The sequence below is a fragment of the Polynucleobacter hirudinilacicola genome (assembly GCF_002192535.1).
GTDB lineage: Bacteria > Pseudomonadota > Gammaproteobacteria > Burkholderiales > Burkholderiaceae > Polynucleobacter > Polynucleobacter hirudinilacicola.
Genome location: NZ_NAIA01000001.1, coordinates 340,573 through 398,243, shown reverse-complemented (window position 1 = coordinate 398,243; position 57,671 = coordinate 340,573). Strand labels below are relative to the sequence as shown.

The window sequence follows — 57,671 nt, the reverse complement described above, 5'->3', positions numbered from 1 at the left end:
ATTCCTGTGATCCTTGCGGATCGTCGCACTCATTCAAGAAATTGACTTGGTAATAAAACCAAATCTTTTTACTGTCTATGAGCACTATTTGTTTACATCTGTCCCGAAGGACTGGATGCTTTCGCCTAGTACCCACATTTATCGGTTGACTAATTTTTAAAGAGGGCTGAATCGTTTTTCAAAAACATTCAGCGAAGAAGCGAGACTATGACATACCCGAATAGGGTTGTCAACACCTTTCGCAGTCTTTTTCCTAAAAAAGGGCTCTTTTTTTCCTACTTTAAAAATAAATCCAATTAAATCAATAAGATAAATTTTTAAAAAAATTTCGGCCTCTTTACAAAAAGTTCATTTTTTATGGAAATTTTTAGGGGTGAGTCCACAGCAAAACGGTCTTTTTGATGCTTTTTTGCGCATGAACCACAAATTAGGGAAAACCCTGAAATTTTCTGATTTTTCTGCTAAAATTATTGCTATGCACAATAAATTAGCAAGTAAACACTTACCCGGCAAGCCTGATATGGCAGGGCAAGCTGTCCCTGTTAGAGAGCTACATGCTGGGCACAGAGAAGAGATACTTCAGCACTTATTGAAGCTGGATGATGAGGATCGTCGACTACGGTTTGGCACCCAAACCCCCAATGAGGTGATCGAACACTACGTAGAGCACCTAGACTTCAATAAAGACACAATTTTTGGCATCTTTGACTTGAATTTAACCCTTGTAGGAGTGGCTCACTTGGCTTATTTACCAGAGATCAAGGGCCAAGCCCGTGCTGCCGAATTTGGCGTCTCCGTATTGCCAGAAGGGCGCGCGCAGGGCTTTGGCACGGCGTTGCTGCAACGCTCTGCCGTGCATTCACGCAATACTCGCATTGAAACCCTATACGTTCACTGCCTATCTAACAACAAAGCGATGATGCATTTGGCACAAAAGGCTGGCATGAGCGTGGAATATGCTTATGGCGATGCGGATGCTTACCTTAAATTACTGCCGGCTTGCCCTGCAACGATTGTTGAAGAAGCAGCTAATGAGCAATGGGCCGATATGGATTACGCCCTGAAAGAAAACCTAAAAAGATCTAATCAAGCGTGGTGGTGGTTCTTAGGTAGGCCAGGGCTTGCGCCTTAATTTTTAGTTTTGATTTTTATTCGGCGCGCCACGCAATATCCAGCTCGTTAAGAGCGATAAATCTGCGTCACTTAATTTTGCATTAGCAGGCATCGGGACCACCCCCCATGAGCCAGCCCCGCCTTTAGCAATTTTATTTTTTAGGAATACTTGTGCATTTGAGTCCGCTTGATATTTTTGCGCAACCGCTTCGAAACTAGGGCCAACAATTTTTTTATTCACTGCATGACAACCCAAGCATGCATTTTGTTTTGCAACTCCATATGCTTTTTGGTCTTCGCTGCTTGCTTGCGCGGATTGAAAATGCAAAGCAAGCAATGCAAATAATAAAAATATTTTTATAGCCCTATGCAACGCGTGTATCAACAGCTTTTTATATTCTGATTACTGATATTTTGGCGGACTATCTGGCTGTGATTGTTCAGCCTTGCCTTGCTTCTCTAGGCGCGCTTTTTCCGCATCAGAAATAATGTCAAAATAAACATAAACATCTTTCACGCCGCTTGTGTTGCTAGCAATTTTTTTAGCCAAATCTGCTTCATCTTGTGTCAAGATCCCCATCAAGTAAACACTGCTCCCTTCAGCAACAATTACCATTGAATTTGATGGCAGCTTCTCTGTAAAAACCATTTGTGTTTTGATCTTAGACTCCAAATAGGAGTCATTGGCACGGGCTGTATAGCTACTGTTGGGGCCAATGATCAGTTCGTTATACACAGTGCGCGCATTCTTCATGGCCTTCACGTATGCTCCTGCCTCACCCTTGATATCAGCATCTTTTACTTCGCCAGTTAAGAGTACCTTTTGATTAAAAGAAGTGACATTAATGTGCGCCCTATCTCCAAACTTTTTATCGAGAGCATTATTTGCTTCAAGTTGAATTCCTTTGTCAATTGCTTGCACGCCTGGACTGCGTCGATCGGCCAATATAGTTGCGGTTGCAGTGACGCCTCCAACTGCAACAACTGCACAAGATGACAGTTGAGATACTGTCATTACGGCAACGACAAGCTTAATGAAAAAGAAGGTTCGCATAGGTATGTTTTCTGAAATGAATTGAACTGAAAAATTTAGTCGTATAAAACGTGATCGACGCCATCACATAGGCCATGCAACAAAACTAAATGCGTTTCTTGAATACGTGCAGTGCGAGTGGAGGGAACGCACAAATGAATGTCATCTTTATCGAGCAAAGTAGCAATCTTGCCACCACCATTACCAGTAAATGCAATAATTTTGATGCCCATCTTCTTTGCCGCTTCGATTGCTTTAACAACATTCTTAGAGTTACCGGAGGTCGAAATTCCCAAAAGGATGTCGCCCTTTTTTCCAAGCCCGCGAACTTGTTTGCTAAAGATATCGTCGTAGCTGTAATCATTTCCGACAGCGGTCAGAATAGATGAGTCTGTCGTTAATGCAATTGCCGCCAATTCTTCACGCTCGCGCTCAAATCGGCCAATGAGTTCGGCAGCAAAATGCTGAGCATCGGCAGCAGAACCGCCATTGCCACAAGCCATGACTTTGCCGCCAGACTTCAAACAATCTACCATTGCTAGTACGCCACGAGCAACAGATTCAGGAAGGACTTTTTCAGCCTCTTGCTTTACTGCAATGCTGTCTAAAAAATGTTGTGATGCGCGCTTACGCAGGGCTTCAATAGTATTTTTATCCATGCCAATATTATGCGCCAAACTGGGGTTAACTTCTAAAGCAACGTATGCTCTTACTTATCACCAATCTTACGCAGAAGATGTCTCCATGGAAATAGGCTCATTTGATTTTTTGAACCAACAGGATTTGCCTGCTGGAGCCCTCTATATGGTTGCTACCCCAATCGGCAATATGGGGGACATCACTTTGAGAGCGTTACATGTATTAAACGCAGTGGATGGGATTGCCTGCGAGGACACCAGGCATAGTGCAGCGCTTTTACAGCAATTTGGCATCCACAAAAAATGTTTGGCACTTCATGAACATAATGAAGTTGGAGGCGCGCAAACTGTTATTCAAAGTCTTGCAAACGGTGAGCGCTGGGCATATATATCGGATGCAGGAACTCCTGGAGTTTCAGATCCTGGGGCAAGGTTAGTCCATGAAGTACAGAAGGCCGGCTATCGAGTGCTTCCCATTCCTGGTGCCAGCGCAGTGTCTTGTGCAATCTCCGCATCCGGCTCGGTGATGCTGAATTCAGAAGGGCGTTTTCAGTTCCTAGGCTTCTGGCCGAATAAAACCAAGGAGCGAGATGCACTGTTGCAAGATATTTGTAGCAGCAAAAAAACAAGCATCTTCTTTGAGTCTCCACATCACATTCGCGACACACTGCTTTTGCTTTCAACTGTTTTAGAGCCAACACGCCAAGTATTTATTTGCCGTGAATTAACTAAAAAGTTTGAGCAACTTGTTTCAATTGAAGCGAGTGAAATCCCATCATGGCTAGAAAATGCAGAGAGTTTGAAGGGTGAATTTATTGTTCTGGTGGCGGGGCGCCAGGCTAGCTCTGATGAGGCTCCAGGGCAGGACACCCTAATGCTATGGGCAAACGCGCTTAGCCCTTATCTTGGCAGCAAAGAAATTGCTGCAGTTCTATCTCAAGCATTAGGAATTACAAAAAAAGAAGCCTATCAAGTTGCCCTAAATGCAAAAGACCAAGACAACTAAAAACAAAAGCTCGCCTATAGCGAGCTTTTGTTGAATGCTAGAACCATTTACTTGGTAGCAGGCGCCTTAGGGTCCGCTGGCGCACTGGAGTCTTGTAAATTGAGCTGCGCAACGGGCTTTATTAATTGCTCACTAGTGGTTGAAGAGTCGCCACGCTTGCCATTATTTACAAACACCATTAACAACAAAATAATGATCAGGGGTACAAAAAAGCTTGCAAACACCATGATGATGAGTTGTTTTGGGGACTTGATCAGATTTCCGTGCTCGTTGCTCATAGGAATTTCTTATTTATTGGGTTTTAGGGTTGTTTTGCGGTGATTATAACTAGAGAGTAGGGCTATAGGCACTTACAATGGCGGGGTATCCAGTTTTTCCTGGCGCCCGTAGCTCAGTGGATAGAGTATTGGCCTCCGAAGCCAAGGGTCGCAGGTTCGATTCCTGCCGGGCGCGCCAAAACAGAAGGGGTTTTTGACCTACGTCATGCATAGAAAAGCAAAAACCACTATCATTTGAGTCTAACTTATTGATTCTTATCGTGTCTACACATCTAAATTCAGCCCTTTCAGAGCCGTCACTAACTAATCCGCTTCCTCCTGAGGCGCCATTACCGCACCGCAAAATTATTCGGAGCTGGCTAATTCCAATGGCGCAAGGCGAAACAGGTCGCGCAATCATGCTTCTCTTTATCGATGCAGCCTTATGGCTTGGCTGTATTGCTGGCACGATTTTTGTTGAAAACATTCTTCTCAAAATTATTTTCGGCTTAGTTGCTGGATTTGTAACTGGTCGCATCTTCATTTTGGGTCATGATGCCTGCCATCAAAGCTTTACTCCAAATCGCGAACTCAATAAAGTATTAGGACGCATTGCATTTTTGCCATCACTCACACCCTATAGCCTGTGGGATGTTGGTCACAACGTTGTGCACCATGGTCAAACAAATTTAAAAGGCTTTGATTTTGTTTGGGCACCCCTATCTAAATCTGAGTATGACGCCCTATCCCCATGGCGTAAGGCTCTAGAGCGCCTTTATCGCAGTGGCTGGGGTCCAGTTTTTTATTACTTGATTGAAATTTGGTGGAGACGCGAGTACTTCCCAAATGCTAAAAATAAACCCGGTGATCGCCCAATTTTCTTAAAAGACAATTTGCTTGTTACTGGTTTCGCAATGATTTGGCTTGCTTGCTTAATTGCAGGAGCAATTGCTACTGGTCAATCTATTTGGGTTGGACTCATTACTGGTTTCGCAGTTCCATTCTTATTCTGGAACGGCATGATTGGTTTTGTGGTCTACGTTCACCATACACACCCATCCGTCTCTTGGTATGACAAAAAGTCTGAGTGGTTACGCGCCCAACCGTTTGTTTCAACCACGGTTCACCTTACATTTAACTGGATTTGGGGCTCTTTAATGCACCACATCATGGAGCACACAGCCCATCACGTGGACATGAGCGTGCCCCTCTATCGCCTCCAAGAAGCCCAAAACACCCTGGAAACTATCCTTCCAGAGCGTATTTTTGTGCAAAAGTTCTCTTGGGACTGGTACTTTGATACTGCCCGCAAATGCAAGCTATATGACTTTGAAAATAAGGCTTGGCTAGACTTTGATGGCAATAAAACGGCCGATTCAGTCAGGGTTGTCTTAAGCCCTGCCCCAGTGGGACAAAACGGGTAAAATAGATCTTCTGTATAAAGATTTGCCTTACCCGGATTGCCCATGACTACCTCTACTCCAGCTGCTACCCAAGATACCTCTCAGAGCCTTAAATTTTGCTCTTCTTGCAGTCGCGAAAAACGACTTGAGGGTGGCACATGGATTCCGACAAGCAATCGTAAGCAACGCTGGATTTGCGCCAGCTGCCTATACAACCGTACACACCGTACCGGTTCTGCTAAAACCTAATTCCCCGTGATGGTCAAGGCCATCGCTCCCATGGGATCGAAATTCAATCCCAAATAAAACGCTGACAATGAATAGCCGAGATACATTCAAATTTGCACAGACTCATGAGTGGGCCGACGTCGAAAGTGATGGCCTCGTGTGGGTTGGAATTAGCAATCATGCACAAGAGGCTTTGGGTGACGTCATGTTTTTTCAAGCCCCTGCAATGGGTCAGCAGGTCAAGCAGGGTGAAGCAATTGCTGTGATTGAGTCTGTCAAAGCGGCAAGTGACATCCATGCTCCTGTGAGCGGCGAAATTGTTGCCCTCAATGAAGTAGTGGATTCATCTCCTGAAATAGTGAATGAAAAGCCTTATGGCGTTTGGCTATTCAAAATCAAACCAATTTCAGAAGATAGCCTCGCATCTGAGCTTGATCAATTGATGGATATCAATCAATACAGCACCACAGCTGGCGCCTAAGCAAAAATTAAATCGCGATTGGATCGCGCTCAATTAGCCAGCGTACACGAGTTGTTTTACTGATGCGCCCTTGAGAATTGGCCCGTAATTCTCGATCAACTGCCTCCAAAACTTCTTGCAACTGTTTGCGACTATCAGCTTCGATCAAGAGTTGTGCGCGCTCAGTGCCTGCAACCCGCATGACTGCTTTTGGAACAGGATCATAGGTTCGAAGCCCATCAGATATAAAGCCCTGGGACTTTAATTTCCCCTTAAGAGCACTTAAAAATTGAATTGCTTTATCCAGGCTTTTTGCCTCAGCGTGCACTAAAGCCTGATGTGAAAATGGTGGGAGTCCAGCCTCCTGTCTCTCATGAGTAGTGTGAGATAAAAATCCATCTACATCATGTCGCAGCAAATACTGAAATACTGCAGCCTCAGGATATTGGGTCTCGATATAAATGTCTCCACTGGCTTGGCCCTCTTTGCCAGAGCGTCCCGCACGACCAGCTACTTGCACCAATTGTGCAAAAAGCCTTTCTGCAGCCCTAAAGTCTTGAGAAAACAATCTTCCATCTGCATCCAATACGCCGACAAGCCCAATATTTTGATAGTCATGTCCCTTGGCGATCATTTGTGTGCCAACAACGATATCCACCTTGCCTTGGTGGATCTCTTGAAACAGCTCTTCTGTTCCCTTGCTACCCCTACTAGCATCGGTGTCGACTCGCAGCACTCTTGCCGCAGGCCACATTTCCTCAATGGCATCTTCAATCTTTTGCGTGCCTTGCCCCAGCGTTTTTAGATCGGCATTGCCACAATCCGGGCAATGACTTGGAATAGGCTTTACCAGACCGCAATGATGACAACTTAGAACAGATTTTTTTGTCAGCGCGCCCGCTTTATGGACCACCATGTAAGAGCTGCACTGCTGACATTTAGAAAGCCACGTGCAAGCGTTGCAACTTAATACTGGGGCATATCCCCTGCGGTTTATTAAAACTAAGCTTTGTTTTTTATCTTCTAAATTTTTACTAATTGCATTCGCTAATGTCTTAGTAATGGGACTTTTATCTTTAGGCTTACCAGGGTCGCCAGGGCTATATTGATTTTGGGGGTCGCGGGTATTGATGAGATGGACTCTAGGCAAGCTTGCGCCTTGTGCCCTCTGATCTAATCGAATGTACTCATAACGCCCAGCTTTTGCTGCCGTCCATGTTTCTAAAGAGGGCGTGGCGGATGAAAGCAGTATTGGTAGCTTCACATCATGCGCACGCCAAATGGCAAGGTCTCGCGCTGAGTAGCGAATACCATCTTGTTGCTTATAAGATGGGTCATGCTCTTCATCTACAACGATTGCGCGCAAATTTGGGAGTGGGGTCAGTGCTGCTAATCTGGTTCCCAGAATAATTTGTGCTTTACCAGTCATTGCCTCGAACCAAGCAATGCCTCTTTCTTTCTCGGTTACTCCACTGTGAAGTACCACCATTTTCTTTTCCGGAAAATAGGCCCGCACTCTTCGCTCAAGCTGTGGGGTTAAATTAATTTCAGGCACAAGCAATAGTACCTGCGCAGTTTCATCACTCAGTGCCTCTCTTAACCAATTCAAAAAGACTGCAGTCTTTCCACTGCCTGTTTGGCCCTGAAGCAGCATGACTTTAAATTCATTTTTTCCTCTGCTGCCTTGGCGAATTTTTTCTAGCGCCTGTTTTTGTTCTGCATTTAATTCTGCTTCGCTAATCAATCCTTCGCTTTTCTCTTCCAGTACTTTTTTTCTTTTTCTTCTCCGCTGAAGCAATGAGTTTTGTGGGTATTTTTTCCCAATTCTCAGGCTTTTTCCACATCTGTGGAATTGTTGGAATGATGGTTTCTCCAAGCGCATGGATGTAATACTGGCTTGCAAAATTAATCAATCTCAGGGCTGCTGGCTCGAAAGCAGGTAATGGAGCTAACTTGGTGACTGACTTTAGTTTGTCAATTTCAAAATCAGAGTGTGCACTAACTTTTATTACAAGTCCGACCAAACTTGAGCGCCCAAACGGTACCTCTACCAACCGTCCTACTTGTGGAGCTGCCCCTAACTTTTCAGAATCCCATAAGTAATCAAAGCCCTGCGCCAAGGGCTTATCAACAACTACCTGAACCACGATGGGTGGAGCCATTATTTACTTCAATCTTTCGTTTTACCTGTGGATAAGTCTGTGGATATCATCCAATGATTCTGATTTATAAGCCAATTTACCAGCTATCTAGATTTGCACTATTTTTGAGCTTTTTATTATAAATATATATAAATCAATGGTTTAGGATAAACTCTGGAAGTTAATGTTTATCTTTATACGGAATCTTCATGAATTTTGAAATTTGCACTGATCTGTGCATAACTTTTATCAAAATTCCAAGCTTAAGTTAGCAAGTACTCAGGATTATTACTTTGACCTAAGAACTCTTGAGCGCTGAATTACGGTTTCTGTCAATGCGCTTACGCTTTCAGGGGGCGTAAATTGGGAGATTCCGTGACCTAAGTTGAAGATATGTCCATCTAGAGGGTGCAGACCTGGCTTAAGGGCCGGGGCGCCTGCCAAATCTTCTAGAAGGAGGTTGGCTTGCTCTGCAATCTGTTTTGGCTCAGAGAACAGAATTAGAGGGTCTAAGTTGCCTTGTAACGCCAAAGGCTTGTTCAATGCGAGCAGTTGCTTGCGAGCACGGCTCAGCGAGATCGTCCAATCAATTGCAATGACATCAGCCCCCGCATGCGCCATATCATTTAACCAAATTGCGCCGCCCTTGGTAAACATAATGATCGGAATTTTTCTGCCTTCATGTTCCCGTGGCAACAGGGAAATCACTTTTTGCATCGATGCCAAAGACATTTGCTGATACCAACCATCAGGCAACATCCCACCCCAGGTATCAAAAATCATTAACGCTTGTGCGCCAGCTTTTACTTGTTCAGTTAAATATGCAGCAACCGATTGAGCGTTGATATCCAAGATATGTTGCAACAAATCAGGACGACTAAACATCATGGTTTTAGCATGACGGAAATCATCGGAGCCAGAACCATCAATCATGTAGCAAGCCAATGTCCATGGGCTTCCAGAGAAGCCAATCAAAGGTACGCGCTGCTTACCGTCTTGACTAAGTGCTTTACGAATTTCAGAAACAGCATCAAATACATACTTCAGTTCGCCCATATCGGCGACGCGCAATTTTTTAACCGCTTCTTCGGTGCGAAGAGGGTGATCAAAGCTTGGGCCTTCACCGCCAGTAAATTTGAGGCCTAATCCCATCGCATCTGGGATGGTCAAAATATCAGAAAATAAAATAGCCGCATCTAGTGGATAGCGATCCAGTGGCTGAAGGGTTACTTCAGTAGCATATGTAGGATTTTTTGCGAGTCCGAGAAAGCTTCCAGCTTTAGCGCGAGTTGCATTGTATTCAGGGAGATATCGGCCGGCCTGACGCATGAGCCAAAGCGGCGTTTGATCAACCGCTTCGCCCAAGCAGGCTTTTAAGAACCGATCATTTAGCAGCAAGGGGCTGACCGACCGGTAATTACTTCTTACGACGGAAGCGAGCAATAGCAGCCAACTGTGCAGCAGCCATAGCAAACTCAGATTGGGCCAAAGCCAAATCAAAGTCAGTGCCACGGTTTTGCATTGCTTCTTCTGCACGTTTCTTAGCTTCGATGGCTTTTGCTTCATCAAGATCGTGACCACGAATAGCGGTATCCGCTAATACGGTGACACGATCTGGCTGTACTTCTAAGTAACCACCAGCAACAAACACGAATTCTTCATCGCCATCTGCCTTTTCAATACGAACAGACCCTGGACGAATGCGTGTAATTAATGGGGTGTGGCCATGCAAGATACCGAGCTCACCACCTTCGCCTGGAAGGGCCACAAACTTAGCCTCTCCACTGAAAATGGACTGCTCGGCACTAACTACGTCGACATGTATGTTTGACATAATTTCCCTAGATGAAAGCGATTAAAGCTTCTTAGCTTTCTCGATGGCTTCATCAATTGAACCCACCATGTAGAACGCTTGCTCAGGCAAGTGATCCAATTCGCCGCTGCAGATCATTTTGAAACCACGGATGGTTTCTTTCAATGGAACGTATTTGCCTGGCGAACCAGTAAACACTTCAGCAACGTGGAAAGGCTGGGACAAGAAACGCTGAATCTTACGTGCGCGTGATACGGCCAATTTGTCTTCTGGTGACAATTCGTCCATACCCAAAATCGCAATAATATCGCGCAATTCTTTGTAGCGTTGCAACGTCATCTGAACATCGCGAGCTACTTCATAGTGCTCTTGACCAACCACTTGTGGGTCAAGCTGACGGCTTGTGGAATCCAATGGATCAACCGCTGGGTAGATACCCAAAGCAGCAATGTCCCGTGACAACACAACCGTGGAGTCTAAGTGTAAGAAGGTTGTCGCTGGTGACGGATCGGTCAAGTCATCCGCAGGAACGTAAACGGCCTGAATAGAAGTAACAGAACCTGTCTTAGTTGAGGTAATACGCTCTTGCAATTTACCCATTTCTTCAGCCAACGTAGGTTGATAACCCACAGCAGAAGGCATACGACCGAGCAACGCAGAAACTTCAGTACCGGCCAATGTGTAACGGTAAATATTGTCAACGAAGAACAAAATGTCACGGCCTTCGTCACGGAAAGCTTCAGCCATGGTCAAACCGGTCAACGCAACGCGCAAACGGTTACCAGGGGGCTCGTTCATCTGACCAAACACCATCGCCACTTTATCAATAACGTTCGATTCTTTCATCTCGTGGTAGAAGTCATTACCCTCACGAGTACGCTCACCAACACCAGCAAACACAGACAAACCGGAGTGTTGCTTGGCGATGTTGTTAATCAATTCCATCATGTTCACGGTCTTACCAACACCCGCACCACCGAACAAGCCAACCTTACCGCCTTTAGCAAACGGGCAAACTAGGTCAATAACCTTAATACCGGTTTCGAGCAAGTCAATCGAAGGGGAGAGTTCATCAAACTTTGGTGCTGGCTGGTGAATAGCGCGACGCTCTTCAGTAGCAATCGGACCTGCATCATCAATTGGGCGACCCAAGACGTCCATAATGCGGCCCAATGTTGCAGGACCCACAGGAACAGAAATAGGCTTACCCGTAGATTTCACTTCCATGCCACGACGCAAGCCATCGCTTGCACCCATGGCAATTGCGCGAACTACGCCATCACCGATTTGTTGCTGAACTTCAAAGGTCAAACCTTTTTCAGCAAATGATTTTTCACCACTATCAACCAATGTCAACGCATCATAGATGCTTGGCATTTTGTCGCGTGGGAACTGAATGTCCACCACTGGACCGATACATTGCACGATATTTCCGTTACTCATCGCTTTCTCCGCTTTTAATTCCTGAATTCTTTCGTATTCCTAAATGCTGACCGCTTAAACAGCAGCCGCTCCACCAACAATTTCAGACAACTCTTTGGTAATAGCAGCTTGTCGTGTTTTGTTGTAATCCAATTGCAATTCGCCGATCACGTTCTTTGCGTTATCTGAAGCGGCCTTCATTGAGACCATTCGAGCAGATTGCTCAGAAGCCATATTTTCAGCAACAGCTTGATAAATCATTGCTTCAACATAACGCTTTAATAAGCCATTCAAAATGGACTCTGCGTCAGGTTCGTAGATGTAATCCCAAGATGGGCCTGCTTTGTCTTCGGGAGTCAGATCAGCTGGCTCCAAAGGCAAGAGCTTTTCCAAAACAGGCTCTTGTTTCATTGCATTAACAAAGCGGGTATATGCCAAATAAACAGCATCAATCTCGCCACGCTCAAACGCTTCTAATTGGGCAGTGATTGCGCCAATCAACACATCCAAATGCGGTGTATCACCAATTTGAATGGTTTGAGAAATCAGTTTTGCTTTTGAGCGATTCAAAAATTGCAGGCCTTTTGAGCCAATTGCGGTGTACGCAATCTCAATATTTTTTTCCTGCAAATCGCGCACTTGGTTAGCAATCAAACGCAAGACGTTAGTATTTAAACCGCCGCACAAGCCTTTATCTGTTGTAACCAAAATAGTGCCAGCCTTCTTAACCTCACGAGTTGCCATGTAAGCAGGGCGGAACTCGGGGTTAGCCTTAGAAAGGTTGGCAACAATTTCACGAATTTTTTCAGCATAAGGGCGCGCATTACGCATGCGCTCCTGGGCGCGACGCATCTTGGATGCGGCGACCATTTCCATTGCCTTCGTGATCTTGCGCGTGTTTTGCACGCTCTTGATCTTTGATCGTATCTCTTTTGTGCTTGCCATGATTTATGCGAGCCCTCTTAGAAAGAGGCTGAGCGCTTGTAATCCTCAATTGCAGCACGCAAAGCAGCTTCGTCATCTTTGCTGAGATCTTTAGTTTCTTCAATACGCGCAACTAAGTCAGCGTATTTAGATTTCAAGTGATCTTGCAAGCCTTTTTCGAATGCCAATACGTTCTTCACTTCGAGATCATCAAAGAAGCCATTGTTAACGGCATACAGTGAAGCTGCCATTTCCCAAACTTGGAGTGGCTTGTACTGAGCTTGCTTACACAATTCTGTAACGCGACGACCACGCTCGAGCTGCTTGCGGGTTGCTTCGTCTAGATCAGATGCAAACTGAGCAAACGCTGCTAATTCACGATACTGAGCTAAGTCGGTACGAATACCACCAGATAATTTCTTAATCACTTTAGTTTGAGCTGCACCACCAACACGCGAAACAGAAATACCGGCGTTAATCGCAGGACGTACACCAGCGTTAAACAAGTCAGTTTCCAAGAAGATCTGACCGTCAGTAATCGAAATCACGTTGGTTGGAACGAAAGCAGAAACGTCGCCTGCCTGGGTTTCAATGATCGGCAATGCTGTCAAAGAACCGGTTTTGCCTTTTACTGCACCGTTGGTAAATTTCTCAACATACTCAGCATTCACACGGGCAGCGCGCTCGAGCAAGCGTGAGTGGAGGTAGAACACGTCGCCAGGGTAAGCTTCGCGGCCTGGTGGGCGGCGGAGCAACAGGGAAATCTGACGATAAGCAACTGCTTGCTTGGTCAAGTCATCGTAAACAATCAAAGCGTCTTCGCCGCGATCGCGGAAATATTCACCCATGGTGCAACCTGCGTATGCAGAGAGGTACTGCATCGCTGCAGACTCAGAAGCACTAGCAGCAACAACTACGGTGTACTCCATCGCGCCCAATTCGGTGAGCTTACGAACAACGTTAGCAATAGTAGAAGCTTTTTGACCAATAGCAACATAAACGCAATAAACGCCTTTGCCTTTTTGGTTAATGATCGCGTCAACCGCAACTGCTGTCTTACCTGTTTGGCGGTCACCAATGATCAACTCACGCTGGCCACGACCAATTGGAACCATCGCATCAATCGCCTTCAAACCAGTTTGAACTGGCTGGCTAACAGATTGACGTGCGATAACGCCAGGAGCAACTTTTTCAATAAAGTCAGTTAACTTGGTATTGATTGGGCCTTTGCCATCAATCGGTTGACCAAGCGCGTTTACAACGCGACCGAGCAGCTCTGGGCCAACTGGAACTTCCAAAATGCGGCCGGTACATTTAACTGAGTCGCCTTCCTTAATGTGGGTGTACTCACCCAACACCACGGCACCAACAGAATCACGCTCAAGGTTCAAAGCAAGGCCGATTGTGTTGTTTGGAAACTCCAACATTTCGCCCTGCATCACACCAGACAAACCGTGTACACGGCAAATACCATCGGTCACTGAAATTACAGTGCCTTCGTTGCGAGACTGGGTATCAACACCCATTTCGCTAATTCGGCTTTTGATCAGCTCGCTGATCTCGGAAGGGTTGAGTTGCATTACTTACTCCTGGGTCTTATTTCGTATGTTCTTAATAGGGATAACTTATGCGCCAAGACTTGCTTGCATTTGAGCTAACCGTGCCTTTACGGAACTATCCATTACTTCGTCACCAACTTGAACGCGAACACCGCCAATCAAGGTTGGATCAATCTGAATAGTAGGGCGCAAATCTTTACCCCCAAAGCGCTTCTTCAAACTTGACAACAAATCATTTAATGCGCTTCCTTCGATAGGGAATGCGCTGGTAATCATTACTTCTGCTGCACCTTCGCTCTTATTCTTCATCGCCTCAAATTGACTTGCAATTTCAGGGATGGCTGCTAAGCGATGGCTTTGATTCACAAGACTTAAAAAGCTCGCTACTTTTCCATCTAACTTAGTCTTCACCATGCCGGTTAAAAGCTTAGTCAAATCTTCTGCAGAAACTTTTGGGTTATTGGATAAACCAGCAACCTCAGGGAGCGCAGCAAGCTGAGCCAACTCGTTGAGCTGCTCCAACATTGAAGCAAGTTCAGCAGGCTTAGCGCTTTGAAAAAGCGCTTCAGCATAGGGGCGAGCAATCGTGGCTAACTCAGCCATATCAAAGCTCTGCCTTGAGTTGATCAAGCAATGCGCCGTGAGCTTTAGCATCTACTTCCCGACGCAAAATTTGCTCAGCGCCTTTAACAGCCAATACAGCAACTTCCGCGCGCAAAACTTCGCGAGCGCGTGTTACTTGTTGGTCTGCATCTTCTTTTGCTTGAGAAATAATGCGGGTGGCTTCAGCTTGTGCATTTGCACGGATTTCATCGGCCGACATTTGTGCGCGCTTTTCTGCCTCGGCTACACGCAGCACGCCTTCTTGACGTGCTTTTGAGAGCTCTAATTCAGCAGCATTGTTTGCAAGTGCCAATTCTTCTTTTCCACGCTCGGCGGCAGCCAAACCATCAGCAATTTTGGTTGAACGCTCATCTAGCGCCTTAACCAGCGGTGGCCACACGAAGCGTGCAACAACCCACCATAAGACGAAGAAGACGATCATTTGCGCGAATAGGGTCGCGTTCAGATTCACGATATTCCTTTCAGTATTGTTGAGAACGGTTGGATGACCTTCTGGTCATCCACGCCAAAACAATTACTTAATAACTGCGAGCAGTGGGTTTGCGAAAGCAAACAACATTGCAACACCAACGCCGATCAAAAACGCAGCGTCGATCAAACCAGCCAACAGGAACATTTTGGTTTGCAATTCGTTGATGAGTTCTGGTTGACGGGCAGCGCCCTCAATGAACTTACCACCCATAAGGCCAATGCCCAAACAGGCTCCTAAAGCGCCGAGGCCGATGATGAGGCCAATACCGATAGCGGTTAGTCCTTGAATGTTGGCTAAGAATGCTTGCATGTTTACTCCTAAGTATTGAAAGTGAGGTTAAAAATAAAAAAGTTAATGGTGACTATGAGCTTGGCCTATGTAAACCAAAGTCAACATCATGAAAATAAATGCTTGTAACAAAATGACCAAAATGTGGAAGATTGCCCAAGCAGAGCCAGCGAGCACGTTGCCCACAAAGCCAAGCATGTACAAATCAAAATTAAAGGTCCACATACTTCCTAAGAGAGCGATCAACAAAAAGATCAATTCGCCCGCATACATGTTTCCAAAAAGTCGCATTCCCAAAGAAACGCCTTTAGCAACATACTCAATAATGTTGAGGATTAAATTGAATGGGGCTAAGTACCACTTTGCACCGAATGGGGCTGAGACAAGCTCATGCATAAAGCCGCCAAGGCCTTTTACTTTAAAGCTGTAGAAGAAGACCAATAGCAATACTGAGAAGGACATGCCAAGGGTGGCATTCAAGTCAGTAGTTGGAACAATCTTATGGTGTGGGACGTGAATGCCGAAGCCTTCAATAAAGTGATTGACGCCAACCACCCAATCCACCGGAACCAAGTCCAGAGTATTTAAAAGAATAATCCAGCAAAAAACGAATAGCGCTAGAGGTGCAATGTAGGATCTGTCGCCGTGAACAATTCCCTTTGATTGGGTCTCGACCATCTCAACCAGCATTTCAACTAAACACTGAAAGCGGCCTGGTACGCCAGGGGAGGCTCTACGTGCGGCAATCACCAGCAAAAGGACGGCGATCAGCCCCATAAGGGTGGTCCAGAACATGGTGTCTAAATGAATAACGCTGAAGTCAATGATGGACTGCTGTGGCCCACCAATATTGTTAAGGTTTTGCAGATGTTCTGCAATGTAGGCTGTAGGTGTAAGCGCTTCTTTGGCCGCGTGGTGGCCAACTTCTGCTGCTGCGTTAACTTCGCTAGACATCTATTACTTGTCCTTGTTTATTTGCTTCTTGTTACTTCCAAAACCACGCCAACAAGTAACACTTGAGGGTAGCCAAATAAGTAACAAGCAACGGGATCCATTTCAAATCAGGCTGCTTTAGGGCAAAGCCTATGAACAAAACGATAGTTGCTAGGATTTTGATAAATTCACCAGAAACCACTGCCGCCAAAAAGCCGCCGGGGCTAGATTTGACACTCTTTTTTGCCGCCTCTATGCGCATCAAAAACAACGCGGAAGGCAAAAATCCAATCAAACCGCCTACTAAAGCCGAATAAGTATAAACGCTTTTGTCAGCCAGACTTGAAAAAACATAGCAGACACCAGCAATTACTAGTGTGATCACAACCTGACTTAGAACAACCCACCATGAGTTGATTGAAGCAAAATTGCGCGGTTTTGCTTTGCGCAAGGCATCCATCTCGTCTTTGCTGAGAGTTTTAAAGGAGTCTTCCTCGATTTCATCCCATTGATGAGCGCTAGTTGGGTGGTTTTTATTCACAAAATTGATTTCTCATTGGCCACTAATCAGCCGCAATACCCAACTTTTTTAATAAGGAATCAAGCTCATCAAACTGACTAAAGCCAATGCGGAGCTCGCCGCCCTTGCCTTTGAACTTAAATTCGACGTTTAAGCCAATTAAATCAGCGATTTCTTGAGATAGCCGACGCATATCAGGGTCGCGACTTGGCGAAGTGGCGCTAGTCTTACTTTTAGACTTTTTGTCACCAATCTGGCCCCCGGCAATTGCTAAAGCTGCTGACATTTTTTCCGCTTCACGAACAGACAAACCTTGTGCGGCAATTCTTTGGGCCAAAGCAACCTGGCTAGCCCCAGGGAGGGGCAATAGGGCGCGAGCATGGCCCATATCGATATCGCCCGCCAGAAGCATTGCCTGGACAGGTTTTGCGAGTTGGGCCAGGCGCAATAGGTTGGTAATGGCGCTTCGGGACTTTCCTACCGCTTTTGCGGCCTGTTCATGTGTAAAGCCAAACTCTTCGATCAATCTCGCCAGGCCTTGTGACTCTTCAAGGGGGTTTAAATCTTCCCGCTGCATGTTCTCAACCAAAGCCATTGCTGCTGCTGCTTGATCATCTGCGCTAGAAACCAAAACTGGCACTTCTTTTAGACCAGCAATTGTGGCTGCACGAAAGCGTCGTTCGCCGGCGATGATTTCGTACTTTCCTGGTGATACAAGTCTAACCAATAGCGGTTGCATCACGCCTTGTTCACGAATGCTCTCTGCTAATTCTTGCAAACCACCAGCTTCCATTTTTTGACGAGGTTGATATTTGCCGGCCTGCAATGCAGTCAATGGCAAACGATTAATTTCTGCTGTTGAATTTGCTTGAGAACTTTTCTCTCCGAGCAACGCCTCTAGCCCTCTACCCAAACCTTTTTTCTTAATTGCAACCATGGTGTTTTATCTTCTAAAAAAATTACATGTGCTTGATGCGCTCAACCATCTCCGCACCAAACTCTAAATAGGCTTTTGCACCACGCGATGACTTATCAAATGCAACGCCAGGAAGCCCGTAAGACGGGGCTTCGGCCAGGCGTACATTGCGCGGGATAATTGTCTTAAATACTTTATCTCCAAAGTGCTCTAAGAGCTGATCGGAAACTTGTTGTTGCAGCGTCATACGCGCATCAAACATCACGCGCAATAAACCAATGATCACTAAATCAGGATTTAAATTTGCATGCACTTGCTTAATGGTGTTTACTAAATCCGACAAACCCTCCAGTGCAAAATATTCACACTGCATTGGTACGATGACGCCATTTGCCGCGCACAATCCATTGAGCGTTAACAATGACAACGCAGGCGGACAATCGATCAAAATAAAATCGTAATCATTTGCCACTGCAGCTAACGCATTTTTCAAGCGAGATTCACGCGCATCAATATCTACTAATTCAATTTCTGCACCAGCTAAATCACGATTTGCAGGCAACACGTCATAAGCAGAACTCTCACAACGTTGAGCGCAATCTTTTACGGAGGCCAAGCCAATTAAAACTTGGTAAATGCTGTTGTTTAAATCCGCCTTCTCAATCCCAGAGCCCATGGTGGCATTACCTTGCGGATCCAAATCTACTAATAACACTCGCTGCCGAAGTCCAGCTAGGCCGGCGGCCAAATTTACAGCGGTGGTGGTCTTGCCAACACCGCCTTTTTGATTTGCGATACAGAATATTTTTGCCATAGCTACTTTGTGACTTTGCTTAAGAGGTGAGGGGTGATTTTCTCATGGGGCTCAAGACCAAAAGGCGTCTTTCCACCGATAAATTAGGTATATGCAAGGGTTCGTCTGCCAATAAGCGCCAGTCATTCATACAAACCGCCTGCATCTCTTCATCTGCACGCTTACCTTTCATTGCAAACACTAGGCCGTCAGGCTTTAAAAAAGGCAATGACAAGTCTAAAAAGCGAGCCAGATTGGTAAAAGCCCTAGAAATAACCGCATCAAACTGGCCTGGTTGTTGCACTGCAACATCTTCAACGCGCTCACTTAAGATTTCAATGTTTTTTAACTTTAACTTTCCGCGCACATGCTGCAAAAAAGCGGTCTTTTTTCTAACCGCCTCGATGAGGGTCAAGCGCCACTCGGGCTCAACAATGGCAATCGGAATGGCGGGAAGGCCGCCGCCAGAACCTAAATCCGCAATCTTGGGGTTTTGGTCTTTTAAAAATTGCCTCAAAATAGGTAAAACTGCAATTGAATCAATGAGATGGAGCCTAACTGAATCTTTTTCGCCCTCGATCGCAGTTAAGTTATGAACTTGATTCCAACGCCCCATTTCTTGCAAAAAAAGCTCTAAATTGGCAATGTTTGTGTCGTTTAAATTTAAACCGAGCTCGGCAATTCCGAGAGCAAGCAAGCTCTCGCTCATGTAGTTTCTTGGGTGCGACCCAAACCCTTTTTGAGGTGGACTAAAAGCAAAGAGAGTGCAGCCGGTGTTACCCCAGATATCCTGCCCGCCTGACCCAATGTTTCAGGCTTGTGAAGATTCAGCTTTTGCTGAACCTCTTTAGATAGACCCAATACATTTGAATAATTCAAGGATTCAGGCAGGGGGAATGTTTCGTTATGTTCTTGGCGAGCAATTTCAACCGCCTGTCGATCAATATAGCCCTGGTATTTGACCGAAATTTCCACTTGATCACTAATTTGAGCCGCAAGCCCAATATCATCGTCTAAAACCTCAGGCGCCCATAATCCATTGCCTAAGCTTGTGATTGCTTCATAAGTAACGCCAGGACGACGTAAAAGCTCTGTTAGGTTGCACTCATGGGACAAATCTTGGCCCAAAAGATTAGCAACTAGGGGTGCCGCCTCATGCTTTGGTCCAACCCAGATATCCTGAAGACGAGATGTTTCACGTGAAACAGCCTCTTGCTTTCTACAAAAAACTTCCCAGCGATAGTCGTCAACCAGGCCAAGGTCACGCCCAATGGCTGTTAAACGCATATCGGCGTTATCTTCCCGCAAACTAAGGCGATATTCTGCTCGGCTAGTAAACATCCGATAGGGCTCTTGAACGCCGCGGGTAATCAAATCATCCACCAAAACGCCAATGTAAGACTCACTTCGCTTTGGCAACCAAGGCTCTTTACCCTTAGAGGCTAGGCCAGCATTAATTCCAGCCAACATCCCTTGGGCTGCAGCCTCTTCATAGCCCGTGGTACCGTTAATCTGCCCAGCAAAGTAAAGCCCGCTAATGGCCCTGGTTTCTAGGCTATGGCGCAATTGGCGCGGATCAAAGAAATCATATTCAATGGCGTAGCCCGGGCGAACAATTACCGCCGACTCTAGGCCTCGAATACTGCGGACCAAGTCCCACTGGATATCAAAAGGCAAACTCGTAGAAATACCATTAGGGTAAAACTCGTTAGTAGTTAAGCCCTCCGGCTCTAAAAAGATCTGGTGGCTGTTTCTAGAGGCAAAGCGATGAATTTTGTCTTCAATAGAAGGGCAGTAGCGTGGGCCAACCCCCTCAATCACGCCGGTATACATTGGGGAACGGTCTAGGCCGCCCCGAATAATGTCATGGGTCTTTTCATTTGTATGAGAAATCCAGCAAGGCACTTGCTGTGGGTGCTGTTCTGGACGCCCCAAGTAGGAGAAAACTGGGACTGGATCAAGATCTCCAGGCTGCTCAAGCATGACTGAAAAGTCGATCGTTCTGCCATCAATACGGGGCGGGGTGCCAGTCTTTAGCCTTCCTTGAGGAAGTTTTAGCTCTTTTAAGCGGGCAGACAATGAAGCAGCAGCAGGATCGCCAGCGCGGCCGCCGGCATAATTATTTAAGCCAACATGGATTTTTCCATCTAAAAAGGTGCCGGCCGTCAAAACCACCTTCTTAGCCATAAACTCTAGGCCCATTTGGGTTACAACCCCCTGAACCTCATCACCCTTTACCAACAGATCGTCAACTGCAGCCTGAAACAAGCTTAAATTCGGCTGATTTTCTAAACGGCGACGGATTGCTGCTTTATATAAGACGCGATCACCTTGAGCGCGGGTCGCGCGGACGGCTGGGCCCTTGCTGGAATTCAGAATGCGGAATTGGATGCCGGCCTCATCAGTTGCCGCAGCCATGGCACCGCCCATCGCATCAATCTCTTTAACGAGGTGGCCTTTACCAATCCCGCCAATAGAAGGGTTGCAGCTCATTGCGCCCAGACTCTCAATGCTATGGGTAATTAATAAGGTGTCGCAACCCATGCGCGCCGATGCGAGAGCGGCCTCAGTCCCGGCGTGACCGCCGCCAACTACGATGACATCGAAACTTTTGGAATAACGCATGATTTGCCTCGGATAGGGCGATGATCATAGCATTTTGTTTGTTTCACGTGAAACAAAAGCACTGAAAAAATGGGGAAAAATAAATGACTTTTTCTAAGTCACTGATTTAATTCAGAAAATAGGCATTCCATGCAGACTTCAGAATGAGTACACTCACAATTACCAAAAAAGGCCTTTCTAACAAAGGCGCTTCCATGCTTAATTGCAAGTCGACTACCAAATTGGCTGCCAGCAATATTGGCAATCATCATGGCAAAACCAAGTGGCCAATTAATTTGACCCAAACTCGCCAACATCAGGATTGCCGCCAAGTTTGTTGCAACGTTCACCAACTTAGTTGCGGCAGAGGCATGCAAAAAATCAAAGGCGAAAAATCTTACGAAGCCGAACAACAAAAAGCTGCCAGTGCCGGGACCGAAAAAGCCATCATAAAAACCAATCGTTAATCCCAGCAAGACCGCTTTGAGCTGCTGAAAGCGACTCTTTTCCTTTGGTGCATGCTGCTCTCCCAACGAAGGCTGAAACCAGGTGTAGAACAAAAGAAAGAGCAGCAAAAACGGTAAGGCCTTTCGCAATGGCTCTGCTGGAAAATTGCTCACGGCGTTAGCGCCCAAAAGAGAGCCGACAAAACCTGCCACGATCGCCGGCAAAACAATTGCCCATGGCAATGAAACGTGACGCAAATATCTACGCGCAGCATTTAGTGTGCCGCCAATAGCCGAAACTTTATTGGTGGAAAGGAGTGTTGCGGGCGGAGCGTCTGGGTAGGCAGCAAACAAAGCCGGGACCTGAATCAAGCCGCCGCCGCCAGCTACGGCATCAACCAGGCCAGCAAAAAAAGCCATAGCCAAAAGCAGCGGCCAAATGTAAATTGAAAATTCGATGAGGGACTCTTTTATTTAAATGAGTGCGGCGATAGCGCCGCACTAAAACCAAATAATAAAAGGAAAAACAAAAACTCAGTTCTTGCTTTTGTAATACGCAACAATTTCGCCAACTACACCGCGACGGAATGCCAGGACACAAATCACAAAAATAAAGCCTGTTGCAATCGTGCTCCAGGATCCAATGTTTGCTAAGTAGTTTTGCAATCCAACTACGATGCCAGCGCCAACTACTGGGCCAAGAATTGTTCCCATGCCACCAAGCAGGGTCATCAACACCACCTCGCCAGACATATGCCAGTGAACATCGGTCAACGTTGCCAACTGGAATACCAAAGACTTCATCGACCCAGCCAAACCAGAGAGGGCGGCTGAAATCACGAAAGACATTAACTTGAAACGATCCACGTCGTACCCCAAAGAAATTGCACGCGGCTCATTCTCACGAATTGCTTTTAAGACCTGACCAAATGGGGAGTTCACGGCACGCATAATCAGCGCAAAACCAAATAAGAACACCGCTAGAACAAAGTAATACATGGCCACATCATTTTTTAGATCAATGAGCCCAAACAATGTTCCGCGTGGTACACCCTGAATGCCATCTTCGCCGCCCGTAAATGGCATCTGGACAGCCAAAAAATAGATCATTTGCGAGAGGGCCAAGGTAACCATGGCAAAGTAAATGCCTTGCCGACGAATCGCTAAAGAGCCAATGATGAATCCCAACGCGCCCGACCCGAGCACACCCAAGACAATTCCGAGCTCTGGAGAAAAGCCTGCCTCTTTACAAAGGTAGGCAGTAATGTAGGCGGCAGTTCCAAAAAAAGCCGCATGACCGAAAGACAAAAGTCCGGTGAAGCCAAGCAATAAATTGAAAGCACAAGCAAAGAGCGCGAAACACAAAACCTTCATTGCAAAAACCAAATAGATAAAATCTTGGAATGGCAATAGCAAGGCAATTAAAACCAGAATGCCGTAAAGCAACTTTGTTTTTTGATTCATGATTATTTTTCCCGCCCAAACAGTCCAGCAGGACGAATCAACAAAACAATTGCCATGATCACAAAGATCACTACGCCCGAAGCCTCTGGGTAGAACACTTTTGTGAGGCCCTCAATGAGGCCCAAGCCCAAGCCCGTCAAAATGGCACCCATAATCGAGCCCATGCCACCAATCACCACTACAGCAAAAACCACAATGATCAGGTTCGAACCCATTAATGGGTTTACTTGAAAGATTGGCGCAGCTAAAACACCAGCAAAGCCAGCAAGACCAACGCCATAAGCGTAAGCCAGAGAAATCATGAGAGGAACATTAATGCCAAAAGCTTGGAGTAGTTTTGGGTTTTCGGTTCCAGCGCGCAAATAGGCGCCCAATTTTGTTCTCTCGATTACATACCAAGTAGAGAAGCAAACCACTAAAGAAATAACAACTACCCACATACGATATTTCGGCAAAATGATGCCGATGGATTCCAAAGGAATGGCGCCCTGTAAAAGCTCCGGCGCTGGATAGCTCTCACCAGAAATTCCATACCAATGACGAAACATGCCCTCAATAATCAAAGCCAGACCAAAGGTCAGCAATAGGCCGTATAAATGGTCGAGGTGATACAGGCGACGCAACATCGTGCGCTCAAGAATCAAACCAAATCCCGCCAACACAAGCGGAACAATAATGAGCGCAAACCAATAGTTAATTGATAGATCGGGGAAGCCAAGCCATTGGCTAATTTGAGTTAAACCAATCCAGGCAACAAAAGCACCCATGGTGTACTGGGCACCATGTGCAAAATTAATGATGTTGAGAAGGCCAAAAATAATGGCCAATCCCAAACTCAATATGGCATAAAACGAGCCATTGATAAGCCCCACCAAGAGTTGGGCTACCAGCCCTTGAGGGGTAATTCCGAGAAGTTCAAACATACTTAAAGGAAGAATTACTTATTAGTAACCAGCTTGCATCGTGACAATGAAAGTGGTTGTGTCGCTTCAGCAGCAGGAATCACTGCGCGAACGTTGTAATAATCCCATGGGCTTGTTGACTCAGAGGGCTTCTTCACTTCGAGCAGATACATATCGTGCTCAAACTTGCCGTCAGCACGAATCTTGCCTTTGAAAAGACCGTCATCGATATTGGTGGACTTCAAAGCCTTCATTACAGCCTGAGTGTCATCGGTGCCAGCCTTTTGTACAGCATTTAAGTAAGCAAGAACAGAAGAGTAAACGCCCGCCTGAACGCTGGATGGCATACGCTTATGTTGCAAGATGAAACGCTTTGCAAAAGCACGCGTCTTATCGTCCTTATCCCAATAGAAGCCCTCAGTAAGGTACATGCCTTGAGCGGCATTTAAACCCAAAGAGTGAACATCGGTAATAAACATCAACAAAGGAACAACCGTTTGTTTTTTGTTGATACCAAACTCGGAGGCTTGTTTAACGCTATTGATAGTGTCTTGACCGGCGTTTGCAAGGGCAACAACATCTGCGCCACTAGCTTGAGCCTTTAAGAGGTAGGAAGAAAAGTCGCTGTTAGGAAATGGGTGCTTACTAGTTCCCAATACCTTACCGCCATTGGCTGTAAGAACATTAGTTGAATCTCTTTCTAACGCTGCGCCGAACGCGTAGTCAGCAGTCAAGAAATACCAATTCTTTTTGCCCTGCTTTACAACCGCCTTAGCGGTACCGTTTGAAAGTGCGTAGGTGTCATAGGTCCAATGCACGTTGTTAGCAGTACATTTTTCATTGGTGATCGGCAAAGAAGCTGCGCCAGAAACCAATGTAATTTTGTTCTTTTGCTCGGCAACTTCCATTACAGCAAGAGCAACGTTGGTTGAAACCAACTCAACAATCACATCAACACCGTCTTTGTCGTACCACTCACGAGCTTTGTTTGCAGCAATATCAGCCTTGTTTTGATGATCTGCGCTTAAAAGCTCAATCTTTTTTCCGATAACAGTGCCATCTTTAGAAAAATCGGCAATTGCCATTTTTGCTGCGATCACTGCGCCGGGTCCAGCTAAGTCAGAATAGGTTGATGAAAGGTCGGTTAATACTCCGATCTTTACTACATCCCCGCTGACTTTTGCGCCGCTTTGTGCGAAAGCTGGATTGCCACCAAACATGGTTGCCGCAACCAGACACGCGGTTATTTGCTTTAACTTCATTTCTATCTCCTATAGATAAGCACTAAACACCAAGATACTCGTTTAATAAGGATGCTTTTGCAGCAAGCTCACTTTGTTGCACCACTTCAACCACATTTCCATGCTCAACCACATAATGGCGATCCGCCAAGGGTGCAGCAAAGCGGAAATTTTGCTCAACCAGAACAATCGTGAACCCCTTGTTACGCAAGCTGGTAACAACTTCACCCAGTTTTTGCACAATCACGGGGGCCAGACCCTCTGTAATTTCGTCGAGCAATAACAACTTGGCGCCCGTTCTTAAAATGCGCGCCATTGCTAACATTTGCTGCTCGCCGCCAGACAATCTCGTACCTGGACTATTCCGTCTTTCGTATAAATTTGGAAACATTTCGTAAATCTCATCCAAGCCCATTCCGCCTGGCGCAATTTCCGGTAGCAGCATAAGATTTTCTTCGGCGCTTAAGCTTCCAAAAATCCCTCTTTCTTCGGGGCAGTAGCCAACACCCAGGCGTGCAATTTTGTATGTTGGCATCGAGATCGTCTCAGTGCCATAAACCTCTACAGAGCCGGTCCTTTTGCTGGTGAGGCCCAAAATGGTTTTGAGGATAGTGCTTCGACCCGCGCCATTTCTACCAAGTAAAGTGACAACCTCACCATCACGCACAGCGAAGTTCACACCATGCAGAATGTGGGACTCCCCATACCAAGACTCTAGGTTTTTAACCTCTAAAGCCATGTTGCTCATAGCTTCGCGCCCTCATGACTGCCCATATAGGCCTCTACCACTAGCGGGTTACTGGAAACCTCGTGATAGGAGCCCTCAGCCAAAACAGCGCCTCGCTGTAATACGGTAATTCGGTCCGCAATAGAAGAAACCACCTTCATATTGTGCTCAACCATTAATATCGTACGGCCCCTTGCAACACGATGAATCAACTCTGTTACGCGCTCCACATCTTCGTGGCCCATTCCCTGTGTGGGCTCATCAAGCAACATTAACTCTGGCTCCATGGCCAAGGTTGTGGCAATTTCAAGCGCCCTTTTGCGCCCATAAGCTAAATTGAGTGTTTCTTCATTAGCAAAACCCTCTAAGCCAACCTCGTGCAAGAGCTCAAGGGCGCGCTCATTTAGCACATGCAAAGAGTCGCCCGATTTCCAAAAATGAAACTCTGTGCCCAATCCTCGCTGCAGTGCAACACGAACATTTTCAAGTACGGTCAAATGAGGAAAAACAGCAGAGATCTGAAAGGAGCGAATAATGCCGCGTCTCGCTATCTGTGAAGGGGCCTCATTTGTAATATCAAGGCCATTAAATAAAATTTGCCCGCTGCTGGGCTCTAAAAACTTTGTGAGCAAATTAAAGCAGGTGGTTTTCCCAGCACCATTTGGGCCAATTAGGGCGTGAATCGTTCCCCTGCTTACATCCAGGTTTACATCACTAACCGCGGAGAATCCTTTGAAGGATTTACCAAGCCCAATTGTTTTTAGTATTGTTTCTTGCAATCTCGTGCCTCCCACCCCTCGTTTGAGGCAAGAGTTTGAGGATAACCCAAGATGACTATGCTTTATATAGCAATAACCCTAAAGCCATTAATGCTTGGGCCTTAGGTGTTTTGACTGATTTTTATAAACTTTTGAATTGCGGTACGCGCGAGCTCATCTAAAACATCCACAGGAACCCTCTGTGCGCCCTGAACAATCATTAGCGCATAGGGTTTTGCTAGAGCAGATGCCTCGGGGCACAAGCGCAACTCTTCACCCTCTGCTGGAGATTGGCCACGCCAATAATTAATTGCGGCCTCAAGCTCTTGAATGCTTACGTACAACATGGGGTGTTAAGGTTTACTTTTCTTTAACGGCGAGCATTGTGCCGCGACATTTTTTGGCGCCGCAGCGACACTCATAATCTTTTTTCATTTGCTTGGTGACGCGGCCATCAATATCAAGAGAGTAGTCGTAGAACAACTCTTCACCAACTTTTAGTGCGCGCTTGGCATAAATGAAAACGCGTGGTTCGCCATCATAAATACCCTCTTTTGTTTCGCAAATTGGCTTGCAAGAGTGATTAATCCAGCGCGCAGCATTGCCACCGTACTTTGCATCAATAACCCGACCATCATCTAAGGAAAAGTAAAACGTATGGTTAGGATCTTTTTTGTCATGAGGATGGCGCTTAATAGCTAATTTCCAACTAATACGCTCGCCCTTGTACTCAATGATTGCTTGGCCTTTTTTAATTGGCTTTGCTACAAAAACCCCCTTACCATGAATTGGCGAGGATTTAACAACGATAGAAGACCGATCCACCTTGGGAGGTGATAATTTTTTTGATTTCATATTTAAACGTCTAGGTTGCGAGCAATAAGGGCGTTCTTCTCAATAAACGCGCGGCGCGGTTCAACCTCATCACCCATCAATGTTGTAAACACTTGGTCCGCAGCAATAGCATCCTCAATCTTTACTTGCAACAGGGTGCGTGAACTAGCATCCATGGTGGTTTCCCACAGTTGTGATGGATTCATCTCGCCCAAACCTTTGTAACGCTGGCGACTCAAAACACGCTCAGCCTCAGACAATAACCAAGAGAAGGCTGCCCTAAAGTCAGAAATAGTTTGCTCTTTTTGATTTTTGTCCGGATCGCCACGGCGCACTCTTGAGCCCGGCAAAACCTTGCCAGACAAAACGGATGCCGCATTGGCAAGGCTTTGATAATCATCCCCATGAACAAAATCGGAGTTAATTGAAGATAGTTTAAGGTTGCCATGGATACGACGTGACAGCAACAACCTAAAGCGCTCGGTGCGATCTTCTTTTTGCACAACAATTTCTGGTGGCAAGGCCAATGGGTTTAAAGAATCAGCCAACGCCTTTCTTAGACGATCCGCAGAGTCATTGGCAGACTGCTCAGTATCCAGATTCAGTTGGGTGCCAGAGGCTATTGCCCTCAAAGCATCTTCGTCGATAGTGCGTGATAAGCGATCAACAATAGACTGGATTACTTGGTAGTGTTTGGCCAACTCATTTAAAGCGGCGCCCTCAATAATCTCGCCAGTTGGGGTTTGCAAAGAGGCGGTTTCAAGCGCAATCTTTAACAACAGCTGGTTGAGCTCCGCATCATCCTTAATATATTGCTCGCTCTTACCAAACTTCACCTTGTACAGCGGTGGTTGTGCAATATAGATGTGGCCGCGCTCGATCAGCTCCGGCATCTGTCTATAGAAAAAAGTTAGTAAAAGAGTGCGGATGTGACTGCCGTCTACGTCCGCATCGGTCATGATGATGATGCGGTGGTAGCGGAGTTTATCGGCCTTGTATTCTTCAATGCCAATGCCAGTACCAAGAACGGTAATTAAGGTAACCACCTCTTGGCTAGCGAGCATCTTGTCAAAGCGCGCCTTTTCTACGTTCAGAATTTTTCCTTTTAAAGGAAGAATTGCTTGAAAGCGGCGATCGCGCCCTTGCTTGGCAGAGCCTCCGGCTGAGTCGCCCTCGACAATGAATAATTCAGATTTAGCAGGGTCCTTTTCTTGGCAGTCTGCCAGCTTTCCAGGAAGACCAAGGCCATCTAATGCGCCCTTGCGTCTTGTCATGTCACGAGCCTTGCGTGCCGCCTCACGCGCACGCGCAGCGTCGACGATTTTTCCACAAAGAATCTTTGCATCTGCCGGGCGCTCTTGCAAATAAGCGCTGAGTGCCTCCGCAACAATTTCTTCTACTGGGCCGCGCACCTCGCTAGATACCAACTTATCTTTGGTTTGACTAGAAAATTTTGGCTCTGGAACTTTAACCGATAAAACACATGCCAAGCCTTCGCGCATATCGTCGCCAGAGATTTCGACTTTGGCCCTTTTGGCAACCTCATTTTCATCAATATATTTATTGATGACGCGCGTCATTGCTGCGCGCAGGCCGGTCAAGTGTGTGCCGCCATCACGCTGGGGGATGTTGTTGGTAAAACAAAGTACTTGTTCACTAAAACTATCGTTCCATTGCATGGAAACTTCAGCAGTAATTTGGCCACCCAAATCAGAGGGGCGAACACCCTCAGCATAAAAAATATTGGGATGTAAAACATTTTTAGTTTGATTGATGTATTCAACAAAACCCTTAACGCCGCCAGAAAAGGCAAAGTCCTCTTCTTGGCCTGTGCGTTGATCAATTAATTTAATGTGTACGCCATTATTTAAAAAGGAAAGTTCACGAATACGCTTCACAAGAATTTCATAATGAAACTCTACGTTTCCAAAAATGGTTTCGTCCGCAAGGAAATGAACCTCTGTTCCTGATAATTCTGTATCGCCTGTAACGGTGATTGGAGAAACAGCAACACCGTTTTCCTCTTGAATGTTGCGATTTTTAATAACGCCGCGCTCAAACTCCATGTAATGGGTTTTGCCGTCACGACGAATGGTGAGCTTCAGCCATTTTGATAGGGCATTGACACAACTTACACCCACACCATGTAGACCGCCAGAAACCTTATAGCTGTTTTGGTCAAATTTACCGCCAGCATGTAACTCAGTCATTACGATTTCGGCGGCACTGCGTTTTGGTTCGTGTTTATCGTCGTACTTAATACCTGTTGGAACGCCACGCCCGTTATCAACAATCGAGATTGAGTTATCGGTTTGTATAACAACTGTTATTTCAGAACAATAACCGGCTAAAGCTTCGTCAATAGAGTTATCTAGAACCTCAAAAACTAGGTGATGTAAGCCCGTTCCATCAGAGGTGTCTCCGATGTACATTCCAGGGCGTTTACGAACAGCTTCGAGACCTTCTAGGATTTGAATCGATGCAGCGCCGTACTGCTCTACCACTTTTTTTTCTTCAGTCATTTTTTTCTAAGTTAAATACGCATTGGCATCACAACATACTTGAAGCTCTCTGAGCCAGGCAGAGTAATTACAGCGCTACTATTTGCATCACCCAAACTAATTTGAATTTTTTCATTTTTTAGATTTGATAAAACATCTAAAAGGTAACTTACGTTGAAGCCGATCTCAACAGTATCGCCACTATATTCAGTTTCAATCTCTTCTTGCGCTTCTTCTTGCTCAGCATTAGTAGATTGAACGGTAATTCGGTTGGGAGACAAAGAGAAGTGAACCCCTTTAAATTTATCCGTAGTCAAGATGGCGGCACGCTGTAGCGCAGATTGCAAAACATCACGGCCAACTACTAGAGTATTTTTATGCCCCTTTGGAATCACCCTCTGAAAATCAGGGAACTTACCCTCCACCAGTTTAGAAATTAATTCAATATCACCAAAAGCAAATTTCACTTGATTAGCAGTAAGACTAATCTCCAACAACTCTTCAGAGTCCTCCAAAAGGTGCTGACACTCTAAGATTGTTTTGCGTGGAATAATAATTTCTTGTCTTTGGCCAGAGCCAGATGGGACTTCAGTTAACTCAACCTGAGAGTAAGCCAAACGATGACCATCGGTTGCCACTGCTACGACCTCTTTACCCTCAATAACCAATAGCATTCCATTTAGGTAATAGCGAATATCTTGCTGCGCCATTGAGAAGTGAACTTGACTAATCAATTGACGAAAACTTTTTTGAGACATCTTCCACGCAGCCGTTACCTCACCAACACTTTGCATCACTGGAAATTCTGCCGCAGACAAAGTTTGTAATGAGAAACGGCTTTTCCCACTCTGCACAACCATCCGGTTGTCTTTTAGGTTTAAGGAAACTGGTCCCTCTGGAAGTGCGCGCAAAATATCTAACAGTTTTCTGGCGGCAACTGTTGTAGTCACATCCTCTGTACCAACACCAAAATTTGCATTTGTAGTAATTTGGATTTCAATATCAGTGGAGATAAAAGAAACTTTTTCGCCAGTCTTTTTAAACAAAAGATTTGCCAGAATTGGTAGTGTGTGTCTACGTTCAACAATTCCACTAACAACCTGAAGTGGTTTTAGTAAGTTATCGCGAGAAGTGTTAACGAGTTGCATTGCTTTTAAATCCTTGTATATATCTTAGTAGTAATAGTAATAAGGCTTCTGATTTCCGTGGATAACTCAAAAAACCTATATAAATCAAAATATTAGAAGACAAAAAACCTGTGGAAAACCTTTGTATAAGCGCTGCATAAAAAGTGGATAAGCTTTTTTCAATACCCTATTTTTGCATGAAGCTGAATCTTTCCACAATTTATCCACACACAATCCCCAAACTTATCCCTAGGGTTGTCCACAGCTTTATCCACAATCAAAAATCAAGCCTTCAAGGTTTGTTCAATAACGTGAATTTCGTGGTTTAACTGTCCGTCGTGAGCACGCTCATCAGCGATCTTACGAACTGCATGTAAAACGGTTGTGTGGTCCCTACCCCCAAAGAGCTCACCAATCTCTGGCAGGCTTTTTTGGGTTAATTCCTTGGCCATAAACATGGCAATCTGCCGTGGCCGGGCAATGTTGGCGGGCCGCTTCTTTGAATACATGTCAGCCACCTTAATGCTATAGAAATCGGCCACAGCCTTTTGAATATTTTCAACGGAAATTTGACGGTTTTGTATTGAGAGAAGGTCTTTGAGTGCGGTTCTTGCAACCTCAATCGTGACCTCGCGCCCATGAAAGCGCACAAACGCCAATATTTTTCTTAACGCCCCCTCAAGCTCCCGTACATTAGAGCGGAGATGTTTTGCCACAAAGAAGGCTACATCTTCACTCATTGGAATTCCTTCGCTAATCGCCTTTTTCATCAAAATAGCGACGCGCATCTCTAGCTCCGGCGGCTCAATGGCCACCGTTAAGCCAGAATCGAAGCGCGAAATTAATCGATCATCAATGCCCGCCATTTCTTTTGGGTACGTGTCGCTAGTGATGATTACCTGGGCCTTGTTGCTTAAAAGCGCCTCGAAGGCATAGAAAAACTCTTCTTGCGTCCTAGATTTACCACTAAAAAACTGAATATCGTCAATTAACAATAAATCTAGGGAATGGTAGTAGCGCTTAAAGCGATCAAAAGCCTTTTGTTGGTAGGCTCGCACAACATCAGAAACATATTGCTCAGCGTGTATATATCGTATGCGGGCGTTAGGTTTTTCTTTTAAAAGATGGTTGCCAATCGCATGAATTAAGTGTGTTTTACCTAGACCAACCCCGCCGTATAAAAACATTGGGTTGTATGAGCTGCCTGGGTTGTGTGCAACCTGAATAGATGCCGCCCTGGCAAGTTGATTTGCCTTACCGGTAACAAAAGTTTCAAAGGTAAGGTTGGGGTTGAGTTTTGAGTGGTCCTCAATCTCAAACGCACCCTCCTCTAGGGATGCGGCAGACTCTGCCACATTGCTTGTTTGGGGGTCTGGCAACACATTTTCCAAAACTGCTGGTGCCGCAACAGGCGGCGCACCGACCTCAACATCGAGGACAAAATTAACATTAATTGAGGAGCCAAAATACTGAGAGGCCAACTCTTGAAAGCGATCAGCAAACGTTTTTTTAATCCAATCGAGCTTAAATCGATTTGGGGCTCCAACAGTTAGTGAGTGATCACTCTCATCAAAAGACACGAGGGTCAGTGGCTGAATCCATGTTTTAAACTGTTGGGGCGACAGCTCGCGGGAAAGGGTGCTAAGCGCACCATCCCAAAAACCCAGGGGGTTGATTGAATTCAAGGCGGGGGGATTTTGTAGGTTGCTCATATTTTTGGAGGATCCATTGTAGCCATCCTGCAAAGTTATCCACAAGCTACAAAAACGTGGAAAAGCTGTGGATAACTTGTGTATAAACGTAAAAAAGACATATAAATTAATGGCTTAGTTAAAAAGCCCACAAAAATAGAGAAAAACACCTATATATTCATCGAGATTGATTGACCTTTTGCTCTGCAACAAGGAAAATACCTGGTTTTGCAGGGATCTATCATGAAAAGAACATACCAACCATCAGTAACTCGTCGTAAACGCACACACGGTTTTCGTATTCGCATGAAAACCAAAAGTGGGCGCGCAGTATTAAATGCACGTCGCGCTAAAGGCCGTAAGCGTCTGGCTGTTTAATTTAGCCATTGAACAGCGCTAGGATTTCTGAATTATTAAAAATAAACCCCAAGACAAGTTTGTATTGGGGTTTTTATGCTGCGCCCATTCAGGCGGGTGGTAAGCCAGACTTAGGGGTTGCGGTAGCCAAGAAATTAGCTAAAAGAGCTGTCGACCGCAACCGTCTTAAGAGGATGATTCGCGAATTGGTTTGGGCGGCTCAAGCCAATACCCTCAACAAAGATGTGGTGGTTAAGCTCAAGAAGCCGATTGGTCGCGAAACCCGTGGCAGACTTAGAAAAAAAGAAAAAGATCTTCTACGCTCTCAGATGTCGGGATTGCTCTAAGGTGCGCGTTTTAAATAAGGCCGCAATTAAACTGCTTAAGGCTTATCAGTTGCTTCTGAGTCCTTATGTGGGCATGCACTGCAAGTACGCGCCAAGTTGCTCACAATATGCGTGTGACTGCTTCAATCATTACGGGTTTATTAAAAGCTTCGGCTTGGTTGTTTGGCGAATTTTGCGCTGCAATCCATGGTCACGAGGCGGTTATGATCCTGCGGTAAAACAAACATCTCATTAACTTAAGAGAATGCAAATGGACTTTAAAAAAACAATTCTTTGGGCAGTATTCTCGATGTCGGGTCTCATGCTCTACAACAATTGGCAGGTCCATGAGGGTAAGCCATCTTTATTTGGGGGCGCGCCCGTAAGCGCCCCAGCAGCTACTGACAAATCTGCTGCTAGCAATAAGTTAGACGTACCTGCTCAAATATCTGGTCAGCCGGTTGTTGCGGCCGCCCCCGCTGTTAATTTGGGCGCATTAGACAGCGCGGAAAAATTTACGCTGAAAAATGATGTGTTGGTCTTAGAAATTAGCGCTAACGGCGCTAACGTAATTGATGCAAAGTTATTAAAGTCGCTGACTGCAGAAAACAAGCCCGTAGAGCTTTTTCAATACACGGCAAATCATAAATATTTTGCGCGCTCCGGTCTGATTTCTTTAAACAACAATGATTTACCAAATCACACTAGCACCTTCAAACTTATTCAGTCTGGTAAAGACGGTTCTGGCCGACCTTTTCTCACCCTCGGCAGCGAGCGTAATGGCGTTAAGCTAGAAAAAACATTCATTCTGAATCCTGGAAGTTATGTGGTGGATGTTGGCCATCGCGTGACTCAGTCAAGTGCAAATGCTACGCCATTGGTTCTCTACACCGAACTAGTGCGCGACGGCAGCCAGGAGCAAAAAATTGGTCCTTTTGATGGCGCCTTTTCAGCAAGCACCTTTACTGGCCCGGCAACATACACCGACAAAGAAAAATTCAATAAGCTGGAATTCACAGCAATTGATAAAAACAAAATTACTATTCCAACTCAGGTTCCCGCTGGGGATCCAGCGTGGATTGCAATGGTTCAGCACTATTTTGCTAGTGCATGGATTCCGGGCGATAAATTTGCGCGAGATATTTACGCGGGAAGAATTGATAACGGCCTCTATCGTATTGGCATGCAAACACCACTAGGTGTGATTGCTCAAGGATCAACAATTGTTGAAAAATCTCGTCTCTTTGTTGGCCCACAAGAAGAAAGCGTTCTAGAAACCATAGCACCAGGTTTTGAGTTGTTAAAAGATTATGGCTACTTAACCATTTTGGCAAAGCCGATTTTCTGGCTCCTGGAGAAAATCCATGGCTATGTTGGTAATTGGGGCTGGTCTATTGTTCTACTCACCGTTTTGATTAAGTTGGCATTCTTCCCGCTTTCTGCCGCAAGCTATAAATCGATGGCGCGCATGAAGGAAGTGCAGCCACGCTTGATGGCCATGAAAGAGCAATACAAAGGCGAGCCACAAAAGCTAAATCAAGCAATGATGGAGATGTATCGCAAAGAAAAAATTAATCCATTGGGCGGATGTTTGCCAGTGGTAATTCAGATCCCAGTGTTTATTGCTTTGTATTGGGTATTGTTGTCGTCCGTCGAGTTGCGCGGCGCCCCGTGGATTTTGTGGGTGCATGATCTATCGCTCCCTGATACTTCAATCAGTGATGTATTGGGCATGACACAATTATTCCCAATTGGAATCTTGCCAATCATCATGGCTGCTTCAATGTTTGTTCAAACCAAACTGAATCCAACCCCACCAGACCCCATTCAGGCAAAGGTGATGATGTATATGCCAATCGTATTCTCGGTAATGTTCTTTTTCTTCCCGGCCGGCTTAGTGTTGTACTGGGTGGTGAATAACTTATTGTCGATTGCGCAACAGTGGCAAATCAATCAAATGTTTGCAAAGAAAGAAGCCAAGTAATTTTTTGATGGCTTAGCCTTTAAGGGAAAACATATAGCAATGATGACTAGAAAGCTGCCCATCATTGCTATAGCAACTGCTCCAGGCAGGGCGGGCGTTGGGGTTGTGCGCATTAGTGGCCATAATCTTAAGGGCATCACAAAAGCACTTTTTCAGAAAGAGCTCTCCCCTCGCCAAGCAAACTTACTTACCTTGCGTGATGCCGACGGGCAAACCATTGACCAACTTGTTGCGATTTATTTTGTTGCCCCGGCATCATTTACTGGTGAAGACGTTTTAGAGCTTCAATGTCATGGTGGGCCGCAGCTTCTAGAGTTGGTCATGAAGCGCTGCTTAGAGTTGGGCAAGAACGACGGATTGGTAATTGCGGAGCCAGGCGAATTTACATTGCGCGCTTATCTCAATAACAAAATAGACCTTGCACAAGCCGAAGCGATTGCGGATTTAATTGATGCACAAAGTGAGGCTGCGGTTCGTGGTGCGGCCAGATCTTTACGGGGTGCTTTTTCAGAGAGCATCAATGATCTGATCGAAGAAATTACACAGCTGCGCATTTTGGTGGAATCAACCTTAGACTTCCCTGAAGAAGAAATTGAGTTTTTAGAGAATGCACAAGCTCGCACTCGTCTGGCTGCTGTCAAAGAAAAATTAGAATCGTTACGAGTCGGCGCCAGGCAGGGAAAGATTTTGCGTGATGGCATACAGCTTGTTCTTGCTGGCGCGCCAAACGTTGGCAAGAGCTCATTACTCAATAGGCTAGCTGGTGAAGAGGTTGCCATTGTTACCGCTATTGCCGGCACTACTCGCGATCGCGTGAAGGAAAGCATCACTATTGAAGGTGTGCCGATGCATATCATTGATACTGCCGGACTGCGCGAAACTGATGATCTCGTTGAGGCAAAAGGAATTGAAAGGTCTTGGGACGCCATTCGTCTGGCAGACTTGGTGATTTTTTTGACCGACCCAAATTCGACAGAGGATGGGCTGAAAGAACAAATTCTGAGAGAGCTGCCCCCAAAATGCCCAGTTTTAGAGGTTGTTAACAAGTCAGACTTGATATCTTTGGGGCCTACTGCGGCTCCAAAACAGGCCATTTTGATCTCTGCCAAAAATGGTGATGGCGTTGACGCCCTAAAGCAAAAAATCCTGGAAATAGTGGGTTGGAATGGTCCGCAAGAGGGCGCGATTGTGGCCAGAAGACGCCATTTGGACTGCCTGGAGAGGGCATCTGAGCATATTACAAGATCGGAGCAATTCGCTGCAAATGGCAACAATTCGCTTGAATTGTTCGCAGAAGAGCTATTTTTAGCTCAAAATCACCTTGGGCAAATTACTGGAAAGCTGCTTCCGGACGACCTTTTGGGAAAAATCTTTAGCCAATTCTGTATTGGCAAGTAAAGAGTTTCCTCTGTCTCGGTTTAGGGCTTTAAATATGGCCAAAATGTTAAAATCATTGGATTAAAAATTAAATCTTCCTAGGAAAACACATGACTACAGAAACTGCGGACCAAATTAATGTAAATGCGCCAGCTTACGTAAAAAATAAGCGCTTGATTGAGTGGGTTGGAGAGGTCGCGGCCCTGACCAAGCCAGACGCAATTCGTTGGTGTGATGGCTCTCAGGCCGAATACGACGAGCTCTGTGAGCTACTAGTTACTGCCGGGGTTTTTAAGCGCCTCAACCCAGCCAAACGAAAAAATTCATTTTTAGCACTCTCAGACCCTGAGGATGTGGCACGCGTTGAAGACCGTACCTTTATTTGCTCGGCCAAAAAAGAAGATGCTGGCCCTACCAACAACTGGGTAGAGCCAAGCGAAATGCGCGCAACATTAAATCCATTGTTTGATGGTTGTATGCGCGGCAGAACAATGTATGTGGTGCCGTTCTCCATGGGCCCTATTGGCTCCCCTATTGCCCACATTGGCGTAGAACTATCGGACAGCCCATACGTTGCAATCAATATGCGCCTCATGACCCGTATGGGTAAGGCCGTCATTGATCAATTGGGTTCTGACGGCGAGTTTGTTCCTTGTATTCACACTGTTGGCAAACCTTTGGCTGCTGGCGAAAAAGATGTTACATGGCCAAACAACAAGAATAAGTACATTGTTCATTACCCAGAAACTCGCGAAATTTGGTCATTTGGTTCTGGCTACGGCGGTAATGCATTGTTAGGTAAGAAATGCTTTGCTCTGCGCATTGCATCCAACATGGGTCGCGACCAGGGTTGGTTGGCAGAACACATGTTGATCTTGGGTGTCACTTCACCTGAGGGTAAGAAATACCATATTGCTGCCGCATTCCCATCTGCTTGTGGCAAAACCAACTTCTCCATGATGATTCCTCCCAAAGGATTTGATGGATGGAAGGTAACCACTATTGGTGACGACATTGCATGGATCAAGCCGCGCAAAGACCCCGTTACTGGCAAGACCCGTTTATTTGCGATTAATCCAGAGTCTGGTTACTTTGGCGTGGCGCCAGGCACCAATCGTCAAACCAATCAGAACTGTATTGATTCTTTGAATCAAGACGTGATCTTCACAAACGTTGGCTTGACTGATGATGGTGATGTTTGGTGGGAAGGCTTGACAGAAACACCACCAGCGCATTTGATTGATTGGCAAGGCAAAGATTGGACTCCAGCAGATGGCGCCGCAGGTCGCAAAGCTGCGCATCCAAACTCACGCTTTACAGTTGCCGCCACTAATAACCCAGCGGTTGATCCTAAGTGGGATGATCCAGAAGGCGTTCCAATTGACGCGTTCTTGTTTGGTGGCCGCCGCTCAAACACTGTGCCTTTGGTTAGTGAGGCGCGTGATTGGGTTGAGGGTGTTTACATGGCTGCAACTCTTGGTTCAGAGACCACTGCTGCAATCACCGGACAAATTGGCGTTGTACGCCGTGATCCATTTGCGATGATTGCATTCGCTGGTTACAACATGAGCGACTACTTCCAGCATTGGCTCAATATCGGCAAGAAGCTAGAGGCTGAAGGCGCTGTATTGCCAAAAATTTATTGCGTGAACTGGTTTCGCAAGGACGAGAATGGCAAATTTGTTTGGCCAGGCTTTGGTGAAAACATGCGCGTGCTTTCTTGGATTTTGGAGCGCGCTGAAGGTAAAGCAAAAGGCAAAGAAACGCCATTTGGTATTTGCCCAGAGCACGGCGACATGCACTGGAATGGTCTTGACTATTCTGCAGAGAAATTTGCTAAAGCTATTCATGTTGCAGTGGATGACTGGAAGAGCGAGTTAAAGCTTCATACTGAATTGTTTGATCACCTTGGCGAGCGCTTGCCAAAAGAGTTGAAAGAGACTCGCGCCAAGATTGAACAACGCTTTAACGCTTAAGCATTAGCAATATCAAACGTTTTATTCTCAATAGTTAAATGACCAAACCCCAACACCATGAAATAGTGGTGATTGGGGCAGGCATTTGTGGTGCAACCATCGCAAATGAGTTGCTCTTGCGCGGAAAATCTGTCTGTATTGTTGACGCCGCATCTTCACCCGCCACCGCTTGCTCGAGTCATGCCTATGCCATTGCTCATCCCCATATCGGTAAGGGATCCCCGCGCTTATTGCGCTTAACGCGGATTGCTTTTTTGCTGGCCGAAGCTAGGTGGGGCAAGGCTTGGAACCAGCATGGCATTTTTCAGCCCGCCAAAAAAGATAAGCATTTCGATCGAGTAGAAGTAAGCAATTATTTGCAGTCTTTAGAGCTTGATCAGAGTATTGCAGTAGCTTTAGATGCTCAAGACGCAGAAAAAATTTGTGGCATCAAACAGAGCGGAGTGTGGCTGCCGCGCGGCGCATCTCTCAATCTATTTGAGACGAGTAATGCATTACTGCAAGACCAAGACCGTCTAACTTGTTTGTGGAATTCGCGCGTTGCAAAGCTGGAGAGGGTGGATGATCATTGGCTTTTAGTCAATCAGAACAATGAAGCCATTCTTTCTGCGGATAGGTTGATAGTGGCCACTGCAATAGATACTAAAGCGCTCATGAGTAGCATTGGAATTCGGCTTCCTCTTAAGCCGGTGCGGGGTCAACTCAGCATTTTTTCAATTCAAGAGGAGGCTTGGATAAAAAAATTACCCAGAGTTGGCATATCTGGTGATGGCTACTGTCTTCCCGCCGAGCCGCTTGAAGACGGCAGCTATCGTTGGATGGTGGGGTCTAGCTTTGATGAGGGTGAGGATGACCTTGGCTCAAGAGACAGCAGCGATGAATTCAATCGAGAACAAGCGCAAGGTTTGCTTGCTTATCCCGAGGGAGATCTGGGAGCGCTAATCAAGGCTGGAGATTTTGTTGGCGTGCGCTGCGTAGCAGGAGATCGTTTGCCCATCATTGGCGCACTGAATCAAAGGTCTGGAATCTTTTTGGCCACCGCCTTAGGTTCGCGAGGTATTTTGTGGTCGGCCCTAGCAGCCAAGCTGATCACAGCTCAGGTGCTAGAGGATGACTTTGCTTTACTGGCGCGCTTGGGCTTTGCGACAGACTTACTTGCAGCACTAGCGCCCGCCCGTTTTTTTGCTGGAGCTTTGGCTGCGCCAGCGGCTTTAGCCTCAAATTCAAAACCAATTTTGCCGTCAGCCCCTAAAGCTAAATAGGCCTTAAAGCCACGCCCAGTACGGTTTGACTTGAAGTTTGTTAAGAGATCGGTTTTGCCTTCTTTGAGTAGTTTTTGCACTTGCTCAGCCGAAACTTCTTGTTGCAAAACAACTTTGCCAGTTTTGAAATCACAAGTTTTGCTTGGCCCGGTGTTGTGTTCACAAACATAACGCATGCCATCTTCATAAACTGCGCCAGAACATTTTGGACAAACGCCTAGAGCTTGGCGACCGGTGAAATCTACCGCTTCAGTTTCTTCGTCTTGAGCATTACCAAAGTCAAATTCGAGCTTGAAGCCTGCGTTTGGATAGTCTGCATCGTCTTCTGGAATTTCGCTTAACTTAATAATGGCGGCAAATGGACGACCCATTTTGCTGCGAAACCCCTGGAGCGGCCCAATGGTTTTTTCACGCAGTAGCTCTTCTACTTCAGGGTATTCAAACGCGCGACCACCCGGGGTTTTGCTGATCGTAAAGCCACATTTTTCACAGGCAAAGCGACGGTAGTTTTCCTTTACTGGCCCCTTACAGTGCGGGCATGGCGTGGTCATTGTTGCGTAGTCACCTGGAATCGTATCGCTGTCATATTCCTTGGCACGCTTGACGATGCGCTGAGTCATTTGCGCAATTTCTTGCATGAAAGTATCGCGATTCATCTTGCCCTGCTCAATTAGCGATAGCTTGTTTTCCCAGCTACCAGTTAAATCGGGGCGTGTAAGTTCTTCAACATCTAGCCCGCGCAACAAAGTCATCAATTGAAAAGCTTTTGCTGTAGGGATGAGTTCGCGTGCTTCGCGCACGATGTATTTTTCAGCGAGCAATCCTTCGATGATTGCTGCGCGAGTTGCAGGAGTTCCTAAACCCTTTTCCGCCATTGCTTCGCGCATGTCATCATCATCAACCCACTTACCGGCGCTTTCCATTGCTGAGAGCAATGTTGCTTCTGAATAGCGAGCTGGTGGCTTAGTTTTCAATGGCACTGCAGCAATGGATTCGCTTTGAACAGCCTCGCCGTCCTGAACGGCGACAAGCTCATCATCTGCTTGATTCGATTTGCCATAGACGGTGAGGAAACCAGGGTTCACTAGTACACGACCCTCGGTTTTGAAATGGTGCCCCGAAACCTCGGTAATTCTGGTGGTGACTTTGAATTCGGCGGCGGGATAAAAGACCGCGAGGAAACGGCGAACAACTAAGTCATACAGCTTAGCCTCAGGCTCACTTAAATTCTTAGGAGTTTCGAGGGTCGGAATAATCGCAAAGTGATCAGAAATTTTGGAGTTATCAAAGATGCGTTTGTTGGGCTTAATCCAACCATAACCAGCTTTTGCTTTCGGATCTTTTGGATCACCTTTCAGAATTTGCTTTGCAAACGCACGATAGTCTTGCGACTTCTCGGCAAGGATTTCCATGGTTTGTTTAACGGTGTCCAGATAGTCCTCTGGAAGTGCTTTAGCATCAGTACGTGGATAGGTTAAAACTTTGTGACGCTCATACAGCGCTTGAGCAAGACCTAAAGTATTTTTTGCAGAAAAACCAAAACGCGCATTTGCTTCACGTTGCAAACTAGTTAAGTCAAACAGTTGTGGTGCTAGTTGTGTTGCTGGCTTAGCCTCTTCAGTAACGCTTGCTTTTTTGCCACGACAAGCAGCAACAATACTTTGTGCTGCAGCTTCACTCCAAAGACGGTTCTCGCGTGCATCGGGCTCGGCAACATCTTTCTTAAATTTTGGATCAAACCAGCGCCCCTCATAGACACCAGCAGCAGCAATAAATTCCGCTTTTACTTCCCAATAATCTTTGGAAACAAACTTGCGGATTAATTCTTCGCGTTCGACCACAATTGACAGTGTGGGCGTTTGAACGCGACCAACAGTGGTTAAAAAGAAGCCACCACTCTTACTATTAAATGCTGTCATGGCACGAGTACCATTAATACCAACCAACCAGTCAGCTTCCGAGCGGCAACGCGCTGCATCGGCGAGCGGCTGCATATCTTCGTCGGTGCGCAAACTCGCAAAGCCATCCCGAATTGCTGCTGGAGTCATGGACTGAAGCCATAAACGCTTAATGCCCTGTGATGCTTTTGCATGCTGTGCAATTAAGCGAAAAATCAGTTCGCCTTCGCGCCCCGCGTCACATGCATTAATAAGAGAGGTGACATCTTTGCGCTTAATCAGTTTTTGTAAAACCTTGAGACGCGATTCGGTTTTGGCGATTGGCCGCAAATCAAAATAGGGGGGTACTACAGGTAGGTTGGCAAAAGACCATTTGCCACGCTTAACGTCATATTCTTCTGGGGCCGCTATCTCTAGGAGGTGGCCAACTGCGGACGAGATGACAAAATCGTCGCTTTCAAAATAGTCCTCATATTTAGTAAAGCCGCCCAGGGCTTTGGCAATGTCATTGGCAACCGATGGCTTCTCGGCAATGATGAGAGCCTTGGGGTGATCCACGGAAGGGGTCTTGGAGCTGCTTTTGGTAGATGCTTTAGCCACGCGTTTGCCTAAATTTGAGCCTGAAATGATGTTTTTTATAGGAAAAAGGATGAACAATTTAAACCAAATCAGGGTTTGGTCAATTGCTTACCCCTTTTTTATTATTAACCGATAAATTAAGAAAAGTCCAAAAAGCACACTTTTACAAGCATGATGCCGTGGCTTATTAGGCGATTAATGGGTAAAAAACCGCATTTAAACCACTTTAAAGGGGGTTTTTCTCAAAAATCAATTCTTCTAGTATGTCTTGGGGGTTTTGTACCAGCTTTGCGCCTTGCTGAATCAGAAGGTTGCAGCCCCTAGAAAGGGGCTGTCGAATGGAGCCCGGGACTGCAAAAACCTCTCTCCCTAGCTCTAAAGCGAGTCTGGCGGTAATAAGCGAACCAGACTTTTCGGCCGCCTCAACGACTAGAACACCAATCGAAAATGCAGCAATGATTCGATTGCGCCTGGGAAAATGACCGGATTTTGGTGGCGTGCCCAAGGGGTACTCGGAGACCAAAAGTCCTTGTTTTCGGATATTTTTGGCCAAACCCAGATGTTCTTTGGGGTAAATCACATTCACGCCGGCCCCACAGACCGCCATAGTGAAGTGCTTGGGTCCTAGGCAAAGGGTTGCTTGATGGGCGGCCCCATCAATGCCTCTTGCAAACCCAGAGACGATCAGTAGCCCTGCTCGGGAGAGCTCTTGAGCAAAAGCTGCTGCGTTTTTAAGGCCCTCAGGGCTGGCCTTGCGTGATCCTACGATGGCGATCATGGGCTTATTTAGTAAGCGGAGGTCCCCGTCTATATAGAGATTGCTGGGTGGATCATATAAATCCTTTAGGCGGTTTGGGTATTTTTTATCGCCCCTAGCGATACAAGTAGTGGGATTTGGTTTTGGGAATATAGACATTAAAAGATTTTGATCTTTGGGGGGATTACAGCAATCAGGACAGACCGATTGCTCTGTTGGATAATTCCTATATGGCTTTGTTAAACGTCCTTTGCTATCCAGATCCGCGCTTACATAAGGTTGCTAAACCAGTTGAGCAGGTGGATGTGCGCATTAAAAAAATTGTTGCCGATATGGCTGACACTATGTATGAGGCTCCAGGTGTTGGTTTGGCTGCAACGCAAGTAGACATTCATGAACGAATTGTTGTCATCGACGTATCTGAAGAGCAAAACCAGTTAATGGTTTTTATAAACCCAGAAATTATTTGGTCAAGTCCTGAGAAAAAATCTTGGCGTGAAGGCTGTCTTTCGGTTCCCGAGTTTTATGATGAGGTTGAAAGGTCTGCACAAGTTCGGGTGAAGGCTTTAGATGTTGATGGCAAAGAGTTTGAGCTTGATGCGGATGGTTTATTAGCGGTTTGTTTGCAGCATGAGTTTGATCACTTACAAGGCAAGGTGTTTGTTGAGTATTTATCGATACTTAAGCGCACCCGTATTTCACAAAAACTTAAAAAGCGCGCCAAAGAGTTAGCGGGTGAGCGCTAAGCGCCGCTGATGAAAATTGTATTTGCTGGAACCCCGGAGTTTGCTGCGCAAGCAATGCGCGCAATTGATGACGCAGGCCATGAAATTGTCCTAGCCCTTACCCAACCTGATCGCCGAGCTGGGAGAGGCATGCATCTGCAAGCTAGTCCGGTTAAAGAGTTTGCCTTAGAAAAAAATATTCCCGTACTTCAGCCAGAGACACTCAAGCGCAATAGTGCCGATCTTGCAAAACAAGCTCAGGCTCAAGAGGCATATCAGCACTTGTCTAAAATCGATTTTGATGCCATGGTGGTGGTTGCTTATGGGCTCATCCTGCCACAAGAGGTATTGGATATTTCGCAGCAGCCAGGAAGACACGGCAGTTTTAATATCCATGCATCTTTGTTACCGCGCTGGCGGGGCGCAGCTCCAATACAGCGTGCGATTGAAGCAGGCGATTTAAAAACAGGCATTTGTATTATGCAAATGGATGCTGGCTTAGATACGGGCGATACCGTTCTCATTAGTGAGCTTGAAATTACCCCCGAAGAAACAAGTGACACTCTGCATAATCGATTAGCAACATTGGGCGCCCAGTCGATTGTGAGCGTGCTAAACCATTTGCAAGCGGGTAAGGATTTAATTCGAACTTCACAAGAAGCTAAGGGCATTACTTACGCAGAAAAAATACTCAAGAACGAAGCAGAAATTGATTGGGGTTTGAGCGCCCCAGAAATTGATCGCCGGATTCGCGCCTTTAACCCTTTTCCTGGCGCAACTAGTAACGCGCAAGAGCAAACGATGAAGTTTTGGAGTTCTCGCATTCCGAATGCGGGCACCTGCAGCAAAACTGGCATACCCGGCGAATTATTAGGTTTTAGTGAAGATGGCGCTTATATTCAGTGTGGCAATGGCGTAATCGAGGTTTTAGAAATGCAAAAACCAGGCGGCAAGAAAATGTCAGCCAGCCTTTGTTTGCAGTCTCTTGGTTCTGATAAACAAGCATTACGTTTTCATGCAAAGGAGTAGGAATGTTTAATTTCGCAAAAACTGCTGTTTTGATGGCGGCAATTACTGCATTGTTTATTGTGGTTGGTGGCATGTTAGGGGGCGAGCAAGGGATGCTGATGGCATTACTGGTAGCTATTGGCATGAACTTTTTCAGCTACTGGTTTTCCGATACGATGGTGTTGAAGATGACAAATGCACAGCAGGTCGACGAACGATCTGCACCCCAGTTTTACGCATTGGTAAAAGAGCTTGCAGATAAGGCCGGCTTACCAATGCCCAAAGTATTTTTAATTGATGAAGATGCGCCCAACGCATTTGCAACGGGGCGCAATCCTGAGAATGCTTCTGTAGCGGCTACTACTGGCATTCTGAAAATTTTGTCTAATCGCGAACTCCGTGGCGTCATGGCTCATGAGTTGGCGCACGTTCGGCATCGTGATATTTTGATTTCTACAGTTGCGGCAACGATGGCCGGTGCAATCTCTGCGTTGGCTAACTTTGCGATGTTTTTTGGTGGGCGCGATTCTGAGGGCAGGCCCAATAATCCAATCGCCAGTTTATTGGTGGCTATCTTGGCGCCCATTGCCGCCAGCTTGATTCAAATGAGTATTTCACGTGCAAGAGAATATGAGGCAGACCGTGGCGGGGCAGAAATTAGTTCTGATCCAGAGGCTCTTGCCCATGCGCTAGAGAAAATTCATAACTATGCGCAAGGCATCCCATTTCAGGCCGTCGAACAACATCCAGAAACTGCACAGATGATGATTCTGAATCCCTTAAGCGCCGGCGGCCTTGCACAACTGTTTTCAACCCACCCGCCAACTGAAGAGCGGGTAGCGCGCCTCATGGAGATGGCAAAAAATGGGGCATACCCCAGAGTAAATTAATTTGACTGATAAAAAAACGCCACATAGCCTTCCACTTTCTGAAGCAATCAGCATTGCTGCGCAAGCGATTAGCGAGGTAATGAGTGGTAGGTCTCTGACAGAGGTGCTTGATCAGTTAGAGCCTCATGAGCGCCCAATAGTGCAGAGCTTAAGTTTTGATGCTTTACGTAAATGGGTTCGATCACACGAGCTAATCAAGCAATTTGTTCCAAAGAGTCCACCACCCGAGGTAGATCATTTATTAAGCGTCGCTATTGCGCTGTTCTTAAATGAAAATGCGGATGGCAAAGGTTATGCGGCACACACAATAGTTGATCAGGCTGTCAGCGCTTGTGCTAACTACGATAAAACAATGTATGCCAAGGGTTTGGTCAACGCAGTATTGCGCAAGGTAAGCCTGATTGTGCAGCCGCCGGAGGGCGAAACCCGGTTTCCCCCAGATCCCATTCCGATGTTTGTCCCGCCTTGGTGGCGCGCTAACTTAAAACGTAATTACTCCAAGGCTTGGCAGTCTATTTTGTTTGCTCAAGCAAAACGTGCGCCATTAATTTTGCGCGTTAATCAAAAACAATATTCACGAGAGCAATATCAAGTCTTATTAAATGAAGTTGGAATTGCTTCTTCACCCATTGAAGAAGTTGCTGGAGTGAAATTAGCATCTGCTTTACTGTTGTCTAATCCCGTTCCAGTTTCAGAGTTGCCAGGTTTTTATAGTGGCGCGGTATCGGTTCAAGATGCGGGAGCACAGTTGGCCGCAACGCTCTTGAACCCGACTTCAGGCGAGCGAATCTTGGATGCCTGTGCTGCGCCCGGCGGCAAGACTGCTCATATCCTGGAGTTAGCAGATTGTGAGATGGTGGCTTTAGAGCTCGATGGCGAGCGTCTTGGCAAGATCGGCGGCAACTTGGATCGACTACGCTTGCATTCCGATCGGGTGCAAGTAATTCGGGGCGATGCTTCCAAAGCTTCTTGGTGGGATGGTCGCTTGTTCGACAAAATCTTGCTTGATGCCCCATGCTCAGCTTCAGGCATTGTGGCTCGACACCCAGACATTCCCTTTTTAAGACGAGAGGCTGATATCAAGTCTCTGCAGCAAAAGCAGCGCGGTATTTTGGAGCAGGCTTGGAAAATGCTCAAGCCAGATGGCCTCATGCTCTACGTTACCTGCTCAGTATTTCCTGAAGAAGGGGAGGAGCAAGCGAGCTGGTTTGCTGGAGAGCATAGCAATGCGGTACGATTAGGCGCTCCAGGACAGATTTTACCGACCGATGTCAGTGACGGTTTTTACTATGCCTTGTTTAAGAAAAATGGGCCATGAGCCAAAGAATTAAACAATTCATCTTCTTATGCTTGATGGCGTTGAGTTTATTTTCAACAAGCGCAAGTGCAGAAGGAATCAAGATCAAAACCTTTGAATTAGAAAAGGTTGATAACGACTGGCTTTTAAATGCCACTTTTCAGATTGAGCTCTCTAATGGACTTGAGGATGCAGTTCAAAAAGGTGTGGTGTTGTACTTTCAAACAGAGTTTGATTTAACACGTTCGCGCTGGTATTGGTTTGATGAGAGGCCTGCCATTGCCCAAAGACAAACCCGACTGTCTTACCAGCCCCTGACTCAGCAGTACCGGATTGCCTCTGAAGGGTTTACATTTTCAGCAAGGACAATTGCAGAGGCGCTACAAGCGGTGGGCAGTATCGGTGGCTGGCGAGTGATTGATGGCAATCAGCTAGATGCTGGCAAATCCTATACAGCCTCTTTGCGGATGACTTTAGATTTGAGCAAGCTTCCTAAGCCATTCCAGGTGAATGCCCTGAATAATCGGGACTGGAATGTTTCTAGTAATTGGCTGCGTTTTCCCTTTTCTCCGGCTGGAGCAAGCCTAATTAAGCAATGACAGCATCTTCAGCACCACTCAAGAACACTTTTTTTACAGCAACTGCTTGGAGAAAAAAGGCGATCCCCATTGCTATCGGTGTAATTGGGGTGTTTGCTTTATTGCTCCTGATCTTGTTATCGATTGCTTCGTCTAATACAGAGTTTTTTGATAACTACTTTATTTGGCTTTACGCAGCCAATGTTGTTATTGGAGTTTGCTTAACGCTGGTAATTTTGACTTTGGTCATTGTGATTGGTGTGCGCTGGTATCGCGGTCACTTTGGCACTCGCTTAATTGCCAAGTTGGCGATGATTTTTGCGCTAGTGGGAATTGTTCCGGGCTTTATTTTGTATGGCGTTTCGCTACAGTTCGTATCTCGTAGTATTGAAACTTGGTTTGATGTGAAGGTTGAATCCGCACTGAACTCGGGTTTGGAGTTAGGGCGCGTTACTTTGCGCATTGCGCAAGAAGAAATTTTGTCCGAAGGCAATTTTATTGCTGATCAAGTTGTACAGGTGCCTGCTGGCTCTACCTCTGACCAGGTTGGCGCCATGATTATGAAGATCCGTAATCAATTTGGTATACAAGAGGTGAGCCTGTTTAATATCCAGCGCAATTTGATATTAACGAGTGAGTTAAGGCCCAAAAAATACTTACCTGCGCCAAGTGCTGAGGTCGTAGCTGAAGCTTTTAGTAAGAAGGGCATTACCTTTTTAGATCAGATCGAAATGCAAGATGGGCAGCGCGGCTATCAAGTTAGAGCAATTGTTCCTATTGTTCGCAAGAAACCGATTTTAGGCAAACTCGACTCTAATAAAGATGCAGAAGATAAATATTTTTTGCAATTAGTTCGCATCCTTCCAAGCCCAGTAGCGAAAAATATTTTTGCCGTTGAATCTGCCTATAGCGAATATCAAGAGAAGTCTCTGGGGCGCGCCGGCCTGCGCAAAATGTTTGTTGGGACGCTAACGCTAACTCTCTTTTTCGCCTTATTTGTGGCTATTACATTGGCCTTGTTATTGGGGCGCCAATTAGCTCGCCCATTACTAATGTTGCTCAAAGGTACCCAAGCAGTTGCGCAGGGTGATTTATCGCCAAAGCCCGAGCTGGATACGGGCGATGAACTCGGCATGCTCACCCGCCAATTTAATGTCATGACTCGGCAGCTTGCTGATACACGTACTTCCCTGCAAGAATCCAAGGCCTTTTTAGAGCGAGTTCTGGGAAGCTTGACTGCTGGCGTTTGTATTTTTGATCGGCGCTATAACGTAGTCTCAAGTAACGCTGGCGCCGATCGTATTTTTGGTCAAGATCTAACCTATCTTGACGGAAAGCCTTTAAGCACCAGCCCAGCTTTAATAGAATTTGAGGAGGCTATTAAAGAAGGCTTCTCCACAATGAAGCTTGCGGTTACGGGTGCGCAAGATAACCCCACAGTTCAAATTAGTCATCAAAAGACTCCGGTTTGGCAAAAGCAAGTCCAGCTACACAAAACCAATGAGTTTGAAAATGAATTAGGCATCACTTTATTTGTGCGCGGCACAGAGCTAACAGAAGATTTACGTATGGTGGTATTTGATGACATTACCGATGTGGTGAGCGCACAAAGGTCAATTGCTTGGAGCGAAGTTGCAAGACGCCTAGCTCATGAAATCAAGAACCCACTTACCCCAATTCAGTTGTCTGCAGAGCGTTTGCAACATAAGCTTTCTGGCAAGCTAAGTCCTGAGCAAGAAGAAATGATGAATCGCAGCACTGAAACCATTATTAGCCAGGTCCAGGCCATGAAAGAAATGGTCAATGACTTTAGAGATTTTGCTAAAACACCAACGCCTCAGCTAAAGGCGGTTTCTATCAATACACTCACATCAGAAATTTTGGGGCTATATGAAGGCAGTCCCTTGCATACTCAGCTTGATCCACGTTGCCCAGAAATTATGGGTGACCCAACCCAGCTCAGACAAGTGATTCATAATCTATTGCAAAACGCTCAAGATGCTACGTTGGAGGGGCCTCATCCTGGAGAGGCGGTTGAAGTAAAAACCGAGTTAGTGCCCTATGGGGAGCACAATGGTACGGAGCAAAAAGCAGTTCGTCTAACGATAAGTGACTCTGGAGTAGGATTTCCAGCTAAGATATTAGCAAGGGCATTTGAGCCTTATGTCACCACGAAGACTAAAGGTACGGGATTGGGCTTGGCGGTTGTTAAAAAAATTATTGATGATCACTCTGCCAAGATTGAAATACGAAATCGTATGCAAGGAGCAGAAGTGGTTGGTGCACAGGTATCAATATTGTTTATGAATCTAGCAAAAGAGGCGGCCTAAGAATGGCTAGTATTTTGGTTGTAGATGACGAGATGGGAATTCGTGAGCTTCTCAATGAGATTCTGACGGATGAAGGCCATACCGTGTATGCAGCAGAGAGCGCCATTCAGGCCCGAACTATTCGCGAACAAATGCGTCCCGACCTTGTGTTGCTAGATATTTGGATGCCAGATACTGACGGCATCACTCTACTCAAAGAGTGGTCTAAAACAGGTCAACTGACTATGCCTGTAGTGATGATGTCAGGTCACGCTACCATTGATACCGCAGTTGAGGCTACGCGTATTGGCGCATTAAATTTCCTAGAAAAGCCGATTGCCCTTCAAAAGCTTTTAAAGACTGTGAGTAAGGCGCTTGAGAGTTCCCCAAAATATGTTGAGCCTGAAGTAGAGCGTGCGGTTCAGTCCAGCACCAATCAGGCTGTGGCACCAAAGCCTGCTGTGAGTGAGCCAGCACCAGCCCCGCAGGAGGGCGAGTTCATCAGTGGCATTGCAAAAACCTATTTTGATTTGCCATTAAGAGAGGCAAGAGATCTTTTTGAAAAGGCCTACTTTGAGCATCAGATGCAAATCATGGGTGGCAGCATGACCAAGATTTCTGAGTACACTGGCCTAGAGAGAACACACTTGTATCGCAAGCTTAAGGCACTAGGTATTGATACATCTCGTAACAAGGGCGAGCAATAAATTATTTTGTAAATTGGTGTTCACGGGGCACGTCAGTTTTATTACTGGCGACGGCGCCTAAATTATTTGCCCACCATATTCGGAATTATTTTCATGGAAATTAAGGTCAATTTTCTCGACAAGCTACGTCTTGAGGCTAAGTTTGATGACTTCACTGTAATTGCTGACCAGCCTATACGCTATAAGGGCGATGGCTCAGCGCCAGGCCCCTTTGATTATTTTTTAGCTTCATCTGCTTTATGCGCAGCTTACTTTGTGAAGTTGTACTGCGACACTCGCAATATTTCTACTGAAAATATTCGACTTTCGCAAAACAATATTGTTGATCCAGAAAATCGTTACCGGCAAGTCTTCAAGATTCAGGTTGAATTGCCCCAGGACATTTCTGCTCATGATCGTCAAGGTATCTTGCGCTCTATTGATCGCTGTACGGTTAAAAAAGCAGTCCAAGCAGGACCAGAGTTTGTGATTGAAGAAGTAAAGAATTTAGATGAGGATGCACAGACTTTATTGACCTTGAAGCCAAGTACTGATGCGAGTACTTATATTGCAGGCAAAGATTTACCTCTAGAGCAAACGATTGCCAATATGTCGGGCGTATTGGCCAATTTGGGAATCAAGATTGAGATTGCTTCGTGGCGCAACATCATTCCAAATGTGTGGTCCTTACATATTCGTGATGCGCACTCCCCAATGTGCTTTACCAATGGCAAAGGGTCCACAAAAGAAAGCGCCTTGGCTTCCGCTTTGGGGGAGTACATCGAGCGATTGAGTAACAATCATTTTTATGCTGGTACGTACTGGGGTGAAGATATTGCCAATAGAGCATTCGTACATTACCCAAATGAGCGTTGGTTTAAGCCGGGTAAAAATGATGCTCTCCCAACAGAAATTTTGGATGAGTATTGCCTGAAAATTTTTAATCCAGATGGTGAGTTGCGTGGCTCACATTTGATTGATACAAACTCTGGCAATGCTAAGCGCGGCATTTGTTCCTTGCCGTTCGTGCGCCAGTCAGATGGCCAAACTGTTTATTTTCCTTCTAACCTGATTGAAAATCTTTACGTTAGTAATGGCATGAGTGCAGGCAATACGCTTGCCGAGGCGCAAGTGCAATGCTTGTCCGAGATTTTTGAGCGCGCAGTCAAGCGTGAAATATTGGAAGGTGAAATTACTTTGCCTGATGTGCCGCAGGAAGTGCTCACAAAATATCCTGGCATTCTTGCGGGCATTCGAGGTCTTGAAGAGCAAGGCTTTCCGGTGCTGGTAAAGGACGCATCGCTGGGTGGAATTTATCCGGTGATGTGCGTTACCCTAATGAATCCAAGGACTGGCGGAGTATTTGCATCTTTTGGCGCACACCCAAGCCTGGAAGTCGCGCTGGAGCGAAGCCTAACGGAATTACTACAAGGTCGCAGCTTAGAGGGCCTGAACGATCTTCCCCCTCCTACTTTTGCAAGCGAAGCGGTCACCGAGCCAAATAACTTTGTTGAGCATTTTATAGACTCAAGCGGCATCGTCTCATGGCGCTTCTTCAGTGCAAAATCAGATTACGATTTTGTTGAGTGGGATTTTTCAGGTCAAGGTGAAAACTCTAACGCCGAAGAAGCAAACACTTTGTTTGGCATTCTCAAAGACATGGGTAAAGAATCGTATGTGGCGGTATATGAAGAGCTCGGCGCAATCGCCTGCCGAATTATCGTTCCTGCTTATTCAGAGGTTTATCCAATAGAGGATTTGGTTTGGGATAACACCAATAAGGCATTGTTATTTAGAGAGGATATTTTGAACCTTCATTCACTCGATGATGTGGGCCTAAGCGCACTCCTTGAGCGGCTTGAAAATAATGAGCTCGATGAGTATGGTGATATTGCTACATTGATTGGTGTCGAGTTTGATGAGAATACAGCCTGGGGCCAGCTCACAGTGTTGGAGTTGAAGCTTCTAATTCATTTGTCACTAAAGCAATTTGATGAGGCCCATGAGCTAGTTGGCGCATTCCTTCAATATAACGACAACACAGTTGAGCGGAAATTGTTTTATCAAGCCCTAAGTGCGACGTTAGAGATTTATCTAGATGATGACTTGCTGATAGAAGATTACATAGCCAACTTCCGCCGCATGTTTGGTGAAAGCAGAATGGATGCAGTAATGGGCTCAGTTGACGGCAGTGTGCGCTTCTATGGCCTGACCCCAACCAGCATAAATCTGGAGGGCCTTGATAGGCACCACCGTATGATCGATAGCTATAGAAAGTTACACACAGCTCGCTCTAGGGCCGCAGCCACAGGCAGTTAGCAACCGTAAGGCCATTTTCCAGCCTGGAATGCAGTTTCATCTATAATTCCAAGTCTTGGCCTGGTAGCTCAGTCGGTAGAGCAGAGGATTGAAAATCCTTGTGTCGGTGGTTCGATTCCGCCCCGGGCCACCAAGAAACATCAAAACCACCTTCGGGTGGTTTTTTCATTTCAGTTTGCTTAAAAGTAGTTGAGGGCGTTCTTACCTTACTTCTAGCGTTTCTTGTCAGTGTTGAGGGCTAGTAATCTAAACATCAGGATGTTTAATCCTGTTTGACCCTTTCAACTATAGATGTCTGTGACATGAAGCGTCCTTTAAAAGGACGCCCCAACAAATCTCCCCGAACACAAACAAGATCGTCCGCTTGATGGACAGTAGTGTTGTGGTTTGTATCTAATTGGAGTGATTTGGCGTAAGTATCTGGTGTCCCTCAGTCAGATTTGATAGCTACAACTCGATAATTTTCTAGGGATTAATACTAATTAGAGTAATTAAGCGCTAGAAATAAAATATTCGAAATTTCATACTACGCCTGTAATGCTTAGCTTTAATTATCTGAATGAGTTGGGATTATGAATCTACGCACAACCAAACAATTTGCCACTGCTATTGGATTCACCTTTGTGGCGATGACGGGTGTTTATGCCCAATCGTGCCCCTCTACAGGAACCGGCGCCATTTTAATAACAAGTTCTTGTGATGATGGCGTTACTTTGTCTGGCGGCAATCTTACTATTCAGACTTCTACGGTATCGAATCCTGGCGAAAGTGTAATAGTCGTTAATACTGGCACAGTAAATACCATAGACAATACAGCCACTGGAATTATTGATGCGGGGGATTTTAAAGTCGGAATTGAGAACGAAGGCACCATCACCACCCTGAACAACACGGGTAGGATCTCAGCTGGGGTTGGCGGAGTCGGAGTTGCGAGCCGTGACACCATCACCACCCTGAACAACGCGGGTACGATCTCAGTTGGAGATCGCGGAGTCGGAATTTATAACGAAGGCACCATCACCACCCTAGACAACACTAGCTTAGGTAGTATCTCAGCTGGAAACGAAGCAGTCGGAATTGCAAACATTGGCACCATCACTAATCTGACCAACGCGGGGACAATCTCAGGTGGAAATGGTGGAGTCGGAATTCAAAACAATGGCACCATCACCAATCTGACCAACGCGGGCGCGATCTCAGGTGGAGCTGACGGAGCTGGGCTTGCAAACATAGGGGGCACCATCACCACCTTAACTAATGCTCTTGGAGGCACGATCTCTGCTGGGGGAGGGTACGGAGGCATCTTCAACTTTTTTGGCTCTATCGACACCTTGAACAACGCGGGTACGATCTCAGGTGGATCTGGAACCGGAATTAATAACCAACTAAGCACTATCACCACCTTGAATAACACAGGTACGATTTCGGTGGGGGATTACGGATTTGGAATTTATAACGATTACACCGGCACCATCACCACCCTGAACAACACGGGTACGATCTCAGCTGGGGTTGGCGGAGTCGGAATTGAAAACTCTGGTGTAATCACAACCCTAAATAATATTGGCACCATTACTGCAGGTACTGGAGGCTATGGCATCGTTAATAATGGCACGATCACTACCTTAATAAACTCTCAAGGTGGCTCTACACCGCTGACGTATTCTGGAACGCTGCCAAATAACTACAGCATTATTGTTAATAGCCCATCTAGTTATGGCAAATTAGAGGCCAGCAACACCTCGGTATCAGGCGTAATGAGTTTTGGTATTAATAGCGCTTCGACGCTCAGCTACAACACCATTTACAGTGGTGTATTTAACGATATTAGTATTAATAATATTGAAAATACGTTCGGGCGCATCACACTTGGGAGTACTTTCACATGGGCACTAGCAAAACGTCTTGGTACTGAGCAAATTGATCTGATTGTCGAGCCATCCGATGTAGTGACTACAGATGTGGAGCAATTACAAGCCATACTGGTAGCTCAGGGTTACGCACTGGTCCCAGAAGATTCGGATACAGAGGCGTCTTTGATTTCTTTGGGGGGCACTCTACAAGGACTATTTGCCTCGCAGTCTGCTGGCTTAGTTAATGGCATGAGCTACGATTGCACAGTATTTGGCGCTAATAATATTTGTGTATCTGCTGGTGGTCGCTTTACCAATGTAAGTAGTGATCAATTTAATACCACTAGCGCCCTAATTATTGGGGCGTATCGCTATTCACCCCAAATTCGATTCGGTGCTTACTTGGATCAAAATTTGTCTTCAAGTACGCCAGGCGGAATTGCTCAATTAAGTAATGCCAATCCAATGGCCGGTCTTTTTACAGTATGGTCGCAAAAATTGGATGGAACTGGACTGGAGGCTAAACTTGCCTTAGGTTATGTTAATAAAGGATTGACTCTCACTCGCCCTGAGGTGGGCACATCCGAGCCTGGCTCAGGATCGACATCACTCAGTTCACAAGGCGCTATGGCCGCCTTTAAATATGGCATGGCCATAGGCAATAAAACCTTAGTTTCGCCTTACGCAGGGTTACGTTATGTCAAAAGTACAATGGCGGGATACACTGAGGCTCAAACTGCAAAAGTAGCATTTCCATTAAGTTACGATGCAATTAATAATTATGTGACAACTGCGATCGCAGGACTAACTGGTCAGCGAACGCTAAATGAAAAGACCTCAGTATTTGCAAGTGCAGGACTTGAAAAAGATCTAAATACCAATATAAGTAATTTAGTTACTTCTGGTAATGGGTATTTCAATATTGCAATGAATGGAAATTATCAAAATACACGCGCCACTGCTAGTTTAGGTGCAAACTATTTTTTAAGCCCTAAAGAGCGTTTGAGCCTAGTTGGCATTTATCGTCAAGAAGCCTATCAAGCCATCTCCTCAACTACTGTAATGGCAACTTACACTGTGGGATTATGATGTCTCTTTAAAGGATAGTCTAGGTATAGAGCCTAATATCTTAGGCCTTGGTTCGATTCCGCCCCGGACCACCAAGAAATACCAAAACCACCTTCGGGTGGTTTTTTCATTTGGCGCTGGAGAATAAGATTTCGCTGATTGCGATAGCGTTGCCCTTTAAGCCCCATTGGGCGATGTGGTTAAGATAATTTTCGTCAAATGTCTTAAGATGAAAAAATGAACTTCCCACTTGGTCATATCTCCTCTCTTTGTAAATATACGGGCATTAGCTTTACTGCTGGCGCTATTACTCATGGATTTTTTAGTGGCGAACGCTCCTTCTGGACGGCTGCTTTTGGAATTGCCATCTATCTGGTTGGCGGCACACTAGAAAAGATTTCTAATCCCGATAAAGACCATAGTTGGACTGATGTATTAGCCATCGGGATTGTTGCTTCAATTGGTTTGGGTTTCTTTACGGGTGGTCTTCAGCACTTCCCCGATTCTCCTGCTAGAAGTTCATGGGTAGTTCCAGTTGGCTTTGCTATGTCTTTATTGGCCATGTATTTAATGGAAGGCAAGGGCAAAGTAAAAGTGCGGTCTGTTCTCATTTATGGCGTCATTAGTCTTGCTCTAGTTATCGCTGCATCTTTATATTCCCTCTCCTACTTTAATGAGCATGGTGGTGATGGCCATAGTCATGATCATGGAGCACCAGCACAAGTGGCCGCTCCATCAATGAAAGAGGTTCGTATCGAAGTTGATGACACTATGCGTTTTTCTCCAGCAACATGGGAGGCGCAAGCGGGGGAACCTATTCGCATCATTTTGGTTAACAAGGGCAAAGTAGATCATGAGTTGGTAATTGGTACGGAAAAAGAAATCATTGCTCATGCCAAAGAAATGGCTAACCCCAGCACCAAAGGTCATCACCACACAAATGAAGTTTCAGCGAAACCAGGGCAAGTAGCAGAATTAGTGTGGACTTTTAAAAAGCCTGGGCAATATGCCATGGCATGTTTTGAGCCCGGTCACTATGAGGCTGGCATGAAGGGCATCATTAATGTAGTGCCTAAGAAACACTAGGCGGATAAGCATCCTAGGCCCTGGTTCGATTCCGCCCCGGGCCACCAAGAAACACCAAAACCACCTTCGGGTGGTTTTTTCATTTGGGGCTTGGGTAAGAAGTTAGTATGGAGGAATGATCAGCCTATCCAAATTTGTTGGCCCACTTTCCTTTATCGGCCTATTGATGCTTTCCAACGTCTTTATGACATTTGCTTGGTATGCCCACCTAAAGAATTTATCTTCAAAGCCTTGGTGGATCGCTGTGTTCGCAAGCTGGGCTATTGCCTTGTTCGAATATGCTTTTCAAGTTCCAGCAAATCGAATTGGATTTCAATACTTTTCACTTGGACAGCTGAAGATTACCCAAGAAGTGATTACTCTGGCCGTTTTCGTGCCATTTGCTGTTTTCTATATGGGTGAGCCATTTAAGACGGATTACATTTGGGCTGGCCTCTGCCTCTTGGGTGCAGTCTACTTTATGTTTAGGGGCTAAGGATTAAACATCCTGCGCTCTAG

General features: G+C 45.8%; 54 protein-coding genes, 2 tRNA genes and 2 pseudogenes. 25 read left to right on the top strand and 33 right to left on the bottom strand.

Annotation, left to right across the window (positions count from 1 at the left end; all coding sequences use genetic code 11):
• The first annotated feature begins 475 nt into the window (after positions 1-475).
• Entirely contained in the window at positions 476-1,132 is a 657-nt protein-coding gene (locus tag B6A14_RS02025) for a GNAT family N-acetyltransferase (RefSeq protein ID WP_087908908.1), read from the top strand.
• A gap of 3 nt (positions 1,133-1,135) precedes the next feature.
• Here B6A14_RS02025 and B6A14_RS02020 read toward each other — a convergent pair whose 3' ends face one another.
• The 3 genes from B6A14_RS02020 to B6A14_RS02010 form a co-directional block, all read right to left on the bottom strand.
• Entirely contained in the window at positions 1,136-1,441 is a 306-nt protein-coding gene (locus B6A14_RS02020) for a c-type cytochrome (RefSeq protein WP_236635619.1), read from the bottom strand.
• Between the two features lie 75 nt (positions 1,442-1,516).
• Positions 1,517-2,167, bottom strand: a complete 651-nt coding sequence (locus tag B6A14_RS02015; RefSeq protein WP_087908787.1) for a BON domain-containing protein — start codon at positions 2,165-2,167, stop codon at positions 1,517-1,519.
• A 35-nt stretch (positions 2,168-2,202) separates the two neighbouring features.
• Complete coding sequence (locus B6A14_RS02010) at positions 2,203-2,805, bottom strand: phosphoheptose isomerase (RefSeq protein WP_087908786.1); 603 nt, start codon at positions 2,803-2,805, stop codon at positions 2,203-2,205.
• 85 nt (positions 2,806-2,890) lie between these two features.
• Between B6A14_RS02010 and rsmI the strand changes: the two genes are divergently transcribed.
• Positions 2,891-3,790, top strand: a complete 900-nt coding sequence (gene rsmI, locus B6A14_RS02005) for a 16S rRNA (cytidine(1402)-2'-O)-methyltransferase (RefSeq protein ID WP_087908907.1) — start codon at positions 2,891-2,893, stop codon at positions 3,788-3,790.
• Positions 3,791-3,837: 47 nt separating this feature from the next.
• Here rsmI and B6A14_RS02000 read toward each other — a convergent pair whose 3' ends face one another.
• The gene (locus B6A14_RS02000; RefSeq protein WP_236635618.1) at positions 3,838-4,068 is read right to left on the bottom strand and encodes a hypothetical protein; all 231 of its coding nucleotides are present in this window, start codon (positions 4,066-4,068) and stop codon (positions 3,838-3,840) included.
• A gap of 102 nt (positions 4,069-4,170) precedes the next feature.
• On the opposite strand from B6A14_RS02000, the gene B6A14_RS01995 reads away from it, so the two are divergent.
• The 4 genes from B6A14_RS01995 to gcvH all read left to right on the top strand — a co-directional run bounded on the left by B6A14_RS01995 (position 4,171) and on the right by gcvH (position 6,159).
• Positions 4,171-4,246, top strand: a tRNA-Arg gene (locus B6A14_RS01995).
• An 82-nt stretch (positions 4,247-4,328) separates the two neighbouring features.
• On the top strand, positions 4,329-5,471 hold the full coding sequence (locus tag B6A14_RS01990; RefSeq protein ID WP_236635617.1) for a fatty acid desaturase: 1,143 nt from the start codon (positions 4,329-4,331) through the stop codon (positions 5,469-5,471).
• A 42-nt stretch (positions 5,472-5,513) separates the two neighbouring features.
• On the top strand, positions 5,514-5,699 hold the full coding sequence (locus B6A14_RS10185) for a hypothetical protein (protein WP_129560400.1): 186 nt from the start codon (positions 5,514-5,516) through the stop codon (positions 5,697-5,699).
• A gap of 67 nt (positions 5,700-5,766) precedes the next feature.
• Positions 5,767-6,159 (top strand): glycine cleavage system protein GcvH, encoded by a 393-nt coding sequence (gene gcvH, locus B6A14_RS01985; RefSeq protein ID WP_087908784.1) that lies wholly within the window; start codon positions 5,767-5,769, stop codon positions 6,157-6,159.
• Positions 6,160-6,166: 7 nt separating this feature from the next.
• On the opposite strand, the gene priA is transcribed toward gcvH, so the two are convergent.
• The 27 genes and pseudogenes from priA to dnaA all read right to left on the bottom strand — a co-directional run bounded on the left by priA (position 6,167) and on the right by dnaA (position 32,859).
• Positions 6,167-7,882 carry a replication restart helicase PriA gene (gene priA, locus B6A14_RS01980; protein WP_236635616.1) on the bottom strand — a complete coding sequence of 572 codons (1,716 nt, stop codon included), beginning with the start codon at positions 7,880-7,882 and terminating at the stop codon, positions 6,167-6,169.
• Positions 7,875-8,300 carry a primosomal protein N' family DNA-binding protein gene (locus B6A14_RS10360; RefSeq protein ID WP_236635615.1) on the bottom strand — a complete coding sequence of 142 codons (426 nt, stop codon included), beginning with the start codon at positions 8,298-8,300 and terminating at the stop codon, positions 7,875-7,877. The genes priA and B6A14_RS10360 overlap by 8 nt, the downstream gene beginning before the upstream one ends.
• Before the next feature lie 267 nt (positions 8,301-8,567).
• Entirely contained in the window at positions 8,568-9,677 is a 1,110-nt protein-coding gene (hemE, locus tag B6A14_RS01975; protein ID WP_087908783.1) for a uroporphyrinogen decarboxylase, read from the bottom strand.
• A 19-nt stretch (positions 9,678-9,696) separates the two neighbouring features.
• The gene (locus B6A14_RS01970) at positions 9,697-10,113 is read right to left on the bottom strand and encodes a F0F1 ATP synthase subunit epsilon (protein WP_087908782.1); all 417 of its coding nucleotides are present in this window, start codon (positions 10,111-10,113) and stop codon (positions 9,697-9,699) included.
• A gap of 21 nt (positions 10,114-10,134) precedes the next feature.
• Positions 10,135-11,535: a F0F1 ATP synthase subunit beta gene (gene atpD, locus B6A14_RS01965; RefSeq protein ID WP_087908781.1), complete on the bottom strand. Its 1,401-nt coding sequence runs from the start codon at positions 11,533-11,535 to the stop codon at positions 10,135-10,137.
• Positions 11,536-11,589: 54 nt separating this feature from the next.
• Positions 11,590-12,459 carry a F0F1 ATP synthase subunit gamma gene (atpG, locus tag B6A14_RS01960; protein ID WP_087908780.1) on the bottom strand — a complete coding sequence of 290 codons (870 nt, stop codon included), beginning with the start codon at positions 12,457-12,459 and terminating at the stop codon, positions 11,590-11,592.
• A gap of 17 nt (positions 12,460-12,476) precedes the next feature.
• Entirely contained in the window at positions 12,477-14,018 is a 1,542-nt protein-coding gene (gene atpA / locus B6A14_RS01955; RefSeq protein WP_087908779.1) for a F0F1 ATP synthase subunit alpha, read from the bottom strand.
• A 45-nt stretch (positions 14,019-14,063) separates the two neighbouring features.
• Positions 14,064-14,600 (bottom strand): F0F1 ATP synthase subunit delta, encoded by a 537-nt coding sequence (locus B6A14_RS01950; RefSeq protein WP_087908778.1) that lies wholly within the window; start codon positions 14,598-14,600, stop codon positions 14,064-14,066.
• Between the two features lies 1 nt (position 14,601).
• The gene (locus tag B6A14_RS01945; protein WP_068947668.1) at positions 14,602-15,072 is read right to left on the bottom strand and encodes a F0F1 ATP synthase subunit B; all 471 of its coding nucleotides are present in this window, start codon (positions 15,070-15,072) and stop codon (positions 14,602-14,604) included.
• 63 nt (positions 15,073-15,135) lie between these two features.
• Complete coding sequence (gene atpE, locus B6A14_RS01940; RefSeq protein ID WP_028818346.1) at positions 15,136-15,402, bottom strand: F0F1 ATP synthase subunit C; 267 nt, start codon at positions 15,400-15,402, stop codon at positions 15,136-15,138.
• A 42-nt stretch (positions 15,403-15,444) separates the two neighbouring features.
• Positions 15,445-16,335, bottom strand: a complete 891-nt coding sequence (atpB, locus tag B6A14_RS01935; protein WP_087908777.1) for a F0F1 ATP synthase subunit A — start codon at positions 16,333-16,335, stop codon at positions 15,445-15,447.
• Positions 16,336-16,366: 31 nt separating this feature from the next.
• Positions 16,367-16,855 carry an ATP synthase subunit I gene (locus tag B6A14_RS01930; protein WP_236635614.1) on the bottom strand — a complete coding sequence of 163 codons (489 nt, stop codon included), beginning with the start codon at positions 16,853-16,855 and terminating at the stop codon, positions 16,367-16,369.
• Positions 16,856-16,877: 22 nt separating this feature from the next.
• A complete protein-coding gene (locus B6A14_RS01925) occupies positions 16,878-17,771 on the bottom strand; it encodes a ParB/RepB/Spo0J family partition protein (RefSeq protein WP_087908776.1) in 894 nt (297 codons plus the stop codon).
• 22 nt (positions 17,772-17,793) lie between these two features.
• Positions 17,794-18,564 (bottom strand): ParA family protein, encoded by a 771-nt coding sequence (locus B6A14_RS01920; protein WP_087908775.1) that lies wholly within the window; start codon positions 18,562-18,564, stop codon positions 17,794-17,796.
• Between the two features lie 19 nt (positions 18,565-18,583).
• On the bottom strand, positions 18,584-19,252 hold the full coding sequence (gene rsmG, locus B6A14_RS01915) for a 16S rRNA (guanine(527)-N(7))-methyltransferase RsmG (RefSeq protein ID WP_087908774.1): 669 nt from the start codon (positions 19,250-19,252) through the stop codon (positions 18,584-18,586).
• Positions 19,249-21,168: a tRNA uridine-5-carboxymethylaminomethyl(34) synthesis enzyme MnmG gene (mnmG, locus tag B6A14_RS01910; RefSeq protein ID WP_087908773.1), complete on the bottom strand. Its 1,920-nt coding sequence runs from the start codon at positions 21,166-21,168 to the stop codon at positions 19,249-19,251. The genes rsmG and mnmG overlap by 4 nt, the downstream gene beginning before the upstream one ends.
• Before the next feature lie 106 nt (positions 21,169-21,274).
• Positions 21,275-22,013, bottom strand: a pseudogene (locus tag B6A14_RS01905) (sulfite exporter TauE/SafE family protein).
• Positions 22,014-22,127: 114 nt separating this feature from the next.
• The gene (locus B6A14_RS01900) at positions 22,128-23,057 is read right to left on the bottom strand and encodes a branched-chain amino acid ABC transporter permease (RefSeq protein WP_087908772.1); all 930 of its coding nucleotides are present in this window, start codon (positions 23,055-23,057) and stop codon (positions 22,128-22,130) included.
• Between the two features lie 2 nt (positions 23,058-23,059).
• Complete coding sequence (locus B6A14_RS01895; RefSeq protein ID WP_087908771.1) at positions 23,060-23,980, bottom strand: branched-chain amino acid ABC transporter permease; 921 nt, start codon at positions 23,978-23,980, stop codon at positions 23,060-23,062.
• Between the two features lie 14 nt (positions 23,981-23,994).
• The gene (locus B6A14_RS01890; RefSeq protein WP_087908770.1) at positions 23,995-25,221 is read right to left on the bottom strand and encodes an ABC transporter substrate-binding protein; all 1,227 of its coding nucleotides are present in this window, start codon (positions 25,219-25,221) and stop codon (positions 23,995-23,997) included.
• 22 nt (positions 25,222-25,243) lie between these two features.
• Positions 25,244-25,948 carry an ABC transporter ATP-binding protein gene (locus tag B6A14_RS01885; protein ID WP_087908769.1) on the bottom strand — a complete coding sequence of 235 codons (705 nt, stop codon included), beginning with the start codon at positions 25,946-25,948 and terminating at the stop codon, positions 25,244-25,246.
• Positions 25,945-26,706 carry an ABC transporter ATP-binding protein gene (locus B6A14_RS01880; RefSeq protein WP_087908905.1) on the bottom strand — a complete coding sequence of 254 codons (762 nt, stop codon included), beginning with the start codon at positions 26,704-26,706 and terminating at the stop codon, positions 25,945-25,947. Before B6A14_RS01880 ends, B6A14_RS01885 begins: the two co-directional genes overlap by 4 nt.
• A gap of 101 nt (positions 26,707-26,807) precedes the next feature.
• Positions 26,808-27,032, bottom strand: a complete 225-nt coding sequence (locus B6A14_RS01875; protein WP_087908768.1) for a DUF3717 domain-containing protein — start codon at positions 27,030-27,032, stop codon at positions 26,808-26,810.
• A gap of 13 nt (positions 27,033-27,045) precedes the next feature.
• On the bottom strand, positions 27,046-27,540 hold the full coding sequence (locus B6A14_RS01870) for an SET domain-containing protein (protein WP_087908767.1): 495 nt from the start codon (positions 27,538-27,540) through the stop codon (positions 27,046-27,048).
• 2 nt (positions 27,541-27,542) lie between these two features.
• The gene (gyrB, locus tag B6A14_RS01865; protein ID WP_087908766.1) at positions 27,543-30,041 is read right to left on the bottom strand and encodes a DNA topoisomerase (ATP-hydrolyzing) subunit B; all 2,499 of its coding nucleotides are present in this window, start codon (positions 30,039-30,041) and stop codon (positions 27,543-27,545) included.
• 11 nt (positions 30,042-30,052) lie between these two features.
• Complete coding sequence (dnaN, locus tag B6A14_RS01860) at positions 30,053-31,168, bottom strand: DNA polymerase III subunit beta (RefSeq protein ID WP_087908765.1); 1,116 nt, start codon at positions 31,166-31,168, stop codon at positions 30,053-30,055.
• 263 nt (positions 31,169-31,431) lie between these two features.
• The gene (dnaA, locus tag B6A14_RS01855; RefSeq protein WP_236635613.1) at positions 31,432-32,859 is read right to left on the bottom strand and encodes a chromosomal replication initiator protein DnaA; all 1,428 of its coding nucleotides are present in this window, start codon (positions 32,857-32,859) and stop codon (positions 31,432-31,434) included.
• Positions 32,860-33,081: 222 nt separating this feature from the next.
• Between dnaA and rpmH the strand changes: the two genes are divergently transcribed.
• The 7 genes and pseudogenes from rpmH to mnmC all read left to right on the top strand — a co-directional run.
• Positions 33,082-33,216 (top strand): 50S ribosomal protein L34, encoded by a 135-nt coding sequence (rpmH, locus tag B6A14_RS01850; protein ID WP_011903922.1) that lies wholly within the window; start codon positions 33,082-33,084, stop codon positions 33,214-33,216.
• An 8-nt stretch (positions 33,217-33,224) separates the two neighbouring features.
• Entirely contained in the window at positions 33,225-33,542 is a 318-nt protein-coding gene (rnpA, locus tag B6A14_RS01845) for a ribonuclease P protein component (RefSeq protein WP_236635610.1), read from the top strand.
• Positions 33,439-33,777 (top strand): membrane protein insertion efficiency factor YidD, encoded by a 339-nt coding sequence (gene yidD, locus B6A14_RS10465; RefSeq protein WP_087908764.1) that lies wholly within the window; start codon positions 33,439-33,441, stop codon positions 33,775-33,777. Before rnpA ends, yidD begins: the two co-directional genes overlap by 104 nt.
• A 15-nt stretch (positions 33,778-33,792) precedes the next feature.
• Positions 33,793-35,505, top strand: a complete 1,713-nt coding sequence (gene yidC, locus B6A14_RS01835) for a membrane protein insertase YidC (RefSeq protein WP_087908763.1) — start codon at positions 33,793-33,795, stop codon at positions 35,503-35,505.
• A 42-nt stretch (positions 35,506-35,547) separates the two neighbouring features.
• Positions 35,548-36,903 (top strand): tRNA uridine-5-carboxymethylaminomethyl(34) synthesis GTPase MnmE, encoded by a 1,356-nt coding sequence (gene mnmE / locus B6A14_RS01830; RefSeq protein ID WP_201721453.1) that lies wholly within the window; start codon positions 35,548-35,550, stop codon positions 36,901-36,903.
• A gap of 89 nt (positions 36,904-36,992) precedes the next feature.
• Positions 36,993-38,858, top strand: a complete 1,866-nt coding sequence (locus B6A14_RS01825; RefSeq protein WP_087908761.1) for a phosphoenolpyruvate carboxykinase (GTP) — start codon at positions 36,993-36,995, stop codon at positions 38,856-38,858.
• A gap of 38 nt (positions 38,859-38,896) precedes the next feature.
• Positions 38,897-39,985, top strand: a pseudogene (mnmC, locus tag B6A14_RS10355) (FAD-dependent 5-carboxymethylaminomethyl-2-thiouridine(34) oxidoreductase MnmC); the annotation flags it as partial.
• Here the strand turns inward: mnmC and B6A14_RS01815 are convergent.
• Both B6A14_RS01815 and dprA read right to left on the bottom strand, forming a co-directional pair.
• Complete coding sequence (locus B6A14_RS01815) at positions 39,955-42,618, bottom strand: DNA topoisomerase III (protein WP_236635609.1); 2,664 nt, start codon at positions 42,616-42,618, stop codon at positions 39,955-39,957. The pseudogene mnmC and the gene B6A14_RS01815 sit on opposite strands and share 31 nt — an antisense overlap.
• Before the next feature lie 205 nt (positions 42,619-42,823).
• On the bottom strand, positions 42,824-43,513 hold the full coding sequence (dprA, locus tag B6A14_RS01810; RefSeq protein WP_087908759.1) for a DNA-processing protein DprA: 690 nt from the start codon (positions 43,511-43,513) through the stop codon (positions 42,824-42,826).
• Positions 43,514-43,584: 71 nt separating this feature from the next.
• Here dprA and def point away from each other — a divergent pair, with 71 nt between their 5' ends.
• From def to B6A14_RS01750, 12 genes are all read left to right on the top strand, one after another.
• Entirely contained in the window at positions 43,585-44,100 is a 516-nt protein-coding gene (gene def, locus B6A14_RS01805) for a peptide deformylase (protein ID WP_201721443.1), read from the top strand.
• A 9-nt stretch (positions 44,101-44,109) separates the two neighbouring features.
• Positions 44,110-45,108: a methionyl-tRNA formyltransferase gene (gene fmt, locus B6A14_RS01800; RefSeq protein WP_087908757.1), complete on the top strand. Its 999-nt coding sequence runs from the start codon at positions 44,110-44,112 to the stop codon at positions 45,106-45,108.
• 2 nt (positions 45,109-45,110) lie between these two features.
• A complete protein-coding gene (gene htpX / locus B6A14_RS01795) occupies positions 45,111-45,977 on the top strand; it encodes a zinc metalloprotease HtpX (RefSeq protein ID WP_087908756.1) in 867 nt (288 codons plus the stop codon).
• A gap of 1 nt (position 45,978) precedes the next feature.
• Positions 45,979-47,295 (top strand): 16S rRNA (cytosine(967)-C(5))-methyltransferase RsmB, encoded by a 1,317-nt coding sequence (gene rsmB, locus B6A14_RS01790; RefSeq protein ID WP_087908755.1) that lies wholly within the window; start codon positions 45,979-45,981, stop codon positions 47,293-47,295.
• Positions 47,292-47,873 carry a DUF4390 domain-containing protein gene (locus tag B6A14_RS01785; RefSeq protein WP_087908754.1) on the top strand — a complete coding sequence of 194 codons (582 nt, stop codon included), beginning with the start codon at positions 47,292-47,294 and terminating at the stop codon, positions 47,871-47,873. The genes rsmB and B6A14_RS01785 overlap by 4 nt, the downstream gene beginning before the upstream one ends.
• Positions 47,870-50,182, top strand: coding sequence for a sensor histidine kinase (locus tag B6A14_RS01780; RefSeq protein WP_087908753.1), 2,313 nt, complete (start codon positions 47,870-47,872; stop codon positions 50,180-50,182). The genes B6A14_RS01785 and B6A14_RS01780 overlap by 4 nt, the downstream gene beginning before the upstream one ends.
• A gap of 2 nt (positions 50,183-50,184) precedes the next feature.
• Entirely contained in the window at positions 50,185-50,868 is a 684-nt protein-coding gene (locus B6A14_RS01775; RefSeq protein WP_087908752.1) for a response regulator, read from the top strand.
• Positions 50,869-50,961: 93 nt separating this feature from the next.
• Entirely contained in the window at positions 50,962-53,166 is a 2,205-nt protein-coding gene (locus tag B6A14_RS01770; RefSeq protein ID WP_087908751.1) for an OsmC domain/YcaO domain-containing protein, read from the top strand.
• Between the two features lie 57 nt (positions 53,167-53,223).
• Positions 53,224-53,299 (top strand) — tRNA-Phe (locus tag B6A14_RS01765).
• Between the two features lie 439 nt (positions 53,300-53,738).
• Positions 53,739-56,108 carry a beta strand repeat-containing protein gene (locus tag B6A14_RS01760; protein WP_087908750.1) on the top strand — a complete coding sequence of 790 codons (2,370 nt, stop codon included), beginning with the start codon at positions 53,739-53,741 and terminating at the stop codon, positions 56,106-56,108.
• Positions 56,109-56,324: 216 nt separating this feature from the next.
• A complete protein-coding gene (locus tag B6A14_RS01755; protein ID WP_087908749.1) occupies positions 56,325-57,173 on the top strand; it encodes a cupredoxin domain-containing protein in 849 nt (282 codons plus the stop codon).
• Positions 57,174-57,288: 115 nt separating this feature from the next.
• Complete coding sequence (locus B6A14_RS01750) at positions 57,289-57,648, top strand: DMT family protein (protein WP_087908748.1); 360 nt, start codon at positions 57,289-57,291, stop codon at positions 57,646-57,648.
• Positions 57,649-57,671 lie beyond the last annotated feature (23 nt).

What these genes read in the sequence shown, in the direction of transcription:
- mnmE (WP_201721453.1), top strand. Translation starts at nt 35,548, where the DNA reads ATGACTAGAAAGCTGCCCATCATTGCTATAGCAACTGCTCCAGGCAGG.
- gcvH (WP_087908784.1), top strand. Translation starts at nt 5,767, where the DNA reads ATGAATAGCCGAGATACATTCAAATTTGCACAGACTCATGAGTGGGCC.
- B6A14_RS01900 (WP_087908772.1), bottom strand. Translation starts at nt 23,057, where the DNA reads ATGAATCAAAAAACAAAGTTGCTTTACGGCATTCTGGTTTTAATTGCC.
- yidC (WP_087908763.1), top strand. Translation starts at nt 33,793, where the DNA reads ATGGACTTTAAAAAAACAATTCTTTGGGCAGTATTCTCGATGTCGGGT.
- B6A14_RS02010 (WP_087908786.1), bottom strand. Translation starts at nt 2,805, where the DNA reads ATGGATAAAAATACTATTGAAGCCCTGCGTAAGCGCGCATCACAACAT.
- rsmI (WP_087908907.1), top strand. Translation starts at nt 2,891, where the DNA reads ATGGAAATAGGCTCATTTGATTTTTTGAACCAACAGGATTTGCCTGCT.
- htpX (WP_087908756.1), top strand. Translation starts at nt 45,111, where the DNA reads ATGTTTAATTTCGCAAAAACTGCTGTTTTGATGGCGGCAATTACTGCA.
- B6A14_RS01925 (WP_087908776.1), bottom strand. Translation starts at nt 17,771, where the DNA reads ATGGTTGCAATTAAGAAAAAAGGTTTGGGTAGAGGGCTAGAGGCGTTG.
- dnaA (WP_236635613.1), bottom strand. Translation starts at nt 32,859, where the DNA reads ATGAGCAACCTACAAAATCCCCCCGCCTTGAATTCAATCAACCCCCTG.
- B6A14_RS01895 (WP_087908771.1), bottom strand. Translation starts at nt 23,980, where the DNA reads ATGTTTGAACTTCTCGGAATTACCCCTCAAGGGCTGGTAGCCCAACTC.
- B6A14_RS01875 (WP_087908768.1), bottom strand. Translation starts at nt 27,032, where the DNA reads ATGTTGTACGTAAGCATTCAAGAGCTTGAGGCCGCAATTAATTATTGG.
- atpB (WP_087908777.1), bottom strand. Translation starts at nt 16,335, where the DNA reads ATGTCTAGCGAAGTTAACGCAGCAGCAGAAGTTGGCCACCACGCGGCC.
- B6A14_RS01770 (WP_087908751.1), top strand. Translation starts at nt 50,962, where the DNA reads ATGGAAATTAAGGTCAATTTTCTCGACAAGCTACGTCTTGAGGCTAAG.
- B6A14_RS02015 (WP_087908787.1), bottom strand. Translation starts at nt 2,167, where the DNA reads ATGCGAACCTTCTTTTTCATTAAGCTTGTCGTTGCCGTAATGACAGTA.
- B6A14_RS01920 (WP_087908775.1), bottom strand. Translation starts at nt 18,564, where the DNA reads ATGGCAAAAATATTCTGTATCGCAAATCAAAAAGGCGGTGTTGGCAAG.
- B6A14_RS01780 (WP_087908753.1), top strand. Translation starts at nt 47,870, where the DNA reads ATGACAGCATCTTCAGCACCACTCAAGAACACTTTTTTTACAGCAACT.
- rsmG (WP_087908774.1), bottom strand. Translation starts at nt 19,252, where the DNA reads ATGAGCGAGAGCTTGCTTGCTCTCGGAATTGCCGAGCTCGGTTTAAAT.
- dprA (WP_087908759.1), bottom strand. Translation starts at nt 43,513, where the DNA reads ATGTCTATATTCCCAAAACCAAATCCCACTACTTGTATCGCTAGGGGC.
- B6A14_RS02025 (WP_087908908.1), top strand. Translation starts at nt 476, where the DNA reads ATGCACAATAAATTAGCAAGTAAACACTTACCCGGCAAGCCTGATATG.
- B6A14_RS01785 (WP_087908754.1), top strand. Translation starts at nt 47,292, where the DNA reads ATGAGCCAAAGAATTAAACAATTCATCTTCTTATGCTTGATGGCGTTG.
- B6A14_RS02000 (WP_236635618.1), bottom strand. Translation starts at nt 4,068, where the DNA reads ATGAGCAACGAGCACGGAAATCTGATCAAGTCCCCAAAACAACTCATC.
- B6A14_RS01970 (WP_087908782.1), bottom strand. Translation starts at nt 10,113, where the DNA reads ATGTCAAACATACATGTCGACGTAGTTAGTGCCGAGCAGTCCATTTTC.
- dnaN (WP_087908765.1), bottom strand. Translation starts at nt 31,168, where the DNA reads ATGCAACTCGTTAACACTTCTCGCGATAACTTACTAAAACCACTTCAG.
- B6A14_RS10185 (WP_129560400.1), top strand. Translation starts at nt 5,514, where the DNA reads ATGACTACCTCTACTCCAGCTGCTACCCAAGATACCTCTCAGAGCCTT.
- yidD (WP_087908764.1), top strand. Translation starts at nt 33,439, where the DNA reads ATGTGGTGGTTAAGCTCAAGAAGCCGATTGGTCGCGAAACCCGTGGCA.
- atpG (WP_087908780.1), bottom strand. Translation starts at nt 12,459, where the DNA reads ATGGCAAGCACAAAAGAGATACGATCAAAGATCAAGAGCGTGCAAAAC.
- gyrB (WP_087908766.1), bottom strand. Translation starts at nt 30,041, where the DNA reads ATGACTGAAGAAAAAAAAGTGGTAGAGCAGTACGGCGCTGCATCGATT.
- B6A14_RS10360 (WP_236635615.1), bottom strand. Translation starts at nt 8,300, where the DNA reads ATGGCTCCACCCATCGTGGTTCAGGTAGTTGTTGATAAGCCCTTGGCG.
- B6A14_RS01750 (WP_087908748.1), top strand. Translation starts at nt 57,289, where the DNA reads ATGATCAGCCTATCCAAATTTGTTGGCCCACTTTCCTTTATCGGCCTA.
- B6A14_RS01890 (WP_087908770.1), bottom strand. Translation starts at nt 25,221, where the DNA reads ATGAAGTTAAAGCAAATAACCGCGTGTCTGGTTGCGGCAACCATGTTT.
- B6A14_RS01760 (WP_087908750.1), top strand. Translation starts at nt 53,739, where the DNA reads ATGAATCTACGCACAACCAAACAATTTGCCACTGCTATTGGATTCACC.
- mnmG (WP_087908773.1), bottom strand. Translation starts at nt 21,168, where the DNA reads ATGCGTTATTCCAAAAGTTTCGATGTCATCGTAGTTGGCGGCGGTCAC.
- atpA (WP_087908779.1), bottom strand. Translation starts at nt 14,018, where the DNA reads ATGCAACTCAACCCTTCCGAGATCAGCGAGCTGATCAAAAGCCGAATT.
- B6A14_RS01755 (WP_087908749.1), top strand. Translation starts at nt 56,325, where the DNA reads ATGAACTTCCCACTTGGTCATATCTCCTCTCTTTGTAAATATACGGGC.
- atpD (WP_087908781.1), bottom strand. Translation starts at nt 11,535, where the DNA reads ATGAGTAACGGAAATATCGTGCAATGTATCGGTCCAGTGGTGGACATT.
- B6A14_RS01870 (WP_087908767.1), bottom strand. Translation starts at nt 27,540, where the DNA reads ATGAAATCAAAAAAATTATCACCTCCCAAGGTGGATCGGTCTTCTATC.
- B6A14_RS01775 (WP_087908752.1), top strand. Translation starts at nt 50,185, where the DNA reads ATGGCTAGTATTTTGGTTGTAGATGACGAGATGGGAATTCGTGAGCTT.
- rpmH (WP_011903922.1), top strand. Translation starts at nt 33,082, where the DNA reads ATGAAAAGAACATACCAACCATCAGTAACTCGTCGTAAACGCACACAC.
- B6A14_RS01825 (WP_087908761.1), top strand. Translation starts at nt 36,993, where the DNA reads ATGACTACAGAAACTGCGGACCAAATTAATGTAAATGCGCCAGCTTAC.
- B6A14_RS01885 (WP_087908769.1), bottom strand. Translation starts at nt 25,948, where the DNA reads ATGAGCAACATGGCTTTAGAGGTTAAAAACCTAGAGTCTTGGTATGGG.
- def (WP_201721443.1), top strand. Translation starts at nt 43,585, where the DNA reads ATGGCTTTGTTAAACGTCCTTTGCTATCCAGATCCGCGCTTACATAAG.
- fmt (WP_087908757.1), top strand. Translation starts at nt 44,110, where the DNA reads ATGAAAATTGTATTTGCTGGAACCCCGGAGTTTGCTGCGCAAGCAATG.
- B6A14_RS01950 (WP_087908778.1), bottom strand. Translation starts at nt 14,600, where the DNA reads ATGGCTGAGTTAGCCACGATTGCTCGCCCCTATGCTGAAGCGCTTTTT.
- atpE (WP_028818346.1), bottom strand. Translation starts at nt 15,402, where the DNA reads ATGCAAGCATTCTTAGCCAACATTCAAGGACTAACCGCTATCGGTATT.